Here is a 57,671-nt window from a genome sequence, read left to right on the forward strand (position 1 = left end):
ACAAGATTATATTCCGTCGCATCGTCTAACGTACCCCGAGATTCTCAGTCACAGAAGCGGGCGGCGATGACGCTGGCGCAGGTGAGCAAAGCGATAGGTGACGGCCGCCCTCGGGTCACGGCGAGTTTCAAATGTCGACCCGCGACCCGAATGTTTTGACCCGACAAGATGTCACAAGCACCCTTTTGTCATGCTACCTTCTTTCGAGATGGTGATGGCACCATCTCTGTGCACACTATCGGCTGTCCGACATCGGCCATTGTCACAGACATCGATATCTGGCTGATGGAAGGGGCCTTCATCATCCTGCGCGACTCGACAACCATTGCGGAAATGATCGTGCGGGACGGGCAGCGCCCCTTCTGGTATCGATGGATACTCAGCCGCTCTCATGGCTTGATGGAACTTCGGCACCGTAAGGGAACGGTGATCGAGAAACTACCTGGTGGCCTGGCGCCTCGGGACCCGATCGCGGAGAAGTGAAGCGTACCTCGGCATGAGCCACGTTCCGCTGTGTGGCAACGCTCGAAGCGCCCCGCCGCGCCCCCTCAAAACAGCTTCCGCACCCCCACCCGGATCGAGCGCCCCAGCGGGTCGATATAGGCGGGCTGGAAGCGGTTGGGCGTATCGCCGTTGCGGTCGGTAACGTTGATCCGGTCGTTGAGCAAATTCTCGACCGCGAAATTGACGTTCAGCCCCTTGGCCCAGGGCTTCTTCACGATATTTTCCAGCCGCACGAAGCTGTAGAGGACCAGCCAGGTCCGCCCCGAAAAGCGCAGGTCGGAGGCGGCTATGTCGCTGCGGATGCGGGTCGGCCCCTGCAGGCGGCCGTAAACCCCCAGATTGAACAGGCCATAGGAGAAATGGCCGTTCAGATCGACGTCCCAGCGCGGCCGTCCGCCGGTGCCGCTGAGCGTCGCGCCGTCGAGCAGGTCGAGGACCGGGCCGGTGCCGCGAAGGGTCAACCGGTCCTCCAGCCGGTAATTGGTCGTCGCCGACAGCCATAGCGAGGGCGGCCGCTTGGGCGGGCGGGGCGGGGGTGCTGCCTTGGCCGCAGCGGGGTTCGCGCCGGGTGCCGGCGGGGGAGGGGGCGGCGGGGTCTTGCCCAGCATCACCTGCGCGTCGATCGTCATGCGCAGCTTGCGCTCGCGCTCATACGCCAGATTGACCGGGCGCAGGTCGACGCTGACCAGCTGGCCCAGCCCATCGCGCACGAACAGGTCGGGAAAGGCGCGCTGGAACGCCGGGGTCGCGCCGCCCAGCGAGGCCGCCTGGTTGTCGATCCGGGTGTCGACATAATCGGTGCTGAGCCGGATTTCCTTGTCCTTGATCGGCTGCACCGCAATGCCCAGCGTCGTGACCCGCCGCTTTTCGGGCGCCAGATCGGGATTGCCCCCGAAGATGGTGGTGACGAGCGTGCTGCGCCCGGTGACATAGTCGAAAAAGGGCGTGTTGGGCGTCGCCACGACCGGCGCGACCAGCTGCGTCACCGCGGGCGCGGTTTGCGCGATGTTGATCGAGGCGTTGAGCTGGACGGGGCGGAAGGGCGTCCAGTTCAGCCCCAGATTGGAGGTGTGGAGCCGCCCGAAATCGGACACCTGCGACACGCCCGCCATGGCGTTCAGCTGCATCTCGCCCAGAAAGCCCAGCGAGCCTTCGCGCGCCGAGGCGATCGGCAAATTGGCGTTGACGCTGGCGCCGCGCATGGTGCGCCCGACTGCATCGGTGGCGAGCGACAAATTGGTGCGCGCGCCGGTGTCGATCCGGGTATAGTCGGTGGTGACGGTCAGCATCGCCTCGCCCGCGGGCAGGCGGACGACGGGGCCGTTGGCGGTCGCCTTGACCCCGATCGTGTCCGACACCGCCCGGCTGCGGTTCAGGTCGCGCCGCGCGCCGGTGACGGGATCGATCGCCGCCATCGGATCGCTCCCTGCATCGATCGACGCCTGGAGCGCGCCCAGCGGTACGCCGGTTTCCGAGGTGCTGCGCGACACCATCCGGTCGTAACTGCCGGTGATCGCCCAGGACCAGCGCCGGACGTCGCCGGTCAGCGTGCCGCCCGCGTGCAGCGCCATGCTGGTCGTCCGTTGGTGCAGCACGCTGCCCGGCAGATAGCGATAGAGGAGCGCGTCGTTGGCGAAGGGGAAATTCCCCAGCCCCCCGGGCACGCGCAGCAGGGCGGGGGCCAGACCGTTCAGCCCCCTGGACTGGATCGCCTCCATCGATACCATCAGCGACCCCGACACCGTCTTGGTCAGCGGCGAGGCGATGCTCGCTTCGCTATGGATCGTGTCGGTCAGCGGCTGAAGCGTGCGATAGGGGCCGAGATCGGTGACACCGGCCGGGCTATTGGCATAAGCCGCCAGCGTCCTCCGCGCGGCCGGGTCGAGCGGTACGCCTGCCAGCGTGACGCTCCGCCCCGCCAGCGCATCCAGCCGGGGGTCCAGGCTGGCGCCGTTCACCCCCGTCACATTGCCGGTGGTCGCGAACAGCGTCTCGGGATCGGGCACGATGTCGCGCTGGCTCTGGAGCACCGGGTCCTGCCGCAGATGCGAGACGTTGAGGGTCAGGCGGCGCGGCCCGTCGATCCGCGCCGAGGTGACCTCGCTATACTTCGTTCCGCCCCCGCCCTCGGTCGTGATGCCGGGCAGGAGATGGACCGTGACCGCACGGAATTTCTTCTTGGTGATGAAGTTCATCACCCGGACGTTGGGCGGATAGCCGAAGCGCGCCGCCTCCTGCTCGGGCAGGACCTCGATCCGCTCCATCGCCTCATAGGGCAGCGACTGGAACTCGGCGAAACCCGAGACGCGCCGCCCGTTGAGCAGCATCACCGGCTCGCCACCGCCCGACGAGCTGGTCAGCGCCTTCACCTTCTTGAGTAGGTCGCTGAGGCTGGTCGCGCCCAGCGCCTCCAGTGCCTGGGCGTCGAGCACCGCGACCGGCTCGACCGCGCCGATGACCGATCCGGGGATGCGCTTGCCGGTGACGGTGACCTCGGGGGAGGGCGATTCGGATGGCTCGGTTTCCTGAGTCTCCTGCCCCTGCGCACCCACCGGCATGGCCAGTCCCAGGACGATCGCCGTCCAACCCGCGCTCCTTTTCAGGCGCGCGTTCCTCCCGTATCGCATCGTCAAGCCACTCCCATCGCTGACGTGAAGATTTGTAAATACTGTGGCGATGATGTCACAATTAAGGCTGAAAATCGGGCGGGCTGCCGTTTTCGCGCGACGGATGCCCAGCTCCATGACCCCATGGCGGCAAGGACGGCCCGGAGTTCAACGGCTTAACGCCCGTAACGCGTTACACATACGTTCCGATTAAAAGATTGGCTGGGCGGGCCGTATAGGCCGGTATGACATCTGCCCTGTCCCCGCTCCCGACCGCTTCGCTGCGGCCGGGCTCCACGCCGCTCGCGCTGCCCAAGCCCGAGGGGCTGCCCGCGCCCGAGGGGGACGCCGAGTCACCGCAAGACGGATCCGCCATCGCCAGGACCGACGCGGCCGCTCCGACGAAATCCCGCGAGGCCCATGGCGGCGTGTCCGGGGGAGGGGGCGGGGGCGCCCGTCACGTCGTTGACGAGCGCGTGACCGAAACCGATACGATGCGGATCACCGTCATCTCCTATAGCGACGGATCGGTGGATCGGCTGAGCGCGATCAAGAACGGGGCCAGCGCGGCCCCGGCCCCCACCCAGACCGAGCCAAGCGGGGCCAGCGGCTGGGGCAATAGGGGCATGATGGTCGACCGCGTCGGCTGACGGCCGGATTAGCGTTTGATTGAAAACGTGCCGAGGCACGTTTTGCCGCACCGGCCCACTCCCCCACCCGACCTCCCATCAAGGATACTCCGTGGGAGGTCGGGTGGGGGAGCGGGCCGGTGCCGCCCCAAAACTCGCCTTCGGCGAGTTTTTAAACGGACACTCAAAGCGTCGGCAGCGGCGTCTCGGTGATGAGCGACGGGGATAGCGGCGCGGACCGGGCCTCGGCATGGCGACGCAGGACGGTGCGCATCACGCGGATATAATGGTCCGCGCCGTGCTCGATGGTGAAGCGCCGCGCCTGGTGCAGCGTGCGCCTTGCATCCTGGGTGAGCGGCCGCGCGGCCGCGATCGCGGCGGCAAAGCCCGCTTCGTCGCCGACCGGGACCAGCGTGCCCAGCGCCCCCTGCTGCAACAACGCACCCATCGAGCGGCTGCAATCGGTGGCGACGATGCCGATATTGGCGGCCAGCCCCTCCAGGATGACGGCGGGCACACCCTCATAATGCGAGGACAGCAGCAGCGTGTCATAGCCCGACAGCAACCCGGCCGGATTGGTCACGTAACCGCGAAACGCGACCCGCCCGGCGATCCCCAGCGAGGCGGCCAGCCCCTCCAGCGCAGGCCGCTCCGGCCCGTCGCCGAAAAGGGTCAGCGTATCGTCGGGCGCGCTGCCCCGCGCGAAACCGCGCAGCATCAGCGCGAGATTCTTCTGGGGCGCGAGCCGGGCGATGGTGACGAAGCGGCGTCCCGACGCCGGGGCCGTCGCGGGCACGGGTTCGCGCAGGCTAAGGATCTGCGCCTCCGACAAGGCCGGATCGGGGATGATCGCCACGCGCGCGGGGGAGACGCCGATCCCCTGCACGATCTCGGCCCGCATCGGCTTTTCCATGCCGACGAAATGATCGATCGCCAGCCCCTGGATGCGCAGCCATATGCGGTAGAAGACGCGGTAGAACCAGGACGCATCGGCGCGGTCGAGATTGTTGCTGATCTTGGCGATGATCGGCGGACAGTTGCGGCCCAGCACCAGCTTCAGCATCACCGCGACGAACGCATAGGTATTCCCTGCACAGAACAGCACGTCCGGACGGATCGTCCGCACCGCGCGCGGCAGGGTGGCGACCATCCAGATCGTCTCCCAATGCGCGATGCCAGGCCAGCGCCGCTTCGGCGTCACGAAGTCCAGGCCCGCGCCGACATCCTGCGCCATCGCGCCATCGGTCCGCCCCAGGAACAGCGGCGCATCGATCCCGCTGTCGCGCCAGCGATGGACGAGGCGCAACGCGATCCGTTCGACCCCGCCGGGCTCGAAGCTGTGCAGGAAGGTCAGGACGCGCAAAATGCCGTGCGCCCTGCTCGATACTGATATCGCCCGGAAATCCCGCCCATGATGCGCCCCCGATAGCATGATTGGCGGGGAAAACGATACCCCATCGTGACGTATTCGTTATGGTTTTTCCGGGGCGGCGTGGCACGCGCATAGATTCATCAATGCTATTGACATTCACTCGCATTCTTATCTTAAGGGCGCCAACAAAGCCTGATGGGGGAATTTTCGACGTGACGCCCGTTCTCACGCTGCTGGCCGTTGTCACCGCTGCGCCCGACACCGTTCCGCAAACGACCAATCACGGCGATATCGTCGTCACCGCGCAGCAGACCAAGGACAATGACGATTATACGACGCCGAGCCAGACCTCGGCCTATCGCCTGCCGATCAGCATCCGCGACACGCCCCAGGCGATCAGCGTGGTCACCCGCCAGCAGATCGACGATTTCCAGCTGAACGACATCAACGCCCTGTTGGCGACGGTGCCCGGCTTCAACGTCCAGGCGCAGGAGACCGACCGCTTCTATTATTCGGCGCGCGGTTTCGACGTTCAGAATTTCCAGGTCGACGGCCTTGGCCTGCCGCCCGCCTTCGCGGTGCAGGTCGGCTCGATCGACACCGCCATCTACGACCATGTCGAGGTTCTGAAGGGCGCGCCCGGCCTGCTCTCGCCGGTCGGCAATCCGTCGGCGGTGGTCAATTTTGTCCGCAAGCGCCCGGGCAAGGATTTCCAGGCGAGCGGATCGGCGCAATATGGCTCGTTCGACAGCCTTCGCCTCCAGGGTGACGTCTCGACACCGCTCGACAAGGACGGGCATATCCGGGCGCTGGCGGTCGGCGTCTATTCGGATGCGGACAGTTATCTCGATCGCTATCATCTGCGGCGCTGGACCGGTTATGGCATCGTCGAGGCCGATCTCGGCCCGAACACCGTCGCGAGCGTCGGCTATGGCCATCAAAACCATCGCAGCACGGCTGCGCAATGGGGCGGGCTGCCGCTCTATTATACCGATGGCACACGCATCCCGCTGGCGCGCTCGTCCAATACCGGCCCCGACTGGGCAGGGTTCGACGTCACCGATCGCCAGATCTTCGGCGACATCACCCATCAGCTGAATGCCAAGTGGCAGATCAAGGCCAGCGCCTTTCGCCGGGCGACCGACGAGAAGGACGACCTGTTCTACGTTTATGGCAACCCCGATCGCACGACGGGGCTGGGCGTATTTTCCTATCCCGGATCGTTCAAGGCATCGAACCGCGACTTCACCTTCGACGTCCATGCCAGCGGGAGCTTCGATGCGCTGGGGCAGGAACAGATGCTCGTCGTCGGCGTCCTGCGCGGCGCGCTGACCTATCGGCAGCTGTCACGTTACGACAATGCGGCGATCGGTGTGTCCGTCCCGCTCGACCAGCTGTTCGACGGCAGCTTCCCGCAGCCCAACTGGCCCGCCACTTTCAACAGCGATCCGGCCATGTCGAACTGGACGCATCAGCAGCGCACCTCCGCCTATGCGACGTTGCGCCTGCGCCCGGTCGATCCGCTGAAGATCATCCTGGGCACGAATTATACCTGGGCGCGCAGCGAGGGCTATTCCTATGGCACGCCGAGCAATTACAGCGATGACCGCTTCCTGCCCTTTGTCGGCGCGACGCTCGACCTGACGCGCCATGTCAGCGCCTATGCCAGCTATGCGACGATCTTCAATCCGCAGAACGTCTTCGGTGCGGACGGCAAGCTGCTCGCTCCGATCAAGGGCAACAGCCTGGAAGGCGGGTTCAAGGGCGAATGGTATGACGGCCGCCTGAATGCGGCGGTGTCGGTGTTCCGCGTGCGGCAGGACAATTTCGCCGAGGCGGCCGGGTTCGATCCGACGATCGGGCAGAGCATCTATCGCGGCGTCAATTCCAAGTCGGAAGGGATCGAGCTGGAATTCGGCGGTCAGCTGCTGCCCGGCGTACAGGCGACGGGCGGTTACACGATCATGCGGATTCGGGGTGATGACGGCACGCCGACGCGCACCTTCGTTCCTCGCCAGACCGCCCGGCTGAACCTGACCTACAGCCCGGCGGTCCTGCCCGACCTGAAGCTGGGCGCGTCGGTCCAGTATCAGACCTCGATGTACGTTGTGGGATCGACGATCTCGACCGTCACCGGCCAGCCGATCCGCGTCACCCAGGACAAATATGCGACGCTCGACCTGCTGGGCAGCTACAAGCTGACCCGCAATCTCCGCGTGGCGGTGAATGTCCGCAACGTCACCAATACCAAGGCGATTAACGCGCTCACCTACGACCAGGGCTTCTACAATGCGCCCCGCAGCGTGTTGGGGACGATCAGCGTCAGCTATTGACCGGGATGACCGGGCGGGCGCGGACCATGGCGGTTTCGCGCCCGCCCATTTGGGCTTGCCTTCGCCCGCAAAGCGACCCACCGCCGCGTCTCATGAGCATGAGGCGGGTTAGAGGAATTCATCAGGGCGGCGTCCTGCTGCTGCTGACGCTGGTCGCGCTGGTGGTGCGGGCGCGGACGTTCGGGAATCCGGTGATCGGGTTCGACGAGCAATATTATCTGCTGGTGGGCGACCGGATGCTCCACGGCGCCTGGCCTTATGCCGACATTTTCGACCGCAAGCCGATCGGGCTGTTCCTGCTCTATGCGGGGGCGCGGCTGCTCGGCGGGGACGGGTTCCTCGCCTATAAGCTGGTCGCGACCGGCTTCGTCATCGCCACCGCCTTCGGCATCCAGCGGGTGGCGCGGCGCTTCGCGGGGGCGGGCGCGGCGGTCGTGGCAGCGATCCTCTATATTCTCTGGCTGAACCTGATGGAGGGGGAGGGGGGGCAGTCCCCGGTCTTCTACAATGCGCTGATGCTGGTCGCCGCGAGCGCGATCCTGAGCGTCGTCGAGCGGCGGGGGCGGTTGTTCCCCTGCGGCGCGGTGGCGATGGGCGCGGTCGGCGTCGCGCTCCAGATCAAATATTCGGTGCTGCCCGAGGGGTTCGTGTTCGGCTGTGTCCTGCTCTGGCAGGGCTGGCGCGCGCGCGTGCCGCTGGGGCGGCTGGCGGGGATGGCGCTGGTGTGGGTGGCGCTGGCGTTGTTGCCAACCTCGGTGGCGTTCGGGGGCTATGCCGCGGCCGGGCACGGGCAGGCCTGGGTGTTCGCCAATTTCGTCTCGGTCGGCGGGCAGGCGGCGCGGCCGTTCGCCGACGAAATGGAGGGGCTGGCGACCTGTCTCGGCATCCTGTCGCCTTTGTTGCTGGTGATCGGGTTCGGGCGGCCCTGGCGACATTTGGGGCGGCACCTCCCGGCCGAGCGACGCGCGGGGTTCCGCTTCCTGCTCCTCTGGCTAGCGGTCACGGGCATCGCCGTGCTGCTCTATGGCCGGTTCGGCAGTCCGCATTATGCGCTGCCCATCGTGCTGCCCGCCGTGCTGGTCGCCGCACCCGCGCTGGCCCGCTGGCGGCGGGGCGGGGTGGCGGCGTTTATGCTCGTGATCTTCGCGGCGGGGCAGATCGTGCTGCATTTGAGCGAGCGGACCAAGGGCGGCGCGGCCGAAGCCCGCGCGGTGGCGAGCGCCGCGACCCCGGCGCGCGGGTGCCTCTATGTCTATGACGGTTATCCGGCGCTCTACATGCTGACGCAGAGCTGTCTGCCGTCGAAATGGGTGTTTCCGGGTCATCTCAACACGCAGGACGAGGCGAGCCGGGACGCGATCGGGGTCGATCCGGTTGCGGAGATTCGCCGCATCCTGGCGACGCGGCCGGGGGCGATCGTCGACGATTATCCGCGCTTCGCTTTCGGCAATCGTGCGACGCGGGGCGTGCTGCGCGCGGTGCTGGCGCGCGACTATCATCTTGCCGCCTGCGTGCCCACGGGGCCGAGCCGGGTGCGGCTGGTCTATCGGCCGGGGCCGGGGGCGGTTCCGGCGGGGTGTCCGAGCGCCGCGATGCTGGATCGCTAAACTATTCCTCCCCTGCAAGGGGAGGTGGCAGTCCGCAGGACTGACGGAGGGGTGTCGCCCCTCTCGAGAGCGGGACACCCCTCCACCAGCTTCGCTGGTCCCCCTCCCCTTACAGGGTAGGAAAGGGGGACTGTATACGATCTCGACAGGGCGAGGGGCTTTGGTCACTATGTCGCCATGATCCCGCTGATCCTTCTCGCCGCCCAGCTCGCTTCCGAGACCATCCACAGCCGGGGCAACCCGATCCTGTCCGATGGGCGCTTTTACTCTACCGACCCCGCACCTTTGGTCGATGGCGACACGCTCTGGATCCTGGCGGGGCGTGACGAGGCGCCGGACGGGGTCAACGACTTCATCATGAACGAGTGGCAGCTGCTCTCGACCAAGGACCCCGCCAGCGGCGTGTGGAAACATTATCCCGCCATCGCTCGGCCGGAGGCGGCCTTCGCCTGGGCCGAGCCCGGCCGCGCCTATGCGGGGCAGATCGTGAAGGGGCGGGACGGGCGTTTCTATCTCTATGCGCCGGTGCTGCAGCGGGACGGCGGGGCGAAGGACCGGTTCGCGATTGGCGTCGCGGTCGCCGACCGGCCGACCGGGCCGTGGCGCGATGCGCATCCGGCGGGGCCGATCATCTCGCAGAGCGTGCCGATCGCCAACGACATCCAGAATATCGACCCGACCGTGCTGATCGATGATGACGGCAGGGTGTATATCTATTGGGGCACGTTCGGGCGGTTGCGCGCGATGGAGCTGGCCCCCGACATGGTTACGCCCAAAGGTCCCGAGCAGGTCGTGACCGGCGCGACCGGCTTTTTCGAGGCGCCATGGCTCCTGAAGCGGCGCGGCACCTATTATCTGCTCTATGCCGCCAACAGGAATGGGCCGGGCAGCCCCTGCACCCCGACGCTCTATCATGCGTGCCAGGCCTATGCCTCCGCACCGACGCCGATGGGACCATGGACTTATCGCGGCGTGGTGCTGCCCCCGGTGTCGTCGACCACCTCCCATGCGGGCGCGGTGGAATTCAAGGGACTCTGGTACCTGACCTATCACACGGCGGACGCGAACGGCGGGGGGCATTTCCGCCGCTCGGTCGCGATCGACCCGATGGCGTGGGACGACAGCGTCTCGCCCCCCGCGATCCGTCCGGTGCAGCCGACCAGGGCGCCCGCGCCGCCCCCCGCACCGACCCGCAACAGGGCCTTGAGCGCTTGGCCCACCGCCTCCAACGCGCCCGGCCCGGTACAATATTGGATCGCCGCGCTGAACGACGGCAAGGTGCGCAGCGCGCCGCTGCCGCCCGACATGTGGGGCAACTGGACCAAGCAGAACCCGGCCAGCGCCTGGATCGAATATCGCTGGCGCCGGCCGGTGACGCTGAACGCGGCCCGCATCCGTTTCTTCGCCGACCACCCTGCCGGTTCGGACGAAGGCGTTGCGCCGCCCGCCGCCTGGCATCTGGAATATTGGAGGCAGGGGCGCTGGCGGCGGATCGCGGGCACCTATCCGACCGGGATCGACGGCTTTCAGGCGGTGCGCTTCGCCCCCGTCACCACTCGCTGCCTGCGGGCGGTGATGGAGGCTTCGGGGGCGGGGGATCGCCATGCGGGCCTCGCGGTCGAAGAGTGGGAGGCGCTCTCGCCGACCCTGGCCCCGGTCGTGCCGCGACCGGCCGAGACGCCCGCCGGTTGCTCGGGAGATTGACCGGGCATTTTGTTATCGGACATTTCGAGGAGGCCTTGTTGGAGCGGACGACCTGCCCGGTGCGGCAAGGTGGGGTATCTCGTCTCCCGGCGCTCTCCGCTATCATAGTGGTGCACGTCTCCTATGAGCGGACAAGTGGTTTCATTCCTGATAGTACGAAATCCCTCATGATCGCGCGGGCTTGAACGTACGGCCTGTCCCGGCAAGCGGCCCGAAAAGATGACGAATTTGTCATTTGTCTAACAATATAAAATTATCCCATGCCGTCCCCAAGCCAACATGATTGGTACGAGAGGGGAGAGATGATGAAGGATTATTACGCCCGTTTCCTGTGCGGCGCCTCGGTCGCGGCACTGTCGATCGGAGCCTGTGGCAGCGCCGATGCGCAGACCGCCAGCGCAGCCGTCCAGGCCACCGGCCAGCAGGCGACCGGAAACGTTACCGCCGATCAGGCCGCGCAAGGGACGGTCAGCGATCAGGACATCGTCGTCACCGGCGTCCGCGAATCCCTCCGCTCGGCCCAGGCGATCAAGCGCAACGCCAACCAGATCGTCGATTCGGTCAACGCGCAGGACATCGGCAAGCTGCCCGACGCCAACACGGTCGAGGCGCTCCAGCGCATCACCGGCGTCCAGATCCAGCGGCGTTACGGCGAGGGCGCGACCGATTTCGACCATCGCACCACCCCCGCCATCACCGTGCGCGGCCTGACCCAGGTCAGCAACTTCATCGACGGCCGCGCTGCCATCTCGGCCTCGGGCGGCCGCACCCTCGACCTGGAAGCGATCCCCCCCGAGTTGCTCGCCGGGATCGACGTCTACAAGAACCCGCCCGCCAGCACGATCGAGGGCGACATCGCGGGCGTGGTCAATATCCGCACCCGCCTGCCGTTCGATCAGCCTGGCCAGCTCATCAGCGCGACGCTGAAGGGCAATTATTACGACCGCGCCGACAAGTTCGGCGGATCGGGATCGGCGCTCTACAGCAACCGCTTCCAGACCGGCATCGGCGAGATGGGCTTCCTCATCAACGCCAGCTATGCGCGCAGCTCCTACCGGCAGGATGCGATCCTGATCGGTGCGTTCGGTCCCATCCCGTCGGGCATCTCCATCCCTGGCGCGCCCGCCAATGCGCAGGTGCCGTATGGCGAGCAGATCTATGACGATGGCGGCGATCGCAAGCGCATCGGCCTGGCGGGCGCGTTCCAGTGGCAGGCGGCCGACAATCTGCTGATCACGGCGCAGGCGCTCTATTCGCGGTACAACTTCTACCGCCAGGGCAAATACTTCTATTACAACAACAACGGCAACACGGTCACGACGCCGCAGGCGGGCGCGGCCTTCACCTTCGACAAGGCGGGTTATGCGACCTCCGGGTCGCTGGCCAATCAGGTGTTCGAATCCGCGCGCTTCGACCAGGACCTGACCAACACCACCGGCAATTACACGCTGAACGCCAAGTGGGACGTGTCCGACCGGCTGCACGCGACGTTCGACGGCCAGTATCTGAAGTCGAGCTACAATGCTGACCGCAACGGCTTCGTCATCTCGCTCTACGACCAGACCGGGCAGACGCCCTATAATGCCAAGAACCAGAGCATCGTCGATTTCGACCTGCGTGGATCGCGCCCCGTCTGGAACGTGCAGAACCCGGCGCTGCTGTCCGATCCGAACAACTATGCCTTCACCTATATGGCGGACTCGATCACGCGGAACGACGCGGACCAGCTCTCCCTGAAATATGATCTGGAATATGATGTCGAAGGCGGCTTCCTCCAAAAGCTGCGCGGGGGGCTTCGCTATTCGGACAGCACCATCGACCTGCGCGGCACCTGGAACGGCTTCTGCCTGTTGCCCTCGGGGCCGAACCCCAGCTGCTCGTCGGCCGCGGGCCTGCCCTTCGTCCGGCTGTCGCAATTCCCCGAGCTGGCGCTGAAGGGGCCGACACCCAATTTCTTCGACAACCGCACCCTGACCGGCGGGATCCTCTATCCCAATTTCGAGCCGGGCAACTCGCTCTGGGACAGCCTGACCAAGACCGAGGCCAAGTTCGGCGCGACGCCCAAGAACAGCTTCTCGCCCGGCGACCTGAACCACCAGACCGAGCGGACGCTCGCCGCCTATATCGCGGCGGATTACGAAGGCGTGCTGGGGGGAGTGAAGATCGACGGCAATGCCGGGGTCCGGCTGGTCCGCACCGATACCGGCTCCGCAGGCACCATCTTCAACAGCGACGGCACCCAGGCGCCGATCGATGTCCAGCGCCGCTATATCAAGGCGCTGCCCAGCTTCAACATCCGCGCGCACCTGACCGATACGCTGCAGACGCGCTTCGCCTTCTCCAAGTCCTTCGCGCGGCCCAATTTCGACCAGATGGCGACCAACGTTACGCTCAACAATCCGACCGAGCGGACCTTCATCGTGCGCGACAGCAACAACAACGTCATCGCGCAATATCCGACCGGGGGTTCGGGCAATCCCTATCTGCGGCCGATCACCTCGGACAATTACGACGTGACCGCCGAATGGTATTTCGCGCCGACCGGATCGTTCACCATCGGCGGCTTCTACAAGAAGGTCGACGGCTTCCTGGCGGGCGGCACCACCTTCCAGACTTTCAACGGCGTGACCTACGCGATCGGCACCACGGTCAACACCGGCAAGGGCACGGTGAAGGGCTTCGAGGCGGCATATCAGCAGTTCTTCGACTTCCTGCCGGGGCCGCTTAGCGGGCTGGGGGTGCAGGCCAATTACACCTATGTCGACAGCAGCGTGACGAACCCGTTCGCGACCACGGGGTCGAACATCCCGACGACGGTGCCGCTCGAAAAGCTGTCCAAGCACAGCTACAATCTCGTCGGCCTGTACGAAAAGGGGCCGATCACCGGCCGTCTGGCCTGGAGCTGGCGCGGCAAATATTTCGACACCACGCAAGGCAGCGGCGCGAACGGCATTCCGCAGTTCCAGAAGCCCTATGCCTCGCTCGATGCGTCGGTCAGCTATAATCTGAACACGCATATCGCGGTGTCGCTGGATGCGGTGAACCTGACCAACCGCATGAACCTGACCTATATCGGCACGATGAGCCAGCCGTTGCAGTACACGCTGAACGACCGGCGCTTCGGCTTCTCGCTGCGCGCCACCTATTGACTTGGGGCCGATGGGGTCGTGAGGACGGCCCCATCGGTTTCGGTCGGAGCGACAGCCTTGCGCAGCACCACGCCCCGGATCACTCTCCGCCATCTCGGGCAGGAGCGCGAGCCGGTCGTCGTCATCGATGACGCGACCGGGCTGCTGGAGCCCTTGCGGAGCCTGGCGGCGAAGGCGGGGTTCGCGCCCGCCGTGACGGTCGACAGCCATTATCCCGGCCTGCTTGCGCCAGCACCCGTCGCCTATCTCGACGGGCTGGTCCGCTTTGCGCTCCCGCTGATCGCGGCGCATTTCGGCACCGGCCCGGTCGTGCCCGCCCGCGCGCGCGGCAATTTTTCGCTGGTGACGACCCCGCCTGCCGACCTCTCCCCCGACCAGCGCGTGCCGCATGTCGACGCGGCCGACCGGATGCAGTTTGCGGGCGTGCATTATCTGTCGGAGCACCCGTCAGGCACCGGCTTTTTCCGCCACCGTGCCACCGGCTATGAGACGATCGATGCCGATCGCCTGGCCGTCTATCGCCGGCATCTCGACGCCGAGCTGGCCGCGCTCGGGCAAGGCGGGTACGTCACCGGCGACCACGATCATTTCACCGCGATCGATGCGGTCGAGGCGCGGCCCGACCGGCTGATCCTCTACCGCGCCGCCCTGCTCCATAGCGGGCTGATCGACGCGATCCCGCCCCAGGCCGACAATCCCTCACGCGGGCGGCTGACGGGCAATCTCTTCCTCCAGTGCCGGACCACCGCATGACCCCCGACGCACCCTTAGGCAGCATCGCGATCGTCGGCGGAGGGACCGCGGGCTGGATGGCCGCGGCCGCGCTCGCCCGCGTGCTGGGGCCGCAGGGACCGACGATCACGCTGGTCGAATCGGAAGAGATCGGCACGATCGGCGTCGGCGAGGCGACGATTCCGCCGATCCAGGCGTTCAACGCGCTGCTCGGCATCGACGAGAACGACTTCGTCCGCGCGACGGGCGGCACCTTCAAGCTGGGCATCGAGTTCGTCGACTGGTGGCAGCGGGGGCAACGCTATTTCCACCCCTTCGGTGTCTATGGCCTCGATGCGGGCGCGGTGCCGTTCGAGGCGCTGTGGCGGCGCCTCCATCAGATGGGCGAGGCCGAGCCGCTCGCCGCCTATTCGATCTGTACCGCCGCGGCGATGGCCGGGCGCTTCGGCCGCCCCCGGCCGGGCAATACGCCGCTCGCGCAGATCGGCTATGCCTTTCACTTCGACGCGACCCTCTATGCCGCCTTCCTGCGTCGCCATGCCGAGGGGGCAGGGGTGGCCCGCATCGAGGGGCGGGTGGTCGATGTCGGTTTGCACCCCGAAACCGGGTTCATCGAGGGCGTGACGCTGGCCGACGGCGCGCAGCTGTCGGCCGATCTGTTCATCGACTGCTCTGGCTTCCGCTCGCTGCTGTTGGGCGAGGCGCTGGGGACGGGCTTCGAGGATTGGGGCCACTGGTTGCCCAACGACCGCGCCGTCGCGGTGCCGAGCGCCGTCACCGGGCCGCCCGCGCCCTATACCCGCTCGACCGCCAGGCCTGCGGGCTGGCAATGGCGCATCCCGCTCCAGCACCGCATCGGCAACGGCCATGTCTATGCGAGCGGGCATATCTCGGACGACGAAGCGATCGCGACCCTGCTCGACGGGCTGGACGGCGAGGCGCTGGCCGATCCCCGCTTGCTGCGCTTCCAGACCGGCAGGCGGGATGCCTTCTGGGTGCGCAACTGCGTCGCACTCGGCCTGTCGAGCGGCTTCCTGGAGCCTCTGGAGTCGACCAGCATCCACCTGGTCCAGGCAGGCATCGCAAGGTTGCTGGAAATGCTGCCCACCCGCGCCTTCGAGGGCGCCGACATCCGCCGCTACAACCGCCTGATGATCGCGGAGTTCGAGAGCATCCGCGACTTCCTGATCCTGCACTTCCACGCCAATGCGCGCGGCGACACCGCCTATTGGCGCGACCTGGCCGCCATGCCGATTCCCGAGAGTCTCGCCGAACGCATCGCCATCTACCGCCGGACCGGCCGCGTCTACCGCGAAGCCGACGAGCTGTTCACCCGCACCAGCTGGCTGGCGGTAATGGACGGACAAGGCCTGACGGCGGAGGGTTTCGACCCGACCGCGCTGGGGGTGCCGCTGGAGGCGGCGGAGGCGCGGTTGAGCCGGATCGCGGAGGTGACGCGGGCGGCGGTGCAGCATCTGCCGATGCATGGGGAGTTTATCGCGCGGCATTGCGGGGTCGCGGAGTAATATATTCCCTCGCGATTTCATTGCCGGATCACCGCCGATCGAGGCGATCACTTCTTCGGGACCCCCGTGCAGGATATGCCTCAGACAGCCGTCTTTTCTCGATATTGCAGTCTCTCAAACACGTCGGGAATTGGCATGACGCGGAGTGAAAGGTGGGTTAGCGAAGCCTGCGCTTGCCGTATGCTCGATCGGCTTATCCCGCATGTCGTTCAATGAAGTTATGCCATGTTCACGTCCGACCTGATCAGTGAACCCCATCGCGAAGTAAGTGCGACCCTCGCATTCATCGCCGACGCGATTTCGCGACTTTATTTTGACGGTGGGCTAAGATCCTGAGCCGCTGGTGCACCTGAGCGTCGACCGCTCGATGCTCTCTGGACATAAGAGTTATGCTAGCAGCGCGGCTCGCGCCGTTCCGACGGCACGAACATCGAGGACGCGATCTCCACCCAGTGCAATTACCGAAATTCAGTATCCCATGTCTGGGTCAAATATCGATGACGCAATTAGATCAAGCGCTTGGTCGACAAGATCCCAAACTGGCGACGTGTCTCCACCTGCTACGACCAAAGCGCCTAATCTTACACGGATTTCGTCAGTCTGGTCCTAGTCCTGCCTAAGATAGCCTATGTTCACGATGCTTGGGATCGAAGCGAACGAGGGGTTCACGATGTACGCTTCCGTAACGGTTTGCTAAGATGATTGCCATGCGCGACGACGTTGCTCATCTGCCCGACAAGAAGCGCCGCGATCTCGATCGGATCGTGGAAGTGCTGTTTGCCGAGTTTGAACAGGCGACGTCGCTGTCGACGCAGAAATGGCGTCGGCAGGGTCGCATCCTCAAGGTCATCCTCTACGGCTCCTATGCGCGCGGCGACTGGGTCGACGATCCCATCGGCGGCTACCAGTCCGACTATGACATCCTTGTCGTCGTCAGCGACGAGCGGCTGACCGAGCCGGGTGAGTTCTGGGCCAAGGCCGACGACCAGTTCGTCCGCGAAGTGACGATCTCGAAGCGCATATCGGCGCCGGTCAGCTTCATCGTCCATAGCCTCGCCGATGTGAACAATCAGCTGACCCAAGGGCGGCCGTTCTTCATCGATGCGATCGAGCAGGGCATCGCCCTATATGAAGTCGAAGACTACCCCTTCGTCACGCCCCAGCCGCTGGAGCCGAAAGCGGCGCTGGCCGAGGCTCGGAAGCACTTCGAACAGTGGTTTCTTAAAGCGCAAACCGCCCTTCGCACCTCCCATTTACAGCGTGCTGAGGGCGATACGCAGGATTGGCGGAGTGAAGCAGCGTTTTCCCTTCACCAGGCAACCGAACGCTTCTACCATTGCCTACTGCTGACCCTGACGCTGTACAGCCCGAAGTCGCATAAGCTGAACTTCCTGCGCAGCCAGGCCGAGCCGCTTGTGCATGAGCTTATCGGCGTCTGGCCGCGCGACACCAAATTCGCGCAGCGCTGCTTCGAGCTGCTGCGCCAGGCCTATGTCAACGCGCGCTACTCGCCGCACTACAATGTTACGCCGGCCGAGCTCGAATGGCTGGCCGAACGGGTCGAACTGCTCCAGCAGATCGTCAAAGAGGCTTGCGAAAAGCGGCTCGCACAGGCCTGACGTCCGTCAGCCTGCGCTCGCATCATCGGCAAAAGCGCGCCGTCCGCGCCGCGTCCAGATCAGCCGATAGCGCTCGCTGTCCTCCCCGCGCAGCCTGCTCGCTACATCGATGAGTGCGCCATAGATCAGCCCACGGTCATCGTCGGTCAGGTCGACAAGACCGGCCTTGGCGACGAGACCGCCCAGCTCGATCAACTGGCGGGTGCGTTCGCGGCGCTTCACTCGCCACGCGCGTACATCATGCCGCGCCCGGCGCAGCTGGAGCCGGGCGCGGAGAACCGCTGTCCGTCGCATGGCTGCTGTCATTACGGCAAGCGATTGGGCGTGCGCCGGATTTCGCGCGAAAGAACGTCGCCCCGCGCGTCCGCTGCGCCTCCTTCACGCTTCCGTCTGTCGCCTCCACCGCCAGCAGCAGCACGCCCGCCAACTGCTCAACCGGCAGCGCAGCGGCACCAGTCGCGATGACTAGCTCGCCGAGCTGCTCACGCTTGCGGGTCTTCAGCTGTTTCGCCTTGTTATCGAGCGCCTTGAGCTCAGCGTCATAGTCGCAGGGTTTGCGCATGGGATCATCCTTCCGTTGTACGGGTAGGATGATCCAGTTATCGGGGCGTTCGATCAGCTGCAATGCGCCGGGATGACTTGGGACAACCGCGTCCCGAGACAGATGAAATCTTCGAAGGGCGCGCTTATACGTCGTGCCGACGTCGCTTGTGTAGTGTAGATGGATTGCCGCCATGGCGATCTACCATTTCTCCGCCAAGATCATTTCCCGCGCCAACGGCTCCTCGGCGCTGGCGGCCGCTGCCTATCGCTCCGCCTCGCGGCTGCACGATCAGCGGCTCGATCGCCACCACGACTTCTCCAACAAGGCCGGCGTCGTCCATTCCGAAGTGCTGCTGCCCGATGGTGCACCCGAGGCGTGGCGTGACCGCGAGGTGCTGTGGAATGCGGTCGAGGCGGTGGAGGTTCGGAAGGATGCGCAGCTTGCCCGCGAGGTCGAGTTCGCCATCCCGCGTGAGCTCGACCAGGCCGAGGGCATTCGACTGGCGCGCGACTTCGTTAGTCATGAGTTTGTCGCGCGCGGCATGGTTGCCGATCTCAATGTGCATTGGGACATCGGTGTAGACGGCGAACCCAAGCCCCATGCCCATGTCATGCTGGCCCTTCGCGAGGTGAACGAGAAGGGTTTTGGCAAGAAGAACCGCGACTGGAACCGCACCGATCTGCTCGAGACCTGGCGCGAGCGTTGGGCAGGTCATGTCAACGCCAGGCTGGCCGAACTCGACATCGACGCACGGGTCGATCACCGCAGTCTGGAGGCGCAAGGGATCGACCTCGAGCCCCAGCACAAGATCGGCCCTGCCGCCTCGCGCATGGTCGAGCAGGGTCTCACCAGCGAGCGGCTCACCGAGCACCATGCCATTGCCCGCGCCAATGGCGACAAGCTCATCGCCAACCCGGCGATCGCGCTGGATACGATCACGCGCACGCAAGCGACCTTCACCACCCGCGACTTGGCGATGTTCGTCCATCGCCACAGCGAGGGAAAGGAGCAGTTCGACCAGGTGATGGCGGCAGTCCGGGCCTCACCCGAACTGGTCAAGCTCGGCAAGGATGGACGAGGGCAAGAACGCTTCACCAGCCGCGATATGATCGATATCGAAGCGCGGCTGCAGCGTGCCACGGTGAAGCTCGAGGCGAGCCGTCGCCATGGGTTGAACGACCAGCATCGCAAGCTGGCGCTGGTGCGCGCCGAGATGCGCGGACTGACCCTGTCGCCCGAGCAACGCAGCGCCTTTGATCATGTCACCAGTGGCCGCGGCCTGGGTGTTGTCGTCGGCTATGCCGGGACCGGCAAGTCGGCGATGCTGGGTGTGGCGCGCGAGGCTTGGGAAAGCGCTGGCTATCACGTTCAGGGCTTGGCGCTGTCGGGCATCGCGGCCGAGAACCTAGAGGGCGGCTCGGGCATCGCCTCACGCACCATCGCCAGCCTCGAGCATCAATGGGGGCAGGGACGTGAGTTCCTGACCGACAAGTCGATCCTCATCGTCGACGAGGCCGGGATGATCGGCACGCGCCAACTCGAACGGGTGATCGCCGAGGCCGGGAAGCGCGGCGCCAAGGTCGTGCTGGTCGGCGACCCCGAACAGCTCCAGGCGATCGAAGCCGGCGCTGCGTTCCGCAGTGTCGCCGAGCGCCATGGCAGTATCGAGATCACCGACATACGCCGCCAGCGCCAGGACTGGCAGCGCATGGCGACGCGCCAGCTTGCCACCGAACGTACAGGCGATGCCCTTGGCGCATACCAGCAGCATGACGCGATCCACGTTGCCGAGACCCGCGAGGCGGCACGGGTCGATCTGATCAACCGTTGGGACCGGCAGCGCCAAGCGGAGCCTAACTCTAGTCGCATCATCCTTACCCACACTAATGACGAGGTGACACTGCTCAACCAGACGGCGCGCGATCGACTGCGTCGGCAGAGCGAGCTCGGCGACGACGTCACTCTGCAGGTCGAGAAGGGCGAGCGTCCCTTTGCTGCCGGCGACCGGGTGATGTTCGGACGCAACGAGCGTAGCCTGGGCGTCAAGAACGGCTCGCTCGGCCGGATCGAAAGTGTGACCGCGACCCGCATGGCGGTGATGCTCGACAATGGCACGGCCGTATCGTTCGACCTCAAGGATTATGCCGCTGTCGACCATGGCTATGCCGCCACCATCCACAAGGCGCAGGGCATGACCGTCGACCGGGTGCATGTGCTGGCGACGCCGGGACTTGATCGCCATGCCGCCTATGTCGCGCTGTCGCGGCATCGTGACGGTGTCGATCTCCACTATGGCCAAGATGACTTTGCTGACCACGACCGACTTGCCGCGACGCTGTCGCGTGAGCGTGGCAAGGACATGGCATCGGACTATGCGAGAGCGTCTACGGCCCAGGTGTCGCGCGTCTTTGCCGAGCGGCGCAACATCCGCGATCAGCACGACACACAGGCGCCGAAATGCAACATGTTTGATGGCCTGCGGTTGCGCAGATCGAATCCCACGCCGTCGCTCGATCCCGTCGCGCCGCCTTCGCCGAGCAAGCCTGTCATTGCTGCACACGCCCGTGCATCCGAGCTTGGCGATGCCGTGGCCCGCCATGGCCGCATCGTCCAGGCCATGCGGCATGCGCAAAACATTGGTGCGCCGTACACACCGGAGCAGCGTCACGAATTGCGCACCAGCCGAGCGTTGCTCGACACGTTTGCCCCGCAAGCTTCGCAGAACCTTGAACGGGCCATGGCGTGTGATCTGCGTCTGATCGGGGAGACGGCACAGGGGCGCACGACAGCAGCGATCCGAGCCATGCAGCTTGAAGCCGAGATGCGCGACAATCCTGCGCTCCGCGCCGATGTCTTTGTGCAGCGCTGGCAGGCGCTGGAACGTCAGCGGAGCCTGCTAATGCGTGATCACGAGGAGACGCGCGCCAACCGGGTCGCAGACCGGATGATGGGCATGGCCAAGGGCCTGGAACGTGACCCACAGGTCGAGTCCATCCTGCGCAATCGCAAGGTGCAGCTGGGTCTTGGCAACAACACCGGTGCCAGCGTCGGCCAGGAGCTCGAGCAGATGATCGGGCGGACCCGCAGCCGCGGGCTTGGCATCGGGATGTAGCATGGGCGGCAGGCTTTCATCTGCGGGCTGAGAGACCGGGACTTTTAGAACGTCCGGTTGTCGTGGAGCCGAATGGCCAATTAGCCTAAAAAGCCACATCTTAACATAACAAATATTATCGAACTGCGGCGATGTAAGCGCTAGATACAAATGACACTACTCCACTAGATAGAAACGGCACTGCCGCTGCGGTCGGCGGGTCGCCGGTGTCATAGCCTTCCTCGGCAACGAGGACGCGCATGGTATGACGGTGCTGACAATGAGTGCTGCTGAGATCACCTGGTTCGACACGCTGATGCGGCTCGACCGCGGCGAGATCTGGGTCGCGGACGCGATGGAGCTGCTCGGCCTGGCCGGGCGGCAGGTTTACCGACTGCTGGGCCGCCTGCGAGAGGACGGCGCGAGCGGCCTGGTGTCGCGCAAGCGAGGACGCCCGAGCAACCGACGCTACAGCGACGCTTTCCGCGCCGAGGTGGTCGCGCTGGTGCGCGAGCACTACGCTGACTTCGGACCCACGCTGGCGCGCGAGTACCTCGCCGAGCGCCATGGCATCGGCCTGTCGTGCGAGACCCTGCGGCGCATCATGCTGGAGGCGGGGCTGTGGCAGGATCGTGCGGCCAAGCGCCCTCGCCCGTACCAGCCCCGCTACCGGCGCGACTGCCGCGGCGAGCTCATCCAGGTTGATGGCTCCAAGCACTGGTGGTTCGAGGGCCGCGGTCCGCAATGCACGCTCCTGGTCTTCATCGACGATGCCACCAGCGAGCTTATGCACGTCGAGATGGTGGAGAGCGAGAGCACCTTCTTGTACTTGCGCGCGACGAGGACCTATCTCGAGCGGCACGGCAAGCCGGTGGCCTTCTACACCGACAAGCACAGCGCCTTTCACAACAACACGGCCTCGGCGAAGGGCGACGGCATGACCCACCTCGGGCGGGCGCTGGACCGGCTCAACATCGAGCTGATCTGCGCGAACTTGCCGCAGGCGAAGGGACGCGTCGAGCGGGTCAACGCGACGCTGCAGGACCGTCTGGTGAAGGCGATGCGGCTACAGCGCATCTCCACCATCGACCAAGCCAACGCCTTTCTCCCCTCCTACATGGCGCGGCACAATCAACGGTTCGCCAAGGCGCCCTTCGACCCGCGCGATCTGCACCGGCCGCTCGCCATCCACGAGAACCTAGAAGCCGAGGTGGTCTGGCGCGAGCAGCGCATCGTCACCGGCGCCCTCACCCTTCATTACAACAAGGCGATGTTCATCCTGGAACCGTCCCCGGTCGCACAGGGCCTGGCCCGCAAGAAGGTGGATGTGTGCGAGTATCCGGATGGCCGGCTCGAGATTCAGCACGACGGCGAAGCCCTGCCCTATCGCGTCTTCGACAAGATGCGCCGGATGAACCAGGCGCCGGTGGTCGACAACAAGCACCTCGACGCGGCACTGGCCCTCGCTCACGCCATCCAGCAAGTGCATCCGTCTCGACCCCGGCCAGACGATCGTCGATCGTCTGCGCCCTGGCCTTTCCGTCACCGCGAAAGTGAGCTTCGACCATGACTGAAACCTTCCAGGCGCCGGCAGCGCCTGCTGGCCTCACTTTTGTTCGCGCGATCCAGGACGGCCACATGCAGCCGCCCCCAATGGCGCAAACGGTTGGGTTTGACATCATCAAGGCTGAGATCGATCGGTATGCGGCTCGCCTATGATCGCAAACTCGATAACGGCATGGGAATGCTGCATGGGGGAGCGACGGCAACCATCCTGGACACGGCTATGGGATGCGCTGCGGGTACAGTCGTTCCGGATGACAGCACGTTATTGACGCTGGATTTGCACGTTACCTACCTGTCGCCAGTGACCCCTGAGGTAATGCCGATCACCGCGACGGCACGGGTAGGTCACGTGAGCGGCGGCACGGTATACGTGCTGGGCGAAGTTCATGCCGCGAGCGGACAACTGGTTGCGCATGCCGTCGGCAACTTCAAGGTGATCGCGCGATCACAAAGGGCGACAGCGTAGCCTCATTGTGGTCGCCTATCGTATGTTCCCCTGCCGACTTCCCGACCGGGAACGGCGATCGAAACGGCCGGGGCGTTCCCATTAGGATGGTATTTCGGGATTATGGAAGTAGATCGGTTAGCCGGTTCCACCTGAGACATCAGGAGCCACTTTGGGGTCCGGGTCCTGCGCCTTGCCGGTCGCGGGTGCCACCTTCTGGCTCGGCATAGCGGTGAGATAAGCAACGATCGCATCGACGTCCTTCTCGGCCACTGGCGCCTTATACACCTCACGCATCTTGGTGACGGTCGCCTTCCACTGATCCGCCGATAGCGCAGGCTGGGTCAGCGCCATGCTGGCTGAGTGGCACGAGGTGCAATTGGCATTGATGACGTCGGCGTGCGGACCGTCGGGGTAGGTCGCGTCGTCGGCCGGCAGGTCGACGCTGGTCGAGGCAAGCGAGAAGCCGCGCGCTGACACGCTGGCGGCCGGTGCCGGCTCAGACATCTCGGAGATCGGAACGGGCGCCTTGCGGCTGCTCGGCGCGCCGATCGAGACGAGGATGATGCCGGTCAGGCCGATCAGGCCAGCAGCCATCATGCCGGGAGACGGAGTCTTCATGATTTGCTCGCTCCTCAGGCCGCGATGATGGTGGTGGTTTCAATGTTGCCGCGCATGAACCCGCCGGGATTCCAGATCGGCTTCATCGGCTGAGCGACACCGTTGGTGTTCCAGCAGCGCACCATGATGGGGTTAGGCCCGCGTCTCAGCGGCACCCGCCCGTCCCAGCGCCGGAAGCTGTACCTGCCCTCGTCCGCTCCGAGCGTCGTCCTGTACCAGGTGCGGCCACCGTCCGACGACACATCGACCTTGGCGACGCCGCAATCGCCGCCCATTGCGATGCCGCCGACCGGGATCGACGCTTCATAGGCGATCGCCTGACCATCGGGCAGGCTGGTCATCCAGCTACGCGGGATCATGCGATTGATCGGTACGGTCGGGAAGTCCTTGGCACCGGGCGCGACATTCGCGCCGGGTGTCGCGGGGATCTTGTAGGCCTTGGCCATCCAATACTGGTCGTCAGGGCCGGGCAGTACCTCGATCGCGTTCAGCATCTTGACCCAATAGGTCGAGTACCAGCCCGGCACGATCAGCCGGCAGGGAAAGCCGTTGAGGAGCGGCAGTTGCTCGCCGTTCATGCCGAAGGCGATCATGACCTCGCCGTCGCGGGCATGGTCGATGTCGAGTGCCTTCTCGAAGTCAGGAGCGCCCGCCACGACCGGCTGATCGAGAGCGCCGAAGCGCACCTGCACCGCGCCTGCCTTGACCCCGGCGAGGTCGAGCACGTCGCGCAGGCGAACGCCGAGCCACTTGGCGTTGCCCATCGCGCCATTGCCCCATTGCGCGCCGGCGACGCGCGGCTGGAACAGCCCGCGGCTGTTGCCCGAGCACTGGTTCACCGCCGCCATCTCGACCCGTGGAAGGCGCAGCAGCTGAGCGAGGCTGATCGACAGCGGCCGATTGACGTGGCCGAAGACGTTGAGGCGGAAACTTTCGACGTCGATCGAGGTCGGTATGTCGGCCCAGTGCCAGCGGACGAAGAACTGGTCGTTGGGCGTGAACACCGACTTGTCGAAGACCTCCATCGGCGTCTCCAGCAAGGGTGGATGGACGCGCTGGAGGATCATGCTGCCCTTGCCGGGAAAGGCGCTGGTCATCGGCCGCTCGGCATTGCCGCCGGGCAGCTTCAGGTCGACGAGCTGCTGCGCCAGTGCCGGCGCGGCGGCAAGGCCGGCGGTGCCGAGCGCGGCATGGCTGAGGAAGCGGCGACGGCTGGTCTCACTCGCCAGCCCGGCGTCGAAATTGTCCATGACAAGGCTCTCCTGTGGCCAGTCACGCTGGCGGATCGAAGGGGCATTCTGCAAGTGATCGGACCGACTGATCCGATCATCATGGCGGATCAGTTCGGGGTGGCGATGCAGGGCGAGACGAACAGGTTGCCCCGCCATGCACCGGCTAGCGTCTTGGCACCGACCAGCAGCCACATCGCCGCGAGCGCAACCGTCAGCACCGTGCCGACGATACCGAAAAACATAAGGTTCAGCGTCGTGCCGAGGCGGAAGGTGGCGACGGTGTAGACGCCGAGCGGGAAGGTGTAGCCCCACCAGCCGAGGTTGAACGGCACGCCCGCGCGCCAGTAGCGGATGGTGATAAGCGTCGCGAGCGCCAGCCACCACAGGCCGAAACCCCACAGGCAGAGTCCGGCGACAACGCCGATCCCTTGAGCGACGCTACCGACATCGGCCAACCCGTGCGCCGCGAGGATCGCCGGCGCATCTGCCCCGAGCACCAGCATGCCCAGAGCACCCGTGCCGATCGGCCCCAGCGCCAGCCAGGAGGATGCCGCCATGCTTTCATGCGGCAACTTATGGAGTGCCATGCGCAGGATGAGGATGGCGAGGATGCCAAACGCGACCGGCACCGAATAGGCCCACAGCACATAGGAGGTCGCAAGCGTGACTAGCTGCGCGTGGGGATCGGCCAGATGCGGCGCGAGCAGCCCGCCGCTGGCGCCCGCCACTTCGGCAGCGACGACCGGCAGCAGCCATACCGCGGTCATGCCGTCCAGGCTATGCTCGTGGCGGGTGAACATCAGGTACGGGATCAGCACGCCGCAGGCGAGCGACATGGCGACGTCGATCCACCACAAGACCTGCGCGACCGGTACGATGCCATTCCCGAACCGCGCGATGCCGAAGGCGAGGCAGCCGTTGATGATTGTCGCCAGCCCCATCGGGATGGTCCCGATGAACATTGACACGGTGTTGTGCCCGAAGATGCGCCGCGCCTCATGCCCGAACATCACCCAGCGCGCGCCATAGAGGCCGGCGAACAGCGCGAAGAGTGCGATGTTGAAGAACCACAACACCTCGCCGAATGGCTTCAGCGAGGGTCCAATGCCGGGTACCTGCGGCAGTGCGAGCGCGAGGATGCCCGTGCCCATCGTCGCGGCGAACCAGTTGGGCGTGAACTGGCGGATCATCTCGCGGGGGTGATCGAGCCGGCTGAGCGGCTTGAGGCCGCTCAGAACGGAGTGCGTGTCGGCAGTCATGCGACCTGCTCCTTGATGAGATCCGTCAGCGCGTCGGCCGCGCGGGTGCGATAGCGTTCCTTGTGGCGCAGCGCGTGAAAGGCGCGGTCGGGCAGCCCGAGCGGCAGCTCGACGAGATCGCCAGCCTTGAGCGCGCGCGCGACGACCAATCGCGACAAGACGGCAACGCCGGCACCGGCCTCGACCGCGGTACGCACCGCCTCGTTGGACGGCAGCGTCATCGCTATCGTCAGCTGGGCCGGATCAAACCCGCGCGTTCGCAGCACGTCCTCGAAGGTCGAGCGCGTACCGGATCCCAGCTCACGGACGATCCAGCGTTCAGTGCGCAGCCAGGCCTCGTCGACACGTTCGGCGTCCTCGCGGCCGACCAGCACCATCGGATCACGCCCGACAGTCCAGTGGGCGAGTGCCGGTTCGTCCACCTCGCCCTCGACAAAGCCGAGTTCCGCCGCGCCGCTCAGGACCTGCGCTGCCGCACCTTCGGTGTTGTCGATCGCGAGCTCAACCGCGATCTGCGGGTGGCGTTCGTGGAAGGCGGCGAGCTTTGCCGGCAACCAGTAGCTCGCGATCGTCTGGCTGGCGACGATCCGCAACGAACCACGCGCGAGCCCGGCATAGTCCGCCAGCATCGTCTCGGCATGCGCTGCCCGCCCCAGCACCGCGCGCGCTTCCTCCAGAAAGCCGCGGCCTGCTTCGGTCAGCTGGATGCCACGCCCGACGCGGTGAAACAGAGGAACCCCGTAGCGCGCTTCGAGGGCAGCAATCGCGCCGGAGGCAGCAGACTGCGTGACGTTCAGCACCTCCGCTGCCTTGGTGACGTGTTCGCGCTCCGCGACACCGACGAATATTCTGAGCTGCTCCAGGGTCATGCAGCTTATATCGCGCAATCTGATCGATACGACCAACCGTTTGATCTGCTCATTCCAATCTGGATATCGGAACGATCGGCAGCCTTTCGTCTGTGATGGTCTTGAAGACTTGAAGCGATCCGCGCGCTTGCGGCGTTTGTTCGTCCATGACCGATATGATCGAGCGCAAATCCGATCCCTACAACGCCGAGCCGACGCCCAGTGCGTTGATCGAGCGGTTCCTGACGCCGCAGGCGCTGTTCTACGTGCGCAGCCACGGGCCAGTGCCGGATCTGCCCGCCAATCATCGGATCGAGGTGAGCGGGACGGGCATGGCGAGCCGCTCTTTCTCGGTAGAGGAACTGAAAGCTACGTTCCCCACGCGGACGGTGACGGCAGTTCTCCAGTGCGCCGGCAACCGGCGCACTGACCTCCAGCAGGTCGGAAAAACGTCGGGTGATCCTTGGGATGTCGGCGCGATCGGCAATGCAGAGTGGACCGGCGTACGCCTGGCCGATGTGCTCGATGCGGTCGGCGCACCTGATGCGTCCGACCTGTTCGTGGCGTTCACCGGCGCGGACGAGGTGGACGTGGAGGGCGAGGAAGCCTTGTTCGGGGTATCGATCGCCATGAGCAAGGCGCGGCAGCCCGACGTCCTCCTCGTCTGGGCGATGAACGGCGAGCCGCTGACGCCCGAACACGGCGCACCGCTCCGCATGGTGGTGCCGGGCTATGCCGGCGTGCGCAGCGCCAAATGGCTGACACGGATCGAGGTGCGAGACATGCCTTCCGACGCACCGATCCAGGCGCACGACTACAAGCTGTTTCCCGCCGATGTGACGAGCGACACCGTCGACTGGAGCCGGGGTCTGACCATCAATGCCATGCCGCTCAACGCCGCGATCTGCGTGCCCGGCTCTGGCGAAAGCCTGCCGGCCGGGGAGGTGCGGATCGAGGGCTATGCCATCGCCTATGATCGCCGCGTCTCTCGGGTCGAAGTGTCGGTAAACGGTGGTCGCGAGTGGCAACAGGCGACGTTCGCCGATGATCCGGAGACGCACTGGGGTTGGCGGCGCTGGACCCTCGACGCCACGCTTGCCAAAGGTCGCCAGCACCTTGTCGTGCGCGCCTTCGACGGGGCTGGACAGGGACAGCCCGAACGGCCGGACACGATGTGGAACTTCGCCGGATATCTGTGCACCGCCTGGCATCACGTCCACGTGCTGGTCGAATGATCGAAGCGTCAGCGGCATCGGACATCGGCTTCTGGATCGATGCGATCGGGCGGCTGGTGGTGGCGACCGCGGCCGGGATGGTGCTCGGCTGGGAACGCTCGCGCGAGAACCGGCAGATCATGGGCCTGCGGACGCTGGGTCTGGTCGGTCTGGCGAGTTGCATCGCCGTTCAGGCGATCGTGCATAGTGGCTTGCCGAACGTGAACGCCGATGCCGCAGGACGGGCGATGCAGGGCATTCTGTCCGGCGTCGGCTTCATCGGTGCCGGTGCGGTGCTGCGGGTCGGCCAGGGTCAGGAAGTGCATGGATTGGCGACCGCCGCGTGCATCTGGGTGACAGCCACGATCGGCGCGGCAGCAGGGTTGGCGGTGTGGCCGCTCATCATCGGCGGGGTGAGCCTTGCAATGCTCGTCCTGTTCGTCGGCGCGCCGCTGGAACGCCGCATCCGCGAGCGAGCCCGTCTGACGCCGGCCGAGACCGACAGGAAGGATGTCGAGCGCAAGCCGTGATCGCGCTGGACCGCCCGGTGCCCGTCGGCGCCGGGAGGCGGCAAGGCGCTATCAGGACACAAGCGCGGCATCTGCCTGACGCCGGACTTCATCGGCGATCGGATGCAGTTCGGCCGCGGGTCGCTCGCCCACCACACTATAGCCGATCCCGTCGACCGCCCATGTGACCCGGCCCATGGTCCCGCTGGACGTACTGGTCATGCTCGCGGTCTTGTCGATCTGCATGGGCCTCGTCAGCACCGCAAGTTTCGACGCTTGCGGTCCGTCGTAGAGGAGCAGTGCCGCAGGGCCGTGGGGCGTCGCGACCAGTCGCCCCCCGCCATAGCGATAGCCGGCCGTGCTGAGGTCCGGGATCGTGACGCGCTCACCCAATCGAGCGGAGGTCCATCGGATCAGCATGGCGCGCTGGTCGGGGCCGATCTCCGCCGGTCGTATCCGGTCGGCGGCATAGACACGGAAATTATCACTCGCCTCGTTGGCCAGCGCCGCGATGCCCGCGCGGGGTTCGCCGCTCCACCGCGCGCTCGACCAGCCACCGCCAAACCCCAACGCCAGCAGAAGTGACGCGGCGATGGCGAGCTGCCAACGCGGTTGCCGTTGCCGTCCCCTGATCGCTGCCACGCGCATCGTCGCCGGGATCGGTTCATCCGCGACGGGGGCGAACAGGGATGCAAGGGCTCGCGCCTGCTCCGCCTGCTCTCGCACACGGGCATGCACGTCCGGCTGGCCTTCAAGATAGGCGTCGACCAGGCGCTGCCGCTCGGGCGACAGCCTGCCATCGATCCATGCGGCCAGATCGTCCTCGCCGATCGGGCTGGTCATTGCACGCTCCTCAATCGCGGCCGTTCACCCTCCCGGAGGAGGGTCGCCAGACGGTCGCGCCCCCGCGATATGCGCGACATTACCGTGCCCAGCGGCACGCCGACTACGGCAGCGACCTCCGCATAGGGCAGGCCCTCGACCGAGACCAGGAGCAGCACCGTTCGCTGTTCTTCAGGCAACGCATCAAGCGCGCGCAGCAGGTCGCGGTGGTGCAGGCCTGTGTCCTGATCGGCCGGGCGGCCGAGCGCGGCGTCGTCCACGAGGTGGAGCGGAACCGCCGTACCTCGCCGGCTATGCTGCCGCTGATGATCAACCAACAAATTGTGCAGGATCGCATAGACCCACGGGCGGACCTCCGCACCCCGTCGCTGTCGCCAGCGCCCGACCGCGCGCTCCAGGCAATCCTGCACCACGTCATCCGCCATCACCCGGTCGCGCAACCACGACCGGGCATAGCGGCGCAGCCCGGGGATCAGCGGTTCGATCGCGGCGGCAAGCGGGTCCATCTCAGTCGCGCTGCACCTGCACGATGCGCCCCGGCGCGCCGTTCACCACCTCCGCAACCGCCAGAAAGCGCCGGGGTGTCGCGGTGCTGCCCTGAACGATCTGGCGGATCGGACCCGATGCGTTGACGATCGCCGCACCTGCCGGGTTGCTCATGAAGTTCGCAAGCGGCTCTACAGCGCCGCTGCCGTCCGCATTGGCGGTCAGTACGAGCATGTAAGGCTTCTTGGGCTGCAAACCGGTAACGGCACTCTGCACGACCTGAATGATGCCCTGGTCGAAGAGGGTGATGCTGCTTGCCGTACCTTTGCCGCCAATCGGCCCCATGGTCAGATGCAGCGCCTTGCCCGCTGTGCCGAGCGGCTGGAGATTGTCGGTGCCGGGGCCTGTCGGAACTGCGTTCGACACATAGGCGATCGCCTGCGGTGCCTGTCCGACCGGCACGGTAGCGACGACCGTGTTGCCGGCAGTGTCGATCGCGGCCAGCTCATCGGAATTCTCTAGCCCGACATAAACGCGCCGGCCGTCGCCCGATGGCCAAACACCGTGCGGCATCTTGCCGACCGGAATTGTTGCCACCGGCGTGAAGTCGGACGTGCGGAACACCTTGACCACATTCTCTCCGCCGACCGTCACATACGCGAACTGCCCCTTGGCCGTGCGGGCGAAATTGACATGGTTCGTGATAGGCCCGGTATCCAGCACCTTCAGGATCGCGAAGGGTGGCCGAGCATCGAATGCGACCGTCTTGCCGATGTCCTTCAGCGTAAACCACACTTGCTTGCCGTCCGGCGTCGCGGCGATGTTGGGGCAGAAGGGGCTTGGCTGCGCCACCTGTCCGACCTGCGCGTGGGTCGCGACATCGAACACAGCCAATACCGGATTGAACGAAGAGCAGACATAGCCGTACCGGCCATCGGGAGAGAAGATCGTCATGCCCGGACCACCGGGCGTCTTGATGCGCCCCGTCTCCTTGTACGTCGTGGGGTCGAGCACGGCGATATAATCCTCGCCGCGGACCGTGACCCACACCTCCTTGCCGTCCGGCGTGAAGAACGCCTCGTGCGGACTGCGCCCGACATAGGTCGTGTGCTTGACGGTGTTGGTGGCGGTGTCGATCCACGACACGGCGTTCGATCCGATCGACACGACCGCCAAGGTCTTCCCGTCCGGCGAGAAGCCGAGGCCGTGAACCAGCACCTGTCCCTTGTAGAGCGGGGAGAAGTTCATCGGCTGGGGATCGCCGAGTTTGATGACGCCGAGCAGCCGGTTGTCGGCCGGGTCGGTCACCGACACCGTGTTGGAGAATTGTTCAGACGCATAGACGCGGTCGCGGTGGCTGACGGGCATGTCCTTAGCGTTCCACGGCGCCTGCTGGGCCATGGCGAGGCCCGGTGCGGCGCTCATCAGCAAGGCGGCCGATCGAAGGATGGTCCGGATCATGTCAGTGCTCCATATGGCTGTGGTGGTCGCCGCCCTGCGTCGGGGCTGGCGTCGAAGGGGGTAGCGGCTGACCGATCGCCAGCTTCATGGCGGCGATCTCCTGCTGCTGATCGATGATGATTTCCTGCGCGATGCGCTTGAGCTGCTCGTTATGGCCGTAGCGCAGCTCCGCCACCGCCATATCGATGGCACCCTGATGATGCGGAAGCATCATCGCCACGAAGTCGCGGTCGACGTCACCGGACGGCTTGACCATCATGCCCGCCATCATCCGGTCCATCGCGACAGACATCATGGTAGCGTAGCCATCGGCGGGGGCGGCCGCGACTGCGCCGGTAATTAGGGCCGAAGCCGTCAGACCCAGCATCCAATCTCGTCTACGCATAAGCCTCCAGCGCATCGGTCTCGAAAGCGTAGACGATGCTCGTCGGGGTTTATTCCGTGGCCAAAGCCATTTTATCGGTCCTCACCAAAACGATAGTCTCATGCTTCTGCGGTTGGTTGACCGGGTCGCGGTCGGACAGCATATGCGCAGGCACGGCGATGGATTTCCGCCGGGCCATTCGGTCGAACCGCCCTCGCAAGGGCCGATGATTCCTACCAGGCGCCGCAAGGCAGCAAGGAGGAATCGTGCGCGCGACATTTCGCAATCTCTATGACCAGTTCAACATGGCAGCGTTCATTCGCGATCGCCGCACCCATGCCACGTCGGTACTGCGGTGGGCTTTGATCCTGGTCCCGATGGCCGCAGCGGTGGGAACGCTCTGCGCGGCCTTCCTGCGGAGCCTCGACGCCGTAACCCGGCTTCGCTTCGCCTTTCCCTGGCTGCTCTACCTGCTGCCGATCGGCGGGTTCGTGGTCGGACTGCTCTACCATCTGACAGGGCGCTCGGTCGAAGGCGGCAACAACCTCATCGTCGAGCAAATCCACGAACCGGGGGGCGGCGTGCCGCTGCGCATGGCTCCGCTCATCTTCTTCGGCACGGTCGTGACACATCTGTTCGGGGGATCGGCGGGACGTGAAGGCACCGCCGTGCAGTTGGGCGGCAGTCTTGCCAGCGGGTTTGGACGCGCGCTCAGATTGGATGCGGAAGCGACACGCACCCTCCTTATGACCGGGATCGCGGCTGGGTTCGGCGCGGTCTTCGGGACGCCGATTGCGGGCGCGGTCTTTGCACTGGAGGTGCTGGCGATCGGTCGGGTCGAGTATCGCGCGCTGGTGCCATGCCTGGTCGCGGCGCTGGTCGGTGACTGGACCTGTCTTGCCTGGGGCATTCATCACGGCGTCTACCATGTCGATGCGCTGGTGCCGGTCGACGCGCTGCTCGTCGCCAAGGCCGGTGTCGCCGGCATTGCCTTCGGTCTGACCGGGCTGACCTTTGCCGAGGCCAATCACGCGCTGGGCGGATGGTTGAAGCGCGTGATCCCCTATGGCCCACTACGACCCGTTATCGGCGGGCTGGCCGTGATTGCGCTGGTCTGGCTGCTCGGAACCCGCGACTATCTTGGCCTGGGTACGCTCGCCGCGACACCGGACAGCCTGACCATCGCCAGCTTCTTTGGTCCCGATACGCACTCGTGGAGCTGGGCGCTGAAGCTGCTCTTTACCGTCGTGACCCTGAGCGCGGGCTTCAAGGGGGGCGAGGTCACGCCGCTGTTCTTTATCGGCGCGGCGCTCGGCAATGCGCTCGCGCCGATGTTCGGAGTACCGTCGGGGCTATTCGCAGCGATCGGCTTCGTCGCGCTGTTCGCGGGCGCGGCCAACACACCGCTGGCTTGCACGTTCATGGGGATCGAGTTGTTCGGCGCGGCCTATGCGGTGCCGATCGCAGTCGCGTGCTTCGTCGCCTACCTCTGCTCAGGCCACAACGGCATCTACCTGTCGCAGCGCGTCGCTGTGCCAAAGGTACCTGCCGCACACCTCACACCCGACGCGACCCTGCGCGATGCCCGCACGCACCGCGCTTCTCGCCGGCGCACGCGCGCCTGATCCTGTTTCCTGTCGAAAGCCCGTCATGCCCAATCGTTTCACCGTCCATCACCGCGAAGTCGGGATGCTGCGCATCTATCTGAAACCGTCCGACAAGATCGGCCCGCGTCGCTTCTGGGGGGCAAAGCCGCTCTATCGCGAGCTGATTCGCACCGCGAAGGCGGACGGCATCATCAACGCCGTCGCGCAAAATACCCATTACGGCTTCAGCAATCACGAACCGATCCGGGAGAACGGCTCGGAAATTGCCGATCCGCATCTGACGATCTGTGTCGAACTGGTCGGCGATCGCGATCAGCTCGACCTCTTCTGTCGCCGGCATGGAGATCTGATCGGCGACAAGGTGATCGTCTACAAACGACTGGAGCATTGGACTATCACGCGCAAAACTGAGCTAACCAGAGCCTGATCGGCGTTCCCGTAAAGGAAGGTCGGCCGGTACGCTGGCACGCCGACGAGTGCGCTGTGGGCCGCTCAGGTCGCGCGTTTTCCCGAAATATGTTCCCGATTGCTTTTTCCCGAAATGCGGCATCGGACATGGAGTTTCGGGAAAGGTCGGGCGCCTGAAAATCGGCGTGACCGAGCCCGCTGCTGTCGCAGCGGGTTCGGGTTCAGGAGCCGCGAGGTGATCGCATCAGCGGGGGCAGCGCTGCGCTGCTTGGATGGCTCCCACGCTGCCCCCGCTGCTGCCAGATGGGGTCATTTCTATTTGGCGAAGATTATGTCTTTTCTAAACGGCAGGAACAATAAAGAGAGGTGACAGATACAAATGACAGCTTTTTTGCTAGAGGCCGTTATGAACCTTGGCGATCGCGGTAGCCTGCTTCATCATGATGCAGGCGAAGACGACGACATGAAGTCCAGCGAGTGTTTGAGCGTGCGTTCAAAATCTTTGACGAGATGGCGGAAGTGGGTTGCCCAAGCGAATGACTGCTAGACGTCCCAGCGGCGCGGCAGGAGGACGAAGCCGCGCTTGGCCTGTGGCAGTTTGACGACTTCGAGCGCGATGCCATGCTTGTCTGCGGCATAGACGGCCCGCCCACCGGTATAGCCCTGGTCCACCCGGGCAATCTCGACCGTGGCGCCGTTGACCGCCTGTGCGGTGCGGACGAGCCACTCCACCTCGCCGCGATCCTCGGCGCTGGCTGGCGTGACATGGAGGGCCAGCAGATGGCCCAGCGTGTCGACGGCCATGTGAATCTTCAAGCCCTTCTTGCGCTTGGCCCCGTCATAGCCGGCACGCTCGCCGCTCTGAGGGGTCGATCGAAGCGTCCGGCTGTCGATGATCGCAGCGGGCGGCTCGGCCTTGTGCCCCGCGGACAGCCGCAGCACTGTGCGCGAGTCGTCCACCAGCGCCTCGAAGCAGCCAGTGCTGCGTCTGCTGGTACACTGCTGCCCGGGGCGGCAGATCGTTCGGCATCCACAGCCATGGCGCGCCCGTCTTCACAATGTAGCGAAGGCCGTTGAACACCTCCCGCAGGTCATGCTCCCGCTGCCCGGCATCCGCGCGTTGCAGCAGTAGGTACGGCGCGGCCAGCAACCATTCCTCGTCGCTGACGTCAGATGGATACGGCTTGCGGCGAATGCTCATCCCACCTCGGGTGAATCGGCAAACCTCTCAAGTCCATAACAGCCTCTATAGTCGGGACTCGTTCATCACAGCCAGGAGATAACGGTTGGGCGAGGTGGCAGCGCTTATCGTATCTAACCGGCTCGTAACGGGATTTTCGATCCAGTATGCAGGGCTCGATGCCCCTGGCCTGAAGAGCGTCGCGGAACCAGTCGGCGTCGTAGCCGCGATCATCGAGCAGCGCGGTCGCGCCGGTGTAGTGGCAGACCTGCGGTCATGAAGAAGCTCAAGGTTGAGCTGCTACCCGTTCTTGGACCTCTCTGCTGGCCGTCATTCAGCATCTGCCGGCAGCGGCGGTCCATGTGCCGCTGACCGGTTCACCAACGATATCGGCGTCTTGTTGCCGATGGCGCTATGCGGTCGCACCTCGCTGTAGTCTCTGCGCCACTCCTTGCATTTTCGGGCCGCGTCGTCGAGGCTCATGAAACAGTGCTGGTTCAGGCACTCCGCTCGGAACTTGCCGTTGAAGGATTCGATGAACGCATTGTCCGTCGACTTGCCCGGTCGGCTAAAGTCCAGCGTGACACCTCGGGTATATGCCCACAGATCCAAGTCACGCGAGATGAACTCGCTGCCTTGGTCAATGCGGATCGACGCCGGATAACCCATCTCGCCGCAAACCCGTTCAAGCACCTCCATGACGTCCGGCGCCCGGAAGCTGAACCGCGGCACCACCGCCGGCGAGAACCGGCTGAAGGTATCGACCACCGTCAGGATACGCAGCTTTGGCCCCGTCGCGAATTGGTCTTGGGCGAAGTCCATAGCTCACACGTCTTTCGAATAAGACGCCGCGCAGCGTCCTTCTCTCAGCTTCGCCCTCACCCGACGCTTCGGGGGTTTGCCGCAGCTGCAACCCCATCTCCTTGTAAAGCCGATAGACACGCTTTGCGTTTCAGTCCCAGCCCTCGCGCCGGAGCAGTACATGAATGCGGCAATAGCCATACTGAACCGCGCCGGGTTTGCCGGAGGCCATTGGATGTGAGTCACGCTGCCATATCGATGATGTTGGCGGCAGCATAGAATTGCTCTTCGGCTTCGGCAGGCGGGATGTTGCCGATGGGTTCTAGCAGCCGGCGATGGTTGAACCAGTCGACCCATTCCAGCGTGGCGTATTCGACGGCCTCGAAGCTGCGCCAGGGTCCGCGCTTGTGGATCACCTCGGCCTTGTAGAGGCCGTTGATGGTCTCGGCCAAAGCGTTGTCGTAGCTGTCTCCGACGCTTCCGACCGACGGCTCGATGCCCGCTTCGGTGAGGCGCTCGGTGTACTTGATGGACACATACTGGCTGCCGCGGTCGGAGTGGTGGACGAGGCCGCCACCCCGAAGTGGCCGACGGTCGTGCAGTGCCTGCTCAAGCGCATCAAGGACGAAGCCGGCATGCGCGCTCTGGCTGGCGCGCCAGCCGACGATCCGGCGGGCATAGGTGTCAATGACGAAGGCGACGTAGACAAAGCCTGCCCAGGTCGCGACGTAGGTGAAGTCCGACACCCAGAGCATGTTCGGCGCCGGCGCACGGAATTGCCGGTTTACCCGGTCGAGCGGGCATGACGCCGTCCTGTCGCTGACAGTGGTGCGCACCGGCTTGCCGCGGATCACGCCGGCCAAGCCCATCGTCCGCATCAGGCGGGCAACGGTGCAGCGGGCGATGTCGAACCCCTCCCGCCGCAGCTGGCGCCAGACCTTGCGCACGCCGTAGACGCGGAAGTTCTCCTCGAACACGCGGCGCACCTCCAGCCCGAGCGCATCATCACGCCGAGCCCGAGCCGACCTCCTGGTCGGCTCAATCCTTCTGGCTGCATGCGCATGGTAGGTGGATGGGGCGATCGGCAGAACCCGGCAGATCGGCTCGACCCCGTACACCTCACGATGCGCGTCGATGAACGACACCATCACCTCGCTCGGCGGTCGAGCTCCGCCATCGCAAAATACGCCGACGCTTTCCTGAGTATCTCGTTGGCCTGGCGCAGCTCCCGGTTCTCGCGTTCCAACGCCTTCATCCGGTCGGCAACATCGCTCGGCACGCCGACACGCGTGCCGCTATCGACCTCGGCCTTCTTCACCCACTCGTGCAGAGTTTGGCCGGCACAGCCAATCTTCGCTGCAATCGACACCACCGTTGCCCAGCGCGACGGGTGATCCTTCTCGTGATCCAGCACCATCCGCACGGCGCGCGCGCGCACCTCAGGCGAAAACTTGTTCGTGGTCTTGCTCGTCATAGCCCCTTCCTCTCAGGAGTTGGAGCCTCCGACAAACCCGGCGCGGTTCATACCGCACCCGCGTCTCGGCGATCTTCTTCATCCGCTTCTTCAGGTCGGCCTGATCCGCACGGCACGCACGATAGTGGTAGCTCGACCGCTTAAAACGGTCTTAGAAACGGGCAGCAGGTCAGCTCGAGGCGGATTCTACCTCAGCGTGGTCACATTCCACGGACCGCGTCAGCGGCAACTGCCAAGACAATGCCGCCGCCCGTCGAGTTCGAACGGCAGCAGATTTGAAAGCGGAAGGCGTCTAGAAATTTGGGGTTGCTCAATCGCAATCGCCATACTCGTTCTGCTTGCGGCATTGGCAGGCGGGCGTTAGTGCTCGAAATGTTAGTGTACGCTCGTAAAGAGCTTATGCGTCGCCCCCGATCTGGATGGACGGCATGGAGTGGTGCGGTATAACCGGGCCACATAATGCCGCTCGTATCATATCATATTTAAGGTTTGACGGTGGCGACGCAGATTTCGGGGATTTCGATGACCATCCATTCATGCAGGGTTTGCGGCCACGACGTTGATCATACGGAGTATGCGGCCCGCGAAATGATGTTCGGGACGCGGGACGTTTTCCCGTACTTCCTCTGTGGCGATTGCGGCACGTTGCAGATTGCCGAACTCCCCGCCGATATTGCGCGCTACTATGGCGAAGGTTATTATTCTTTCAGCACCGTCGAGCGTACACCGCTTAAAAAGTGGCTGATCGACAGTCGCGACCAGCATAATCTGCGCGCCCGTAGAGGCGTCGCCGGCTTCGTCGTTAGCATGCTCAAGCCCGATCCGACAACGGAACTGATCGGCGACCTTATCCGCGATAAGTCCAGCCATGTTCTCGACGTGGGATGTGGGTCGGGAGAGTTGCTCGATCGGATGGCCAATGCCGGTTACACCCGCCTCGCGGGTGTCGATCCGTTCATTGCCGCGGATCTTCGTACGGCAACGGGCGTGCCGGTCAGCAAGAAGTTCATTCACGAGGTGACCGACACTTACGACGTCGTCATGTTCAATCATTCGCTGGAGCATGTTGACGATCCTATCGCCTCGCTGACCGAGGCACGGCGTGTGCTGCGGCCGGGCGGACGGGTGATCGTGCGCATCCCGACTGTATCCTGCGAAGCGTGGGACCGGTACGGCACCGACTGGGTTCAACTCGACGCGCCGCGTCACTTCGTGCTGCTGTCACGCGACGGCGTGGCTCGTGCGGCATCCGCAGCGGGCCTCCGCCTTACGAGCACCATCGACGATTCCGGAGAATTCCAGTTCACCGGTAGCGAACTTTACCAACGGGATATCCCCTTGTCCGATCCGCGGCGTAACACGACCTTCGGCAAAATGGCGATCCTGCGGTACCGGATGAAGGCCCGTGCGCTCAACCGTCAGCACCGTGGCGATCAGGCGGCGTTCATCCTGGAGGTGTGACGCCCCTTACTTTTACAAAATCGCCTTGACGGTGAAGCTGGCGTTTGACGCCGCAACCCGAAAGGATGCCCCATGGGGCGGTTCCACACGGGGATCGCTCGCACGGCAGGCGCGCCCCCGGCCTTCGTTAGGGGCTGGCAACTCAGCATAATCGAGAAAGCCTGAAAACCTTACCGGCACCGCTTTGCTCAGCCTTCGGGCATTTCCCCCGAACGGGCCGAGCGAGAGGCGCGTACCGGCTAACCCGGCGCATCCGCCGGGACTAGACCGATCCGTTCAGGATCGTACAGCTTCGTCGACCTTCCCCTCGCCTTTCCCGGTGTCCCGTCGACGGCGTATTTCGACCTTATCGATATGACCCGACACGGGATAATGCCGATCGAGCCAGGCCGATAGCCTAGGCGTGCGATCCGCAATCGACTTGTCGTCGATCACATCGCTCCAACTGCCGTCATGACCTATGATCAGAAGCGGACGAGTGCGTTCCAGGTCGGCGATGATCCGTGCTTCTTCAGGGCCTTCGGCGGCATATACCGGGTACATTGCCGAAGTGCATGGCGGCAGGCCCGCCGCTTCATAATAGGCCCCGCCATTGTTCATCGCATAGGTACAATGCTGTCCGGTCGAACGCAGCATGGCGCCGACGAGGCGAGCCGAGTTCCCCTCCAGCGCCTCATCGCCCGGCAAGGGCCGCGTCACCAGCGCGAGATTGCTGCCCGGTCCATGTGCGATGATGCTGTCGGGCCGGCGCAGCCCGTGAACGGCCAGGACCAGCAATATCATGGCACCGACCACAGCCAGGGCGGCCCTATACCATCGCATGGACAGTTGCAGCGGCCAGGCAAGGGTGGCGACGAATGTTACAACCAGCAGATAGGCGAATGGCATGACCCACATCTGGTGGCTGAGGTCCGAGCGGTTGATCGACTGGTAGAAGATGGCCGCGATCGGGATCGTCAGAAGCAGCAGGGTCGCGGCCTCGCTGCGGCGTGCGGCAAGATGAAGCTGAGCCGCGCGAAGGACCCCGACGGCGATCACGCCCGCATAGACAACCCCAAACACCATGTCGCGTACAGGAAAGGGCCGGGCCCAGATTTCGCGATGTTGTCCCCAGTACCGGATATTGGCGACATGCTGACCGAACATGGCCGGATCGTGGAGGTACATTCCTGCCAGGGTGGCCAGAAACGCGATCGGGGCGACAAGGATCATCCGCGGCGATCGGCCCGCATACCAGGCGAGCACCAGGCCGCCTATCAGCATGACGACCCCGACCAACCCGCGGCTATAGGCCCAGAACAGTCCAATGGCCGCCGCGATGCCGGCAGCGGCGAACAACACACCCAGCAGATAAGGTCTGCCGCATTTCAGAACGGCCAGCAGCGCGGCCAGTTCGCACAGCAACAGGAGGTCACGCACCGAAGGCGCGCCCTGATGCAGGCCGACGGGATCTATCCGCGTCCCGTTGAACAGCAACAGCAGCAGTCCGGCGGTCAATCCGGCCAGCCAGGCCGTCTGGCGGGACCGCATCAATCCTGCGGCGGACAGCGCCCAGATCGCCGATGCCGCGGCGGCCAACCACATATTGGCGGCCCGGGTACAGATCACGACATGGTCCGATCCACAAAGGGCGGCAGCCCATTGCGCGGGTGCATAGTTCAACACGCCGTGGATCAGCAGTGGCAATCCACTGGAATTGCCGAGAAAATACAGCCGCGGCGAAAGATATTCGCCTTCATGAAAGGGATCGAGCAGCGGTGTGGCCAGCGGCACCGATAATGCGCTGAAGACGGCAAAAGCGATCAACAGCACCGCCAGGCCGATCCCGAGCGGCGAGCGTCCGGTGGGTGTAACGTTCATCCGTCCTGTCCTGTCGATGGATTGAATGCGCCGCGTGCCGCGCGAAACGTCTGCTTGAGCATCTGCAGCTTGGCGCCGGTACCGGTTACCTTGGTCGGGATCGGCTCACCGACCGGATAGCTGCGGCGGACCGGAACTTCGCCGACCTTGAAGCCCAGCTGACTGGCCCTGACCGTCAGGTAGAACAGCAGTTCGTAACGCGCGAACACGTCCCGAAAGGGCTGGACACGCGGGTCGAGCAGATAGCGTGGCGAATAGGCACGGAAGCCATTGGTCGTATCGGTGAACCAGTGCCGCGCGGCGATGCTGAGCATCGGTGCATGGATCATGCGGTTGCCGATCGTCCGCTCGAGCGGCGTGTTCTCGGCCGCGCCGCCCTTCAGATAGCGGGATCCCTGGACATAGTCGTAGCCCGCACTCAATCGGTCCACGAACAACGAGACGGCTTCGACATTGTCCTTGCCATTGCCGTCGATGGTGACGATGCCGTCATAGCCCTCATCGAGACACCAGGCATAGGCCATGCGCAATTGCGCACTCAGTTTCCCCGGCCCCGTTTTCGTCAGCAGCGCGCACACACCGGTGGCACGCAGGAAATCGGCATCGAGCGACCCGTCGGTCGAGCCTCCATCGGCTACGATCACGTCGACCGGCAGATGGGCCGCCGCAATCCGTTCGAGCTGGGCGCGTATCCGTTGCCCTTCGTTGATGACGGGAATCACCAGGGCATGGGCATGACGCTTGGCGTCGAAACGATCCTCGCGACCGGCCGGTACCTGCCATTGAGATCGCAACGCGTTATTCATGCTAGGAAAACTTTCTGAAGATGAGCGTATCGGTTAAGCAGTAATCAACGCTCGCCCCGGACGAAGACAAACCGTTTGCTCAAGCTATAATTTACGAGGAACGATACGGCTACTGCCAGCAGCAACGGCAATGCCCGTTGTTGCGGGGCGGAGAAAACGGCACGTTCGAGAATGGCGACCATGACGACCCGGACACCCAACGTCACGATCAGGACGGCCAGATAACGGCTGCCACGGGTGGCCGAAAGGCTTGCCTCGGTTCGGAATGTCCAGCGTTCGTGGATGACATAATTCACGATGGCGGCAACGACGAAGCCCGCCGCTGCGGCCCCCGGCAGAGGCACGCCCCATGATGCCAGCAACCATGCGGTGCCGAGATCGATGGCAAGCCCCAACAACGCAACGATCCCGAAACGTACGATCGGATGAGCGAACAGCTTCGTCACGCCGATCCCAGGATGGTCCGCGGATAGACGAAGCGATCATTGCCGCTCGCCCATTCCGGTTCGCTCAACCGCATGATCTCGAAAAGATCATAGATATTGTCGATTTTTCCACCCATGACCGACACTATTCTCGAATCCTGGGGGCGCCTTTGGAAAAGGATCGGGCGGCCGTCATCATTCTCGTTTTTGATGAGCACCGTCTTGACATCGTACAGGGATCGTTCCCATCGCGCTTGGGCCAAAGCGGGCACGTAGCGCTGGCTGTCGAGCAACATGTGACGATGACGCGATTCCGGGGTTATCGCATCGAATACGGCATAGGCCGATCGCCCGGCGGACTGATCGGTCCAGCTGGCTTGCGGCGTGTAGCGGACGTGCGTCAGCGAATGCAGCCCGGCTGCCGGATAAGGCATGCACGACAGGAACGGGCCGTCCATGATGGTGATGCCATAGCCGTTCAGCTCATCGGGAACCTGAACAAGAGCGATTTCCGCCAGTTCGTGCTTTACCGCCGCGTTCGGCAGCCCCGCCATATCCAGCACATGGTTGATCTGCGCATAGGTGACGTTGAAGACATAGCGCGCTTCGACTTCCTGCCCCGAAGACAGGGCACATACGACGCCGCCCGGCCGCTGGGTCAGTCCCGTGACCGCCGTTTCAAGACGGACATCGATATCCAATGCCGCCAGGCGTTCGCCCATGAAACGCTGCAGGACCGAATAGTCGAAAGCGTATTCGGTACAGGAGAAGACCTGTTCGATGCGATCGTCGTCGAACAATGCCGATTGCGATGCGGTCGCTGGCATGATCGGCGCGCGCATGTCCTCGAACATGCGGTGAAATCGCTTGGCCGACACCTTGGAGCCGCGACGCGCTATTGCGTACAGCATCTGAAAATCGTCGATCACGGCTTCGGGAAAATCTTCTGCGAAGCGACGGTGCAGTACCATCGACTTGACCGCGGTCAGCGCGCTGCGAGGATAATGGAACCCGGTATGCACCCGGGCCTGATTGACGCGCGACGCCCGGCCCAGCAGTTCCTTGCCGGCGTCGACCAGCATCACCCGGGGGGACAAGGACCGCAGGAAAAGGGCAAGCGCGCAGCCATAGAACCCGCCGCCAATCACCAGATAATCGACCTGCGTCGTAGATCTGGTCACGGACGCCCAGGCCCCGGTCCGGCAAGATTCTTGCTACGGCTGAACTCGACTTCGACATTCAGCTCCTCGATCACCTTGCCGAACAGGTCGATCGAACTGGCCTCGCCCACCACGTCGTCGTCGGTGGCGATCGAAACCGCTTCCAGCAGCTTTTGCAGCCCGATCGAGAGGCCCAGAAAGGCGATGCCCAGAAACAACGCCGTCATGCTCAGCGCCAGCGATGTGGTCAACCAACCCGGTTCGACGGAGTCGAACGTCGCCCATACGACAATGACATAGATCGTGAAGATGCAGGCGACCCCCGCGGCCAGCAACCCGCCCAGTGCCACAACCGTCAGCACGGCGGGTGCTGAGCTGATCAGAAGACGATGCAATAGCTTGAGACGGTGCAGACGCCCTTCACGGGGACGCGGGATCAGGCTTTCCGGGGGATGCTCACGGACCGGGATACCCGCATCGATCGGAGCGAAGCGCAGGGCCAGCCGATGATCGGGATGGGCCAGGAGCCGGTTCAATAGAGTGCGCGGATAGGCGGCGGTTCGCATGTCGCGCGTGCTGACCCGGAAACCGGCTCCCCTGCCCAGCGCGGACAGGGCGGGATCAAGCATTCTCGTCTGTCCGCGACGCCCGACGACGATCGACGACGACGCTATGGCATCGTCGATCATATGGAGAATGTCGAACAGCGCGAGTTCCGTCGGCGTCGTCAGCACCACGATATCGCCGATCGCCTCCATGGCCACCGCAGCGCGACGGCGATAGAAGGAGATACCGGTACGCAGCGTCAATATGCGCAAATTAGCCCCGAGGACGCGCAGCATCGCCGCATCACCCTGCTCCGCATCGATCGCGATCAGGAGTTCGAAATAGCGGAAACGTTGTGCCAGCCGGATCATCAACGTCTCAAGCTGGGCCAGCGCATCGGCATCGACCGGTGCTTCGGTGAGGCAGACCGATACGAGTATGTCTTCGCGTGGCCTAGGCGGCGACATCCGTTACCTCCTGTACGGCTTGGCCCAAAGTGTCGAGCGAGCGACGTATCGCGTCCAGCGGGTCCAGCATGGCGGCCTTCATCTCGATGCTGTACCAACCCTGATAGCCGGCATCCCGTAACGCGCGAAGCGCCTGCGCCGCCTGGCCGGCGTCGGCGGGAGCGGGAGCAAGTTGCGGTTCACTGATATGAACATGGCCGATGCGATCAATCGTAGCCGCCGCGATGCGTTCGATCCGCGTGAAGTCTCCCTCCATGTGCAGGGCACCGATATCGAAGTTCAACACGATGGCATGATGGTCGACACGCCGGACGAAGGCGTCGGCTTCCTCCATCCGGTTCAGGAAATTGGTGCCATAGGCCGCGGGGTTGGGTTCCATGGCGATCCGGGTGCCGCAGGAGGCAGCCCGATCACCCAGCGTTCGGAACATGGCGATCGCGATCGCGTCGGCCCGCTCCGCATCCAGTGTCGCGGGGATCTGTCGTTGGCGCGGCGAGCCGAATACCAGTGTCGGGATGGCCAGACGCCCGGCAAGGTCGATGGCCCTATGCATGGCCGCGGTCAGCGCGTCGCGTGCTTCCGCTCCCTCGAACAAGGCCGCATCCGCGACGCCGAACAGCAGGGACTGCATCGAGACCAGCTCCAGACCTGCGTCCCTCACCGCATCGGTCGCGGTGCGAAGTTCGTCCGGCGACGGGCGGAACGGATCGGCAGCATGGGCGAGGAACAAGCCCGGTGCGATCTCCAACCCGGTGACCCCATGATCGCGGAGCATCGCATAGGCCTCCGCCAGGCGATCGACGGGCCAGGCGATGTTGGATACGGCGAGTTTCACGCGACGGCCCGCTGCACGGCGATGAACTCGGCCAGTTCGCTCAACAACGTGTCGGGTTTCGCCAAATAGGCCCCCTTCTGATCCCATAAGGCCGCATGGGCGGTTCGCATGTCTTCTCGGTGCAGACGGGCATTGTGACGCGGCATCGGCGTGCCATTCACCGCCGCATAGACCGCTGCGGCCTTCAGTGGAGGAGGCGCGATATGCAGGACCGAGAGGTTGGCCGCCAGTCCTCGCTCGATATCGCCCCATAGGCGTGCCATGTTGTAAAACTGGAACTCGCTATCGGGATTGGTGAATCCGCTTGCCGCAAAGCCTGCGGCCTCGACCGCGACCTCGAGCGCCGAGCGTCGTCCCGACGCCTGGAGGTCCGCGCGGTCCAACACCATCATGTCCAAGGCCACGCTGTGCTTGTATAAACGACCGACCAGATCGGCATCCTGCGCTTCCAGTGTGTCGCTCAGAGCCGCCAGCCGCGCCGATGGCAGCATCGATGGCATGGGATTGAGAATATCGAACAGGAAATTCTTCTTCAACCCGGACCCGAAAAGGGCAGGCAGACGAACGATCAGCGTGTTGGGAAAATGATCGGCCATCGCGACTTCGAGCGCGCGTCGATTTCGACCATAGGCCAGCTCCGTTTCGTACCGCGCTTCCATCTCACTGTTCGCGCTGAACTTTTCAAGAACGGCAATGGTCGAGATCAATATGAAATGCTTGGCGCGGATCCTCCGGAGCTGATCAATCAAGGCCCGGATGTGCCGTTCGTCACGTTCGGGATCGCGATTGGCCTCGAACATCGATCCCGGCGCGGCGGCACAGACGACGGTGTCGAACGCGGCCCCAGCCAAAGCATCTATGTTGCTACGGTTCACATATTGATCGAAACCACGTTGTCTACGCAGGCAGCCGCCAACGAAACCAGTATAACCGATCAATGCGTCCACGATTGTCCCTTCGCCAGCGATCGCAGCCGCGCCGTAATCGCGGCTCTTTTGCCGTCATCGTCCCATGACAGCGGGGCGGATAGCAGTGTATGCGGACGATGTCATCCGATCTGACCCCTGTACGGGACGGATTTGGGGGGATCGGTGAAACCCGATCAAGGTTTTCCGCAACCTTCGCCGTCCTCGCGGCAGTCCTATCGCTTCAAAATGCATTACGGTGCGTCAGCACGCGGAAGGTCTGCAAAACAAGCATGATGTCGCGCCAGATCGACCAATTCTCCAGATAGGCAAGATCGGCTTGGACACGGTTGAGCAGATCGTCGCTCGTCTCTGTATTGCCGCGAAACCCTTGGACCTGTGCCAGCCCCGTCAAACCAGGCTTGACCGCATGGCGGCTCCAGTAATTCGACGTCACCTCCCAGTAAAGTACCGTTCCCGCCAGCGCGCCGGTCGCATGAGGGCGGGGGCCGACGATACTCATGTCACCCCGGAGCACGTTCAGCATCTGCGGCAGTTCGTCCAGGCTGGTCTTGCGAATGAACCGACCGACCCGAGTGACACGGGCATCATTGCGGGTGGTAAGTTTGCTGGCCGTATGATCGAGCAGATCATTGCGCATGCTGCGGAATTTAAACATCCGGAACATGCGGTTACCCTTGCCGATGCGATCCTGCACAAACAGCACCGGCCCCGGCGAGTCGAGTTTGATGAGAATTGCGAGGCCCAGCAACAAGGGGAATAGCAGGATCAGCGTCGACAGCGCGACCGTCAGGTCAAACAGCCGTTTGATCACCCGATCGACGGCATTGAGCGGCCCCGTAGCGATCAGGGTCGTTGCGATATCGTGGTAACGGGTCGTACTGATCGCCCCGATCGCGTCCAGCTCGGGGGTAAGAACCTCGACATTGACGCCGACGCCCTTGAGCGCGGCCGCCCATACGCCGCGACGTTCGGGCTGGCAGGCAAGGATAACCCGGTCTGTGTCGTGAAGCAGTCGGCCGATCCGGTCGAGCATCGCCGGATCGTTGATATTGGGTACGATATTCAACGTCTTGAGATCGATCTTATACGAGGTGCAGCCGATCGGAGGATCGAAATCCTCGATCAGTACGACTTCGCTTTCCGGGCTGCCGTTCAGCAAGGCATAGGCGTGCCTGGCAAAACAATATCGCCCTATGATCAACAGCACGCAACTGCCGAGCGTTCCGCCCAGCGCAAGACCGCGCGACAGCGAGTCCGACGATTTCAGTACGAAGGTGACGCTGATAACGATCAGCATCGCCGTCAGCAGAGAGAGGCAAGCCCGCCGCATACTGGGCGATGCATGGATGACGATCGCAGGGCGATAGGCCTGCTGCCGGATCGCGGTGAGATAATAGACCGGCAGCAGAAGCGGGAGCAGCATCAGCAAGCGCTCATGCCCGATACTGCCGAGATACGACCATGACGCCGCCATCATGCCAGCACACAGCGTCACGAAATCGAGCAATACCAGATAGGTGAGCAGGCGGACCCTCAAGCTGCGCTTGGAGGTCACGCCATCATGATTACCCATTTCCGGCAGGGAGAGCGTCTGCGGATCGGTTTCGATCGTGGGTGCCAAGGCACCGTTCGGCATCCTAATCACAGCAAGCAACTCGTGTTTTAACGTCGCCAGAAGGCTTCGCTCAATGCGAAATTTTGGCCAAACCGCTAGGCATGGTCAGGCTGACGCCTCCTGATACAGCACGCCTTGGCGAGTTCAAGTGGTCATGGCCCCACACAATGGCATCGCCGATGTCACGTGCGCGATGGTCCTGGCGGCTCGTTCAGAAGGCTGGCGAGGGCATCGCGCCCACGCTTGGCTCGATGTCCGAGCGTGAAGCGACCTAAAGCTTCACCGTATAGCCGGTCACGTGACGGCGGGCATCCCTGACGCCGCGTAAGATCATGCCGGCGGAACGCAAACGGTGCTTCTCGAACAACATCGCCTTCACGGTCTCCGCAACCGTCGCGCGTAGCAAGCTCCGATACAGACCTGGAAACGTCCTACTCATTCGCAGGATATAGATCGAATTGCGGGCGATATAATATCGCCTCTTTGGAGAATAGTGCGAGACCGTGCAGATCGTCCGACCGAAAACGACGACTTTCTTTCGCTTCGCGGGGGCATGGTACAAGGTCGCCTGCCCGCATTGTAGCAACTGATAACCAAGCTGCCGTGCCCGCGTACTATATTCGTAATCCGTACAGTCGATGAAATACCCCTCATCGAACAGTCCGATCTTTTCGACTGCCGCCAGGCTCAACGTCATTCCCGACGTCATCACGGCCTCCACGGGCCCATCGCCGATCCGGAGCAACGGAATTTCTTCCTGCGTCGAGCGATCGATGTAGCGTGGCACGACGAGCGCCCTTTCCGCCTCACCGGCGAAGGTCGTGATCGCGTCGACGAAGCCCGGCGCGACCCGGCTGTCCTGATCGAACAGGCATACCCACTGGCTCCCGCGCGCGCGCACTTCGCGCAGACCGGCATTCAGCGCCGCACCGAGGCCCGCATTGCGCCCGAGCTTGATGAGAGTCAGTTCACCGGCATTCGCCATCGCCTCGATCCCCGCCAATTCGGTGGAAGACGATCCGTTGTCGGCGACGACGACATGGTCGGCCTCCGCAACGAGTGCGCGAAGATTGCGTTCGACGTCATCGTCGGGATGAAATGTCACGACGATCGCACTGGTAACTCCGGTCATTCGCTACGCTCCGTGGGCGTGATTCGTCGTTGAAATCGCCGGATACCCGCCAGCGCCATCGCATGACCCGCCTGGCGCTCCGATGCCGTCAGATTGAAATAGACGACAAAGGCCAGCGCTGCGCCGAGCACGACAGTACCAACGCCCGCCGTGGCGGCGATCGACAGCGGATCATTCCAGAACAGGATTGTGACCGCGATCGTCGGCAGGATCGCGAGCAGCGGACGGCCGAGCGCCGCGGCGGTATAGGCCAGAGGTCGTGACACGATCGCCGTCGTTCGAGGCATGCTGATAAGGCACTGGCCCACCACCCCGATCAGCGAGGCGAACAGGATCGCCATTGCCACGCCCGTCCCGCCCCACCAGCGCACCAGCACCAGCGACAAGATGATGCTGGTCACGCCCTCGATCAGGATGGCGGGAATCGTCTTCATGACCTGCCCGACCCCCAATATTGCAATCCGGTAAGGATGGGTGGTCAACCCGACGAACTGAGCCAGCACGAGCAGCGTTGCGGGTAGCCGAACCTGCTCGGCGAGCACCGGCCCGATCCACAAGCGCAGGAAAAACGGGGCGATAATCAGCAACCCCGCCGTGAACAGCGCAAGCGAGACACTTGAAAACCGTGCAAAGCGAAGCAGCAGATTGCCCATCGCTATCGGATCGTTGTCGACGCTGCGCCCCGACAACATCGGCAATGCCGCCGCCAGGATCGCAGCCTGCGGGATCAGCAACATGTTCGCATAGGTAAACGCCAATGAGAAGGCCGGCACGGCGGCAAAATCATAGATGCCGACGATCGGCAATGCCAGCCCGGACATGAGGATGCTCGACATCGTGACGAGCCCCACAGCACCGGAATAGCCCGCGAAATCGCGCACGACCGCCGCCCGCACGGATGCCCATCGCAGTTTCACCGCGCCATGAAACCGAGACCAGAAACGAAGATAGATCAGCGGCGCCATCAGTGTCGTCAGAGCGAAACAAACGGCAAGACTGATCAGCGCGCCGCCAAATATCACCGCCAGGATCATCGCCACGCCATTGGCCAGTTTTGACAGGACGATGGCGACCGTGACGACCTGGTTGCGTTGATAGCCCAAAAACGCGCCCACGATCGTGACGAACGGAAGCGAAACAACCAATGCCCCGACAATGATCACGGCGCTGAGTTGCGCGGTCGGCAGCAACGCACGCGGGATGGATGGGAATACCACCCCCAGCATCGCCGCTGCCACCAGCCCCAGCAGCAGGATGCTGAACGCCAGAATGATCAGGAACGCGAGAATACTCGACAGCGTGACGCTCAGATCCTCGCGATCCTCCCGCGCCACCGATCGGGCGGTGAAACGGGCCACCGTTGTCTGCATGTTGGTGTCGACCGTGGAATAATAGGTGGCGATCTGCAGAAGCAGCATCCAGGTCGCATAGGCGTCGTTCGCCATATGATGAATCAGGAACGGTGGAACGACGAGCAACACCATCCAGTTGATGACATAGCGCGCGAGATTCCACGCTGCATTGGACGCGACCAGGCCTGCGGTGGCATGCGCTTTCGGAGTCACGGCGGTGTTTGCCCCCGGTGGTGGGAGGCGACGTGGAATGTCGTCATTCGGCGAGTCCGATATTGCCGACGAACCGGGCACCGGATGTGTTGCCAAGCTTCAACACGCGCAGCGGTGCCCCCCGGACGATGTTGCCGCTGACTATGCCGCTGCCGCCATCGACCAGACTCAGGCCGAAGCCGCGAACGCCCTTCAGGTGGTTACCGTCGATCAGATATTCGGAATTGCCCGCGCTTTCGATTCCCCCTTCGCACGAGCTGATGCTGTTCTGTCCCAGTCGAACCGATGCACCCTGAACCGATAGGGCGAACCCCTTGGCGCCGGAGACTCGGCACATCGCCACTTCGGCATCCGGACAGTCTTGGATACGAACGCCGTGCTGCCAGGGGCCATCGATCCTGTTGCCAATCAGTTGAACGTCACGGGCATCGGTAACCAGCAGGCCACAGGGAGCGGCTTTTCCCGCAGAACGGGTGATCGTGCAGACATTGTCGGAAATCACGACCCCCGACACATGGCCGCCCGCGCTTCGCACCTGGATGCCGTTAAAGTCACCCGAGGACATATCCACCATGTTGCCCGACACCAGCACGTCGCGCAACGTGACCCCACCTGTGGCGTAGATCAGGATGGCGGCACGGTCCGGCTGCCATTCGGCGCCGGCGCGGCTGTGGCCCACCAAGTCCTGCCGAAACGTGTTGCCGGATACGATCGAATGGTCGCTCGAACCCACCAGCCACAGACCGTCCCATGTCCAACCACGGCCATAGTTGCCGATGACCCGGCAATGGGAAATTCCCTCTATCGAGTAACAGCGCCGGAAGCGACCGGTGCCGTCCGGTGACGGTATCACCATATTGCCGATGATCTCCGAAGCGGCATTGTTGTCGACGCCGGTGGCATCCCGCTCGTAGCCCGGCAATCGTTCGACATCGATGCCGATCCGGCAGTCGTTCGGCACGCCGTTGCGGCCGCTGGCCGCTTCGATCATGTTGCCGATGATCCGGGTACGTGCACCGAAATCGGCAATGCCGTCACCGCGATCCTCGCCCTTTCCTTCGCCGAACCGCCCCGCGCCCAGGACACGGCAATGATTGAAGGCAAAGACATTGTCGTAGAACTCACCGGTCGGCGCGACCCCGACACACATCTGGAAATCGAGCACGGTGCAATTCAACACGCGGTTTCGATGGCCGAAGAGCTCGATACCGAAACTCTGCAACCCTTCCCCCACACCGATACGATCGGGGTTTTCCAGATAGATGCCGTCGATGATGCAATCATCCGCCTCGACCGCCAGCAACGTCTTGTTCACCAGCGCGCCCGCGCGAGCGACAAGGCTTCCGCGCCCGCTGATACGGGTGTTCGCCTGACGGACCGTGATGGTATCGGACACGGCAAATCGGCTGCCGGCCGGCAGGACCAGTTCGCCACCCTGCGCGAGCCAGCGCTGCAAGGCCTCGGTCGCGTCCCGGCGACCGGTGGGGTCCGCCCCATGATCGACGGGTGACGCCCCTTTGGCCGTACCGCCGGTGCCGGTACCGCTTGCCGCAGCAGGTTGAACCGACGCTCCCAACGTACCTATCGTCGTCAGCATCGCGACTTTTTGCAGCATCGCCCGGCGCGCCAAGGGATCGATCATGCGCCACACTCCGATTGAACCATGTCAGCCATGTAAAACCTCGCTATAGAGCCGGTCGAACGCATCAATCTGTCGATTGACCGAAAAGCGGGTCTCGAACGCCTGCCGTGCCCCCTGCCCCAGCGTGCGCAACCTTTCCCGATCGAGCGTCGATAACAGCTTCGCGAACGCATCCGCATCGTTCGCGTCGATCAGGATCCCGGTATCGGGCGTCACGATGTCGCGCATCAACTCGATATCGTTGGCGATGATCGGAAGGCCCGCACGCATCGCCTCCAATGCGATCATCGGCATCCCCTCCCAGCGCGACGGCATCACGAGTGCATCGGCCGCCATCAGATAGGCGGTCAGGTCGCTCCGCGTCGCCCAGCCCAACAATCGGACGTTCGGTGGAACGCCATTGGCGGTCGGATCATAGTCGTCGTCCGCCTCTCCTACGACATGGATGACGACGGCGGGATCGGCGCAGCGTCGTGCCGCCTCAAGCAACAGGTCCAGTCCCTTTTGCCGCGCGAAACGACCGACGAACAGAAGGTGCAGTCCGTTTTCCTCACCCGGCGCGGCGAGGCCACGCGGAACGAACGCCCCGGGTTCGGGGGTCATACCGTTGGCGATCACGCGCAGCTTTTCCGATGACAGACCGAAGGCCAGCGCAAGATCACGCTCCTCATTCGTCTCGTTCACCACCACATCGGTCACGGGCAGCAACATGCGCTCCACCAGCGCATAGGCGCGACGCTTCCATGGTGCGACGTCCATCGCGAATGACCATGCATGGGGGCAATAGATCGTCGGGGTCCGATGGAATCCGAGCCGGAAGGGCGCACGGGTCGCCACGCCCCCGAAGGTGCTGTGAGCGTGGATGATGTCCGGCGAATAATCACGGACGCCATGCCGGACGGCGCGAGCCAGCCTCAGGGTCTTTCCCAAGCGTCCGAGCTGCGCATCCTCGAAGCCACGGCACACCGAATTCGTCGTCGCGCTTAGATACTTCATCTGGCTGGCAGGGGCGATGAGCCGGACATTGTCCCCGCCATAGCGCGCGATCTGAGCCGGGATGACTTCGTCAAGATGCGCGGCCAGCCCGCCCTTGACGATTTCCGTCACATGAAGAATTCTCATGCAGCCCTCAGAATAGCTTGGTTGTGCGATTGATCAGCAGGACGACGCGGTCGCCGGGGCCGCGTCGATGAGGCCGATCGCGACGGCATAATCGCGGATGCCCTGCGCCAGCGGTCTGGATCGATGCAATCCCATGCCGCGCAGCCGATCGATGGCCAGCACCAGTCGCGGCACGTCTACGGCGCGCGGAGGACGAAAAGAAAGCGGTATCTCGCGCCCGGTCACCTGCTCCACGATCCGGACGACGTCGAGCAGCGAATGCCCCTCCCCGCTGCCGGCATTCACCGTTCCTTCGTAGCCACGACCGATCAGTGCGCAGGTGGTGGCGGTGAGGTCATCGATATGAATATAATCGCGGACGCTGGAACCATCGCCCCATACCTCCAGTCCGCGTTGTTCGGCGATGCGCCCGAACAGCACCGACACCAGTCCCTGCGCGCCGTTCAGAGCCTGATGCGGTCCATAGGGGTTGGACGGCCGGACGATCAGGCTCCGCAACCCGCGCGTACGTTGCAGGAAACGCAGATGCGTTTCCATCTCCAACTTGGACCGGCCATAAAAGCTGATCGGTTCACATGGATCGGCCTCTTCGGCATGATCGCCGGAGGGCATGCCATAGACCGTGCCGCCAGACGAGAAATACACCAGCCGGGTGCCAAGCTCTGCCAGCGCGTCCGCCAGGCGCAATGCCGGGGTCAACACCGTTTCGCGCTCCACCAGATAGTCGGCAAGCGTACTGGAAGGTTTCATGCCCGACACGAGGTGAACCACCGTATCGATCCGCTCCCTCGTGATCAGTGCGACGAGATCCTCCACATCACCCAGCCCGATCGCCACCGGCCGGGCACCGGCCGCCACCCGATCAGGCTGAGTCCTACGACCAGCGACCAGAACGTCATGCCCCGACGCGATCAGAGCATGCGAAAGATTGACGCCGATGAATCCCGTTCCACCCAATAGCAATAGTCTTTGCGGCCTATCGTTCGGGGGCATGGCAGGCGTCTTTTCAATCAGTATCATACGCCGCCTATGTTGAAACGGAAACGCAAAGGGGCGCTACCGGCCTCGTCTTAAAATGTGCCATGCACCGTCCCAATCCTGCCTGCGCGCGACGGGCGCTCCGGCCGTGATGTGGCCGGCATGCCGCCACCGCCCGGTGTCGACATCAGCGACGCCTGCCACAGTCGGTCCCACATCGCCAGGCTGGGAGCGAGGAACAACAGCGCCGTGCTGAGGTGTCGGAGATAGCTGCCCAAATCCGGTTCGAAAATGTTCAACACCAACATATGGGCGCAGAACAGCGCCGCTGGCCAACTGACGCGCGAATTGCCACTGCGAAGGCCGCGGATCATGAGCAGGACATAGACGCCCAGCATGACGAACAGATAGGCTTCCTTTGGGCCACCGCCGACGAAAATGGGAAAATTAAGGCGCCATGCCGCGTAGAAATAGTTTACAGGAAAAGTTCGGAGTCCATCTGGCTGAACCAAATTCATGAACGCGGTACGATTACCCTGCCCGCCAAGTCGTGTATAATTCACGATATCCCGCTGCATTTGCAGTGTTTCGTACAAACTGTCGGGGATCAGCATCGCAGCGAGAGGCACGACGGCCAATATGACGATGCGCCAGCGCCAATCTACCTTCAGCAAAAGGAGGAGACCAAGCCAAACCGCAAAGATAATGATAAAATACTGTCGAAATATGACGGCATATAACAGATACAATACGCCAGTCAGCCCGATACGAATAATTGGCCTTCGTTGAAGGCTGGTCAGGATCAGCGTGCTGCCGATGATCACCGGAGTAACGAAAGTATCCTTGGTAAATAGGGGCAGGTAGAGCAGCCATGCGGGTACCAGGCAGGCCAGCGCTAGTATTAGCGTACGTGGCATCCGCAGCCACCACAACAACAAGCCGATCGTCACGACGCCGAAAACGATCAGCATCGCCAAGCGTATCGCTTCATTGGTGTGAGCATAGATGAGCGATACAGCGGCATAGCCGTCGAACGTCTCGGCAGAGGCCGTCATCGATGACATTTTGGCAACGGTCTCGGCATCGTTCCCCTGACTGGGGAGGATCGCCGCCAGCACCGTTTGCGCCAGGAATACGAACACGACGAACGCCAAGCAGGTCACGATGATGGTCAGGTTGCGCAGCCCCGTGGAAGGACGCTTAAACATCCGCCAGCGCCCGGCAGAGCGCTTGGTCGCCATCCTTCATCATTTCACTGAAATGCACGATACGCATGCGGCTTTCCAAACACCTTCACTGTCGACCGAGGACCTTGGGAGTCTCACGCGGCACAGGCAGTTAGCCATTCCATCCGCATTTCGCAATCGACCGCCGGGTGGGGCAAGACAGCTACTTTCGTTGCCTTGCCCAAACTGTTAAGGCCGGCACTGTTTGATTTCAGTCCGCAGGTGAATAATGAAGGTACTTGTCCTGGCCCCCCTGGTCCGGATTGCGATGCGGCTGTATCTTGAATGCCTGCTCGACGACGCCAAAGCGGCCGGGGCCGAGGTGACGGTGATCGCGCCCAGCCATGTCGATGTGGCAACGGATTATCCCATCGTCCGGATCGGAGGTGGTGGCAAGTTTTCCACCGCCTGGGCGCAGGTGAACCCGCTCACCTTCCTGCGTATCGCCTGGACGATGCTGCGCGGGCGCTTTGACATGTTGCATGTCATCAATGGTGAAAACCGTCCCCTGGTGGTCTGGGCGATGCTCTGGGCGCGATTGCTAGGGATGCGCGGTGTCGTGACCATTCACGATCCCCTGCCCCACCCCTGCGCCAAGCTGGAAGTTGCCACCTATAAGGTCGGGTTGCTGTCTCGTCGGCTCGCCAGCGAACTGAACATACACGACAAGGCCCATGTCGATATAGTAGCGGACGGTTCCGACCGTCCGATCCATGTTTTTCCGTTGCCCGATCTGGCGAAATCCTTTGGCCGTCCCGAGACGCTGCAGAAGGTACAGGAGGTGCTCTTCTTCGGCCGGATGGAGCCCTATAAGGGGATCGACAATTTCGTCGAACTGGGATTGCGGATGCGGGGCGAAGCCCGGTTCATCCTGGCGGGCAAGGGCAATGTTCCCGACACGTTGCTCAAAACAATGGCCGAGCACCCGGACATCTTCACCGTCGAGCATCGCCATGTCACCGACGAAGAGATGATCGCGATGATGGACCGGGCGAAGGTGGCGCTGTTGCCCTATCATTCCGCCACGCAGTCGGGCGTGCCGCCCGTCGCGGCGGCTCGCGGCGCGCTGCCGGTGGGCTTTGCGGTCGGTGGCCTCGTGAACCAGCTGCCCGCCCTGGGCGGCATCGCCGTCCCTCCAGGGGATCTCGACGCGCTCGAAGCGGCCGTCCGGACGGGGCTGGCGATGGACGAGGCGGCGCTACAAAGATTGACCGAACAACCAGACCCTTTCAAGACGGCAATCGCCCGCCTCTACACACGGCCCGCGTCCGGCATTACACCGATCACGCCTGTCGTCATCGCCTGATCCGATGCCGAAAAGCTGGCTCCGCCGCAAACTCGGCCTGATCGCCGGGTCACTCGAAACCTCCCTGTACCGCGTCGTTCAGGTGATCCCCGTGAATATCGTGCGGATCCTGTGCCTGCGCATGATGGGTGCCCGGATCGGCGCCGGCGTGGCGCTCAATCACGGGCTTCAGGTCCGTGTACCCCGTCGCATCGATATGGGTGCCGATATATTCGTCGCCGAGGATGTCATCCTTGACGCGCGCGGCGGGATTACGATCGGCGCACACACCAGCATCAACAGCCGCGTCCAGATCTGGACCGCGCAACATGACTGGCAATCCCCGGATTTTGCCTATGTACAGGCCCCCACTAAGATTGGTTCACACTGCTGGATCAGCGCCGGTGTGATCATCCTGCCGGGGGTGACCATCGGTGAGGGCACGGTGATCGCGGCGGGATCGGTAGTGACAAAGGATCTGGAACCTTGGATCCTGGCGGGGGGCGTGCCGGCGCGAAAGCTGCGCGATCGTCCGATAGTTCGGGACTATCGGCTTGACGCGGCAGCGAACAAGAACTGGTTCTGGTAGATTAGCGCTATGAAAGACAAACGGACCATCCTGTTCCTGTGCGACGACCCGGACGTGCTGGGCGGGCTTCAGCGCGTACTGGGCACGCTGATCGACGCATTCCGCGCACGGGGTTACCACGTCGTCGTTACCGCACTGCAATTGAGCGGCGGAAAAGGATTCGTAGATCCAGCGGTCGAGCGGCATCGCCTATTCAGCGAAGGCCCCCTGTCCCGCCTGATACAGAAATTCAAATTCGGGCCATTGCATCTTCAGGGTCGCCGTCTGTTACGTTTGCGTTGGCTGGCACAACGC

Annotated in this window: 47 protein-coding genes, 3 pseudogenes, 1 riboswitch and 1 other annotated feature (1 of these 52 running past the window's edge); of the genes and pseudogenes, 20 read left to right on the top strand and 30 right to left on the bottom strand. The window is 63.8% G+C overall.

The annotated features are described in order from the left end of the window. Positions 1–168 precede the first annotated feature (168 nt). On the top strand, positions 169–483 hold the full coding sequence (locus KV697_RS19600) for a hypothetical protein (RefSeq protein ID WP_219021572.1): 315 nt from the start codon (positions 169–171) through the stop codon (positions 481–483). 65 nt (positions 484–548) lie between these two features. Here KV697_RS19600 and KV697_RS19605 read toward each other — a convergent pair whose 3' ends face one another. Further along, positions 549–3,131, bottom strand: coding sequence for a TonB-dependent receptor (locus KV697_RS19605; protein WP_257575916.1), 2,583 nt, complete (start codon positions 3,129–3,131; stop codon positions 549–551). Positions 3,132–3,355: 224 nt separating this feature from the next. Between KV697_RS19605 and KV697_RS19610 the strand changes: the two genes are divergently transcribed. Beyond that, entirely contained in the window at positions 3,356–3,760 is a 405-nt protein-coding gene (locus KV697_RS19610; RefSeq protein WP_219021573.1) for a hypothetical protein, read from the top strand. Between the two features lie 163 nt (positions 3,761–3,923). On the opposite strand, the gene KV697_RS19615 is transcribed toward KV697_RS19610, so the two are convergent. After that, positions 3,924–5,102: a glycosyltransferase gene (locus KV697_RS19615; RefSeq protein ID WP_219021574.1), complete on the bottom strand. Its 1,179-nt coding sequence runs from the start codon at positions 5,100–5,102 to the stop codon at positions 3,924–3,926. A 221-nt stretch (positions 5,103–5,323) separates the two neighbouring features. On the opposite strand from KV697_RS19615, the gene KV697_RS19620 reads away from it, so the two are divergent. The 7 genes from KV697_RS19620 (at position 5,324) to KV697_RS19650 (ending at position 17,781) form a co-directional block, all read left to right on the top strand. Further along, on the top strand, positions 5,324–7,444 hold the full coding sequence (locus KV697_RS19620; RefSeq protein WP_219021575.1) for a TonB-dependent siderophore receptor: 2,121 nt from the start codon (positions 5,324–5,326) through the stop codon (positions 7,442–7,444). Positions 7,445–7,536: 92 nt separating this feature from the next. Further along, the gene (locus tag KV697_RS19625; protein WP_219021576.1) at positions 7,537–9,051 is read left to right on the top strand and encodes a hypothetical protein; all 1,515 of its coding nucleotides are present in this window, start codon (positions 7,537–7,539) and stop codon (positions 9,049–9,051) included. A 177-nt stretch (positions 9,052–9,228) separates the two neighbouring features. Next, positions 9,229–10,755, top strand: a complete 1,527-nt coding sequence (locus KV697_RS19630) for a family 43 glycosylhydrolase (protein WP_219021577.1) — start codon at positions 9,229–9,231, stop codon at positions 10,753–10,755. A 305-nt stretch (positions 10,756–11,060) separates the two neighbouring features. After that, positions 11,061–13,904 carry a TonB-dependent receptor gene (locus KV697_RS19635; RefSeq protein WP_219021578.1) on the top strand — a complete coding sequence of 948 codons (2,844 nt, stop codon included), beginning with the start codon at positions 11,061–11,063 and terminating at the stop codon, positions 13,902–13,904. Positions 13,905–13,961: 57 nt separating this feature from the next. Continuing rightward, on the top strand, positions 13,962–14,657 hold the full coding sequence (locus tag KV697_RS19640; protein WP_219021579.1) for a DUF6445 family protein: 696 nt from the start codon (positions 13,962–13,964) through the stop codon (positions 14,655–14,657). Continuing rightward, positions 14,654–16,162, top strand: a complete 1,509-nt coding sequence (locus KV697_RS19645) for a tryptophan halogenase family protein (RefSeq protein ID WP_219021580.1) — start codon at positions 14,654–14,656, stop codon at positions 16,160–16,162. The genes KV697_RS19640 and KV697_RS19645 overlap by 4 nt, the downstream gene beginning before the upstream one ends. Positions 16,163–16,869: 707 nt before the next feature. Beyond that, complete coding sequence (locus tag KV697_RS19650) at positions 16,870–17,781, top strand: nucleotidyltransferase and HEPN domain-containing protein (protein ID WP_219021581.1); 912 nt, start codon at positions 16,870–16,872, stop codon at positions 17,779–17,781. Between the two features lie 6 nt (positions 17,782–17,787). Here the strand turns inward: KV697_RS19650 and KV697_RS19655 are convergent, their stop codons facing one another. Beyond that, positions 17,788–18,003, bottom strand: coding sequence for a conjugal transfer protein TraD (locus KV697_RS19655; protein WP_306822696.1), 216 nt, complete (start codon positions 18,001–18,003; stop codon positions 17,788–17,790). A 16-nt stretch (positions 18,004–18,019) separates the two neighbouring features. Continuing rightward, on the bottom strand, positions 18,020–18,406 hold the full coding sequence (locus KV697_RS19660) for a conjugal transfer protein TraD (protein WP_257575919.1): 387 nt from the start codon (positions 18,404–18,406) through the stop codon (positions 18,020–18,022). Between the two features lie 109 nt (positions 18,407–18,515). On the opposite strand from KV697_RS19660, the gene traA reads away from it, so the two are divergent. The 3 genes from traA to KV697_RS19675 all read left to right on the top strand — a co-directional run bounded on the left by traA (position 18,516) and on the right by KV697_RS19675 (position 23,448). Next, positions 18,516–21,437, top strand: a complete 2,922-nt coding sequence (traA, locus tag KV697_RS19665) for a Ti-type conjugative transfer relaxase TraA (protein WP_219021583.1) — start codon at positions 18,516–18,518, stop codon at positions 21,435–21,437. 244 nt (positions 21,438–21,681) lie between these two features. After that, entirely contained in the window at positions 21,682–22,986 is a 1,305-nt protein-coding gene (locus KV697_RS19670) for an ISNCY family transposase (protein WP_219021584.1), read from the top strand. A gap of 132 nt (positions 22,987–23,118) precedes the next feature. Beyond that, on the top strand, positions 23,119–23,448 hold the full coding sequence (locus tag KV697_RS19675) for a PaaI family thioesterase (RefSeq protein WP_219021585.1): 330 nt from the start codon (positions 23,119–23,121) through the stop codon (positions 23,446–23,448). Positions 23,449–23,565: 117 nt separating this feature from the next. On the opposite strand, the gene KV697_RS19680 is transcribed toward KV697_RS19675, so the two are convergent. From KV697_RS19680 to KV697_RS19695, 4 genes are all read right to left on the bottom strand, one after another. Beyond that, on the bottom strand, positions 23,566–24,048 hold the full coding sequence (locus KV697_RS19680; RefSeq protein ID WP_007406258.1) for a c-type cytochrome: 483 nt from the start codon (positions 24,046–24,048) through the stop codon (positions 23,566–23,568). A 14-nt stretch (positions 24,049–24,062) separates the two neighbouring features. Further along, positions 24,063–25,298, bottom strand: coding sequence for a molybdopterin-dependent oxidoreductase (locus KV697_RS19685; protein ID WP_007406293.1), 1,236 nt, complete (start codon positions 25,296–25,298; stop codon positions 24,063–24,065). 89 nt (positions 25,299–25,387) lie between these two features. Next, positions 25,388–26,539: a TDT family transporter gene (locus tag KV697_RS19690; RefSeq protein WP_219021586.1), complete on the bottom strand. Its 1,152-nt coding sequence runs from the start codon at positions 26,537–26,539 to the stop codon at positions 25,388–25,390. After that, positions 26,536–27,408 carry a LysR family transcriptional regulator gene (locus KV697_RS19695; RefSeq protein ID WP_058733710.1) on the bottom strand — a complete coding sequence of 291 codons (873 nt, stop codon included), beginning with the start codon at positions 27,406–27,408 and terminating at the stop codon, positions 26,536–26,538. Before KV697_RS19695 ends, KV697_RS19690 begins: the two co-directional genes overlap by 4 nt. A 146-nt stretch (positions 27,409–27,554) precedes the next feature. Here KV697_RS19695 and KV697_RS19700 point away from each other — a divergent pair, with 146 nt between their 5' ends. Both KV697_RS19700 and KV697_RS19705 read left to right on the top strand, forming a co-directional pair. Continuing rightward, positions 27,555–28,622, top strand: coding sequence for a molybdopterin-dependent oxidoreductase (locus KV697_RS19700; RefSeq protein WP_058733711.1), 1,068 nt, complete (start codon positions 27,555–27,557; stop codon positions 28,620–28,622). After that, positions 28,619–29,131 carry an MgtC/SapB family protein gene (locus KV697_RS19705; protein ID WP_219021587.1) on the top strand — a complete coding sequence of 171 codons (513 nt, stop codon included), beginning with the start codon at positions 28,619–28,621 and terminating at the stop codon, positions 29,129–29,131. Before KV697_RS19700 ends, KV697_RS19705 begins: the two co-directional genes overlap by 4 nt. A gap of 51 nt (positions 29,132–29,182) precedes the next feature. Here KV697_RS19705 and KV697_RS19710 read toward each other — a convergent pair whose 3' ends face one another. The 4 genes from KV697_RS19710 to KV697_RS19725 are packed head-to-tail and all read right to left on the bottom strand — an operon-like array spanning position 29,183 to position 32,300. Then, complete coding sequence (locus KV697_RS19710; RefSeq protein WP_007406229.1) at positions 29,183–29,953, bottom strand: anti-sigma factor family protein; 771 nt, start codon at positions 29,951–29,953, stop codon at positions 29,183–29,185. Then, entirely contained in the window at positions 29,950–30,459 is a 510-nt protein-coding gene (locus KV697_RS19715; RefSeq protein ID WP_007406239.1) for an RNA polymerase sigma factor, read from the bottom strand. The genes KV697_RS19710 and KV697_RS19715 overlap by 4 nt, the downstream gene beginning before the upstream one ends. Before the next feature lies 1 nt (position 30,460). Next, complete coding sequence (locus KV697_RS19720) at positions 30,461–31,900, bottom strand: YncE family protein (protein WP_007406255.1); 1,440 nt, start codon at positions 31,898–31,900, stop codon at positions 30,461–30,463. A 1-nt stretch (position 31,901) separates the two neighbouring features. Beyond that, entirely contained in the window at positions 31,902–32,300 is a 399-nt protein-coding gene (locus KV697_RS19725; RefSeq protein ID WP_257575921.1) for a DUF305 domain-containing protein, read from the bottom strand. 130 nt (positions 32,301–32,430) lie between these two features. Then, positions 32,431–32,507, top strand: a riboswitch (Fluoride riboswitch). A 23-nt stretch (positions 32,508–32,530) separates the two neighbouring features. Here KV697_RS19725 and KV697_RS19730 point away from each other — a divergent pair. After that, a complete protein-coding gene (locus KV697_RS19730; protein WP_042489218.1) occupies positions 32,531–33,889 on the top strand; it encodes a voltage-gated chloride channel family protein in 1,359 nt (452 codons plus the stop codon). A gap of 25 nt (positions 33,890–33,914) precedes the next feature. Continuing rightward, on the top strand, positions 33,915–34,298 hold the full coding sequence (locus tag KV697_RS19735; RefSeq protein WP_007406288.1) for a DUF190 domain-containing protein: 384 nt from the start codon (positions 33,915–33,917) through the stop codon (positions 34,296–34,298). 375 nt (positions 34,299–34,673) lie between these two features. Here the strand turns inward: KV697_RS19735 and KV697_RS19740 are convergent. The 4 genes and pseudogenes from KV697_RS19740 to KV697_RS19755 all read right to left on the bottom strand — a co-directional run bounded on the left by KV697_RS19740 (position 34,674) and on the right by KV697_RS19755 (position 37,734). Beyond that, positions 34,674–35,480, bottom strand: a pseudogene (locus tag KV697_RS19740) (IS5 family transposase). Positions 35,481–35,580: 100 nt separating this feature from the next. Next, positions 35,581–35,730, bottom strand: a pseudogene (locus KV697_RS19745) (IS5 family transposase); the annotation flags it as partial. Positions 35,731–35,789: 59 nt separating this feature from the next. Next, positions 35,790–36,468: pseudogene (locus KV697_RS19750) on the bottom strand (IS3 family transposase); the annotation flags it as partial. Positions 36,469–36,502: 34 nt separating this feature from the next. Further along, positions 36,503–37,734 (bottom strand): IS3 family transposase gene (locus KV697_RS19755; RefSeq protein ID WP_219018235.1). Its coding sequence is split into 2 segments (ribosomal slippage): positions 36,503–37,443 and positions 37,443–37,734, totalling 1,233 coding nucleotides; the frame shifts between segments, so codons are not numbered across the junction. Next, positions 37,334–37,450, bottom strand: a sequence feature (AL1L pseudoknot). It overlaps the preceding gene by 117 nt. A 495-nt stretch (positions 37,735–38,229) precedes the next feature. Here KV697_RS19755 and KV697_RS19760 point away from each other — a divergent pair. Continuing rightward, the gene (locus tag KV697_RS19760) at positions 38,230–39,195 is read left to right on the top strand and encodes a class I SAM-dependent methyltransferase (RefSeq protein WP_219021589.1); all 966 of its coding nucleotides are present in this window, start codon (positions 38,230–38,232) and stop codon (positions 39,193–39,195) included. 276 nt (positions 39,196–39,471) lie between these two features. Here KV697_RS19760 and KV697_RS19765 read toward each other — a convergent pair whose 3' ends face one another. From KV697_RS19765 to KV697_RS19830, 14 genes are all read right to left on the bottom strand, one after another. Beyond that, positions 39,472–41,055, bottom strand: coding sequence for a hypothetical protein (locus tag KV697_RS19765; RefSeq protein WP_219021590.1), 1,584 nt, complete (start codon positions 41,053–41,055; stop codon positions 39,472–39,474). After that, positions 41,052–41,861: a glycosyltransferase family 2 protein gene (locus tag KV697_RS19770; RefSeq protein WP_219021591.1), complete on the bottom strand. Its 810-nt coding sequence runs from the start codon at positions 41,859–41,861 to the stop codon at positions 41,052–41,054. Before KV697_RS19770 ends, KV697_RS19765 begins: the two co-directional genes overlap by 4 nt. Positions 41,862–41,905: 44 nt before the next feature. Further along, positions 41,906–42,307, bottom strand: a complete 402-nt coding sequence (locus KV697_RS19775) for a GtrA family protein (RefSeq protein WP_257575922.1) — start codon at positions 42,305–42,307, stop codon at positions 41,906–41,908. Then, the gene (locus tag KV697_RS19780; protein ID WP_219021592.1) at positions 42,304–43,467 is read right to left on the bottom strand and encodes an NAD(P)/FAD-dependent oxidoreductase; all 1,164 of its coding nucleotides are present in this window, start codon (positions 43,465–43,467) and stop codon (positions 42,304–42,306) included. The genes KV697_RS19775 and KV697_RS19780 overlap by 4 nt, the downstream gene beginning before the upstream one ends. After that, positions 43,464–44,459, bottom strand: coding sequence for a hypothetical protein (locus KV697_RS19785; RefSeq protein ID WP_219021593.1), 996 nt, complete (start codon positions 44,457–44,459; stop codon positions 43,464–43,466). Before KV697_RS19785 ends, KV697_RS19780 begins: the two co-directional genes overlap by 4 nt. Beyond that, positions 44,446–45,294: a sugar phosphate isomerase/epimerase family protein gene (locus KV697_RS19790; protein WP_219021594.1), complete on the bottom strand. Its 849-nt coding sequence runs from the start codon at positions 45,292–45,294 to the stop codon at positions 44,446–44,448. Before KV697_RS19790 ends, KV697_RS19785 begins: the two co-directional genes overlap by 14 nt. Then, a complete protein-coding gene (locus tag KV697_RS19795; protein WP_219021595.1) occupies positions 45,291–46,241 on the bottom strand; it encodes a hypothetical protein in 951 nt (316 codons plus the stop codon). Before KV697_RS19795 ends, KV697_RS19790 begins: the two co-directional genes overlap by 4 nt. Before the next feature lie 202 nt (positions 46,242–46,443). Continuing rightward, a complete protein-coding gene (locus tag KV697_RS20235) occupies positions 46,444–47,859 on the bottom strand; it encodes a sugar transferase (protein WP_257575923.1) in 1,416 nt (471 codons plus the stop codon). Between the two features lie 250 nt (positions 47,860–48,109). Next, on the bottom strand, positions 48,110–48,970 hold the full coding sequence (locus KV697_RS19805; protein WP_219021596.1) for a glycosyltransferase family 2 protein: 861 nt from the start codon (positions 48,968–48,970) through the stop codon (positions 48,110–48,112). Then, positions 48,967–50,535: a hypothetical protein gene (locus tag KV697_RS19810; RefSeq protein WP_219021533.1), complete on the bottom strand. Its 1,569-nt coding sequence runs from the start codon at positions 50,533–50,535 to the stop codon at positions 48,967–48,969. The genes KV697_RS19805 and KV697_RS19810 overlap by 4 nt, the downstream gene beginning before the upstream one ends. 43 nt (positions 50,536–50,578) lie before the next feature. Further along, a complete protein-coding gene (locus KV697_RS19815; RefSeq protein ID WP_219021534.1) occupies positions 50,579–52,177 on the bottom strand; it encodes a right-handed parallel beta-helix repeat-containing protein in 1,599 nt (532 codons plus the stop codon). Positions 52,178–52,201: 24 nt separating this feature from the next. Then, positions 52,202–53,299 carry a glycosyltransferase gene (locus KV697_RS19820; RefSeq protein WP_219021535.1) on the bottom strand — a complete coding sequence of 366 codons (1,098 nt, stop codon included), beginning with the start codon at positions 53,297–53,299 and terminating at the stop codon, positions 52,202–52,204. A gap of 33 nt (positions 53,300–53,332) precedes the next feature. Continuing rightward, positions 53,333–54,319 (bottom strand): NAD-dependent epimerase/dehydratase family protein, encoded by a 987-nt coding sequence (locus KV697_RS19825; RefSeq protein ID WP_306822695.1) that lies wholly within the window; start codon positions 54,317–54,319, stop codon positions 53,333–53,335. Between the two features lie 50 nt (positions 54,320–54,369). After that, positions 54,370–55,518: a hypothetical protein gene (locus tag KV697_RS19830; RefSeq protein WP_219021537.1), complete on the bottom strand. Its 1,149-nt coding sequence runs from the start codon at positions 55,516–55,518 to the stop codon at positions 54,370–54,372. A 214-nt stretch (positions 55,519–55,732) separates the two neighbouring features. On the opposite strand from KV697_RS19830, the gene KV697_RS19835 reads away from it, so the two are divergent. The 3 genes in view from KV697_RS19835 to KV697_RS19845 are tightly spaced (at most 9 nt apart) and all read left to right on the top strand, a layout consistent with a single transcriptional unit that may run on beyond the window. Next, complete coding sequence (locus KV697_RS19835; RefSeq protein ID WP_219021538.1) at positions 55,733–56,809, top strand: glycosyltransferase; 1,077 nt, start codon at positions 55,733–55,735, stop codon at positions 56,807–56,809. A 4-nt stretch (positions 56,810–56,813) separates the two neighbouring features. Continuing rightward, on the top strand, positions 56,814–57,377 hold the full coding sequence (locus KV697_RS19840) for an acyltransferase (protein WP_219021539.1): 564 nt from the start codon (positions 56,814–56,816) through the stop codon (positions 57,375–57,377). Between the two features lie 9 nt (positions 57,378–57,386). After that, positions 57,387–57,671, top strand: the beginning of a protein-coding gene (locus KV697_RS19845) for a glycosyltransferase (RefSeq protein ID WP_219021540.1). The gene runs 861 nt beyond the window's last position; the window shows 285 of its 1,146 coding nt (coding positions 1–285); its start codon is at positions 57,387–57,389; its stop codon lies off the right edge, out of view.

This window comes from Sphingomonas sanguinis (genome assembly GCF_019297835.1).
GTDB lineage: Bacteria > Pseudomonadota > Alphaproteobacteria > Sphingomonadales > Sphingomonadaceae > Sphingomonas > Sphingomonas sanguinis_D.

What these genes read in the sequence shown, in the direction of transcription:
- KV697_RS19690 (WP_219021586.1), bottom strand. Translation starts at nt 26,539, where the DNA reads ATGACTGCCGACACGCACTCCGTTCTGAGCGGCCTCAAGCCGCTCAGC.
- KV697_RS19650 (WP_219021581.1), top strand. Translation starts at nt 16,870, where the DNA reads ATGCGCGACGACGTTGCTCATCTGCCCGACAAGAAGCGCCGCGATCTC.
- KV697_RS19825 (WP_306822695.1), bottom strand. Translation starts at nt 54,319, where the DNA reads ATGATACTGATTGAAAAGACGCCTGCCATGCCCCCGAACGATAGGCCG.
- KV697_RS19725 (WP_257575921.1), bottom strand. Translation starts at nt 32,300, where the DNA reads ATGCGCTGGAGGCTTATGCGTAGACGAGATTGGATGCTGGGTCTGACG.
- KV697_RS19785 (WP_219021593.1), bottom strand. Translation starts at nt 44,459, where the DNA reads ATGTCGCCGCCTAGGCCACGCGAAGACATACTCGTATCGGTCTGCCTC.
- KV697_RS19805 (WP_219021596.1), bottom strand. Translation starts at nt 48,970, where the DNA reads ATGACCGGAGTTACCAGTGCGATCGTCGTGACATTTCATCCCGACGAT.
- KV697_RS19695 (WP_058733710.1), bottom strand. Translation starts at nt 27,408, where the DNA reads ATGACCCTGGAGCAGCTCAGAATATTCGTCGGTGTCGCGGAGCGCGAA.
- KV697_RS19675 (WP_219021585.1), top strand. Translation starts at nt 23,119, where the DNA reads ATGCGGCTCGCCTATGATCGCAAACTCGATAACGGCATGGGAATGCTG.
- KV697_RS19600 (WP_219021572.1), top strand. Translation starts at nt 169, where the DNA reads ATGTCACAAGCACCCTTTTGTCATGCTACCTTCTTTCGAGATGGTGAT.
- KV697_RS19625 (WP_219021576.1), top strand. Translation starts at nt 7,537, where the DNA reads ATGAGCATGAGGCGGGTTAGAGGAATTCATCAGGGCGGCGTCCTGCTG.
- KV697_RS19820 (WP_219021535.1), bottom strand. Translation starts at nt 53,299, where the DNA reads ATGAGAATTCTTCATGTGACGGAAATCGTCAAGGGCGGGCTGGCCGCG.
- KV697_RS19670 (WP_219021584.1), top strand. Translation starts at nt 21,682, where the DNA reads ATGACGGTGCTGACAATGAGTGCTGCTGAGATCACCTGGTTCGACACG.
- KV697_RS19835 (WP_219021538.1), top strand. Translation starts at nt 55,733, where the DNA reads ATGAAGGTACTTGTCCTGGCCCCCCTGGTCCGGATTGCGATGCGGCTG.
- KV697_RS19700 (WP_058733711.1), top strand. Translation starts at nt 27,555, where the DNA reads ATGACCGATATGATCGAGCGCAAATCCGATCCCTACAACGCCGAGCCG.
- KV697_RS19635 (WP_219021578.1), top strand. Translation starts at nt 11,061, where the DNA reads ATGAAGGATTATTACGCCCGTTTCCTGTGCGGCGCCTCGGTCGCGGCA.
- KV697_RS19705 (WP_219021587.1), top strand. Translation starts at nt 28,619, where the DNA reads ATGATCGAAGCGTCAGCGGCATCGGACATCGGCTTCTGGATCGATGCG.
- KV697_RS19680 (WP_007406258.1), bottom strand. Translation starts at nt 24,048, where the DNA reads ATGAAGACTCCGTCTCCCGGCATGATGGCTGCTGGCCTGATCGGCCTG.
- KV697_RS19830 (WP_219021537.1), bottom strand. Translation starts at nt 55,518, where the DNA reads ATGGCGACCAAGCGCTCTGCCGGGCGCTGGCGGATGTTTAAGCGTCCT.
- KV697_RS19715 (WP_007406239.1), bottom strand. Translation starts at nt 30,459, where the DNA reads ATGGACCCGCTTGCCGCCGCGATCGAACCGCTGATCCCCGGGCTGCGC.
- KV697_RS19685 (WP_007406293.1), bottom strand. Translation starts at nt 25,298, where the DNA reads ATGGACAATTTCGACGCCGGGCTGGCGAGTGAGACCAGCCGTCGCCGC.
- traA (WP_219021583.1), top strand. Translation starts at nt 18,516, where the DNA reads ATGGCGATCTACCATTTCTCCGCCAAGATCATTTCCCGCGCCAACGGC.
- KV697_RS19770 (WP_219021591.1), bottom strand. Translation starts at nt 41,861, where the DNA reads ATGAATAACGCGTTGCGATCTCAATGGCAGGTACCGGCCGGTCGCGAG.
- KV697_RS19645 (WP_219021580.1), top strand. Translation starts at nt 14,654, where the DNA reads ATGACCCCCGACGCACCCTTAGGCAGCATCGCGATCGTCGGCGGAGGG.
- KV697_RS19610 (WP_219021573.1), top strand. Translation starts at nt 3,356, where the DNA reads ATGACATCTGCCCTGTCCCCGCTCCCGACCGCTTCGCTGCGGCCGGGC.
- KV697_RS19765 (WP_219021590.1), bottom strand. Translation starts at nt 41,055, where the DNA reads ATGAACGTTACACCCACCGGACGCTCGCCGCTCGGGATCGGCCTGGCG.
- KV697_RS19720 (WP_007406255.1), bottom strand. Translation starts at nt 31,900, where the DNA reads ATGATCCGGACCATCCTTCGATCGGCCGCCTTGCTGATGAGCGCCGCA.
- KV697_RS19605 (WP_257575916.1), bottom strand. Translation starts at nt 3,131, where the DNA reads ATGCGATACGGGAGGAACGCGCGCCTGAAAAGGAGCGCGGGTTGGACG.
- KV697_RS20235 (WP_257575923.1), bottom strand. Translation starts at nt 47,859, where the DNA reads ATGCCGAACGGTGCCTTGGCACCCACGATCGAAACCGATCCGCAGACG.
- KV697_RS19815 (WP_219021534.1), bottom strand. Translation starts at nt 52,177, where the DNA reads ATGATCGATCCCTTGGCGCGCCGGGCGATGCTGCAAAAAGTCGCGATG.
- KV697_RS19735 (WP_007406288.1), top strand. Translation starts at nt 33,915, where the DNA reads ATGCCCAATCGTTTCACCGTCCATCACCGCGAAGTCGGGATGCTGCGC.
- KV697_RS19840 (WP_219021539.1), top strand. Translation starts at nt 56,814, where the DNA reads ATGCCGAAAAGCTGGCTCCGCCGCAAACTCGGCCTGATCGCCGGGTCA.
- KV697_RS19630 (WP_219021577.1), top strand. Translation starts at nt 9,229, where the DNA reads ATGATCCCGCTGATCCTTCTCGCCGCCCAGCTCGCTTCCGAGACCATC.
- KV697_RS19710 (WP_007406229.1), bottom strand. Translation starts at nt 29,953, where the DNA reads ATGACCAGCCCGATCGGCGAGGACGATCTGGCCGCATGGATCGATGGC.